Origin of the sequence: Collinsella sp. BIOML-A6, from assembly GCF_009875845.1 — a bacterium.
Lineage (GTDB): Bacteria > Actinomycetota > Coriobacteriia > Coriobacteriales > Coriobacteriaceae > Collinsella > Collinsella aerofaciens_H.
In genome coordinates this window covers 1-50,707 of sequence record NZ_WWSL01000018.1, presented here as the reverse complement: position 1 = coordinate 50,707, position 50,707 = coordinate 1, and the positions used below count along the sequence as shown (strand labels likewise).

Annotated in this window: 46 protein-coding genes and 1 riboswitch; of the genes, 10 read left to right on the top strand and 36 right to left on the bottom strand. The window is 59.7% G+C overall.

What is annotated here, in order from left to right:
• Positions 1-216: 216 nt before the first annotated feature.
• Entirely contained in the window at positions 217-975 is a 759-nt protein-coding gene (locus tag GT495_RS07280; protein WP_161162117.1) for an HAD family hydrolase, read from the top strand.
• A 267-nt stretch (positions 976-1,242) separates the two neighbouring features.
• Here GT495_RS07280 and GT495_RS07275 read toward each other — a convergent pair whose 3' ends face one another.
• On the bottom strand, positions 1,243-2,562 hold the full coding sequence (locus GT495_RS07275; RefSeq protein ID WP_161162116.1) for a serine dehydratase subunit alpha family protein: 1,320 nt from the start codon (positions 2,560-2,562) through the stop codon (positions 1,243-1,245).
• A 272-nt stretch (positions 2,563-2,834) separates the two neighbouring features.
• Between GT495_RS07275 and rpiB the strand changes: the two genes are divergently transcribed.
• Positions 2,835-3,302, top strand: coding sequence for a ribose 5-phosphate isomerase B (rpiB, locus tag GT495_RS07270; RefSeq protein ID WP_156597342.1), 468 nt, complete (start codon positions 2,835-2,837; stop codon positions 3,300-3,302).
• A 176-nt stretch (positions 3,303-3,478) separates the two neighbouring features.
• Here rpiB and ndk read toward each other — a convergent pair whose 3' ends face one another.
• The 4 genes from ndk to GT495_RS07250 all read right to left on the bottom strand — a co-directional run bounded on the left by ndk (position 3,479) and on the right by GT495_RS07250 (position 7,448).
• On the bottom strand, positions 3,479-3,883 hold the full coding sequence (gene ndk, locus GT495_RS07265) for a nucleoside-diphosphate kinase (RefSeq protein ID WP_156062832.1): 405 nt from the start codon (positions 3,881-3,883) through the stop codon (positions 3,479-3,481).
• A 383-nt stretch (positions 3,884-4,266) separates the two neighbouring features.
• Positions 4,267-5,697 carry an argininosuccinate lyase gene (gene argH / locus GT495_RS07260; RefSeq protein ID WP_161162115.1) on the bottom strand — a complete coding sequence of 477 codons (1,431 nt, stop codon included), beginning with the start codon at positions 5,695-5,697 and terminating at the stop codon, positions 4,267-4,269.
• A gap of 118 nt (positions 5,698-5,815) precedes the next feature.
• A complete protein-coding gene (locus GT495_RS07255) occupies positions 5,816-5,986 on the bottom strand; it encodes a hypothetical protein (protein ID WP_161162114.1) in 171 nt (56 codons plus the stop codon).
• 235 nt (positions 5,987-6,221) lie between these two features.
• On the bottom strand, positions 6,222-7,448 hold the full coding sequence (locus GT495_RS07250) for an argininosuccinate synthase (protein WP_161162113.1): 1,227 nt from the start codon (positions 7,446-7,448) through the stop codon (positions 6,222-6,224).
• A 555-nt stretch (positions 7,449-8,003) separates the two neighbouring features.
• On the opposite strand from GT495_RS07250, the gene GT495_RS07245 reads away from it, so the two are divergent.
• Positions 8,004-8,831, top strand: a complete 828-nt coding sequence (locus GT495_RS07245) for a Cof-type HAD-IIB family hydrolase (protein ID WP_161162111.1) — start codon at positions 8,004-8,006, stop codon at positions 8,829-8,831.
• A 269-nt stretch (positions 8,832-9,100) separates the two neighbouring features.
• On the opposite strand, the gene polA is transcribed toward GT495_RS07245, so the two are convergent.
• Positions 9,101-11,851, bottom strand: a complete 2,751-nt coding sequence (polA, locus tag GT495_RS07240; protein ID WP_161162110.1) for a DNA polymerase I — start codon at positions 11,849-11,851, stop codon at positions 9,101-9,103.
• A gap of 166 nt (positions 11,852-12,017) precedes the next feature.
• Between polA and GT495_RS07235 the strand changes: the two genes are divergently transcribed.
• Positions 12,018-13,415: an aminopeptidase gene (locus tag GT495_RS07235; protein WP_161162109.1), complete on the top strand. Its 1,398-nt coding sequence runs from the start codon at positions 12,018-12,020 to the stop codon at positions 13,413-13,415.
• A gap of 102 nt (positions 13,416-13,517) precedes the next feature.
• Entirely contained in the window at positions 13,518-14,327 is an 810-nt protein-coding gene (locus GT495_RS07230) for a YaaA family protein (protein ID WP_161162108.1), read from the top strand.
• 135 nt (positions 14,328-14,462) lie between these two features.
• Here the strand turns inward: GT495_RS07230 and GT495_RS07225 are convergent, their stop codons facing one another.
• Positions 14,463-14,978: a hypothetical protein gene (locus GT495_RS07225; RefSeq protein ID WP_161162107.1), complete on the bottom strand. Its 516-nt coding sequence runs from the start codon at positions 14,976-14,978 to the stop codon at positions 14,463-14,465.
• Between the two features lie 62 nt (positions 14,979-15,040).
• Positions 15,041-15,157, top strand: a riboswitch (TPP riboswitch).
• Between GT495_RS07225 and thiC the strand changes: the two genes are divergently transcribed.
• Together thiC and thiD are read left to right on the top strand one after the other, a co-directional pair.
• Positions 15,149-16,483 carry a phosphomethylpyrimidine synthase ThiC gene (gene thiC / locus GT495_RS07220; protein WP_152073991.1) on the top strand — a complete coding sequence of 445 codons (1,335 nt, stop codon included), beginning with the start codon at positions 15,149-15,151 and terminating at the stop codon, positions 16,481-16,483. It overlaps the preceding riboswitch by 9 nt.
• A 182-nt stretch (positions 16,484-16,665) precedes the next feature.
• Positions 16,666-17,496: a bifunctional hydroxymethylpyrimidine kinase/phosphomethylpyrimidine kinase gene (gene thiD / locus GT495_RS07215; RefSeq protein WP_161162106.1), complete on the top strand. Its 831-nt coding sequence runs from the start codon at positions 16,666-16,668 to the stop codon at positions 17,494-17,496.
• 242 nt (positions 17,497-17,738) lie between these two features.
• On the opposite strand, the gene GT495_RS07210 is transcribed toward thiD, so the two are convergent.
• The 4 genes from GT495_RS07210 to GT495_RS07195 all read right to left on the bottom strand — a co-directional run bounded on the left by GT495_RS07210 (position 17,739) and on the right by GT495_RS07195 (position 20,846).
• A complete protein-coding gene (locus GT495_RS07210; RefSeq protein ID WP_161162105.1) occupies positions 17,739-18,398 on the bottom strand; it encodes an SGNH/GDSL hydrolase family protein in 660 nt (219 codons plus the stop codon).
• A 75-nt stretch (positions 18,399-18,473) separates the two neighbouring features.
• Complete coding sequence (locus GT495_RS07205; protein ID WP_161162104.1) at positions 18,474-19,595, bottom strand: TIGR02452 family protein; 1,122 nt, start codon at positions 19,593-19,595, stop codon at positions 18,474-18,476.
• 138 nt (positions 19,596-19,733) lie between these two features.
• Positions 19,734-20,429 (bottom strand): Bax inhibitor-1 family protein, encoded by a 696-nt coding sequence (locus tag GT495_RS07200; RefSeq protein ID WP_161162103.1) that lies wholly within the window; start codon positions 20,427-20,429, stop codon positions 19,734-19,736.
• 78 nt (positions 20,430-20,507) lie between these two features.
• Positions 20,508-20,846, bottom strand: coding sequence for a hypothetical protein (locus GT495_RS07195; RefSeq protein ID WP_156327678.1), 339 nt, complete (start codon positions 20,844-20,846; stop codon positions 20,508-20,510).
• 250 nt (positions 20,847-21,096) lie between these two features.
• Here GT495_RS07195 and GT495_RS07190 point away from each other — a divergent pair, with 250 nt between their 5' ends.
• From GT495_RS07190 to GT495_RS07180, 3 genes are all read left to right on the top strand, one after another.
• A complete protein-coding gene (locus GT495_RS07190) occupies positions 21,097-22,146 on the top strand; it encodes an inorganic phosphate transporter (protein WP_117640318.1) in 1,050 nt (349 codons plus the stop codon).
• 67 nt (positions 22,147-22,213) lie between these two features.
• Entirely contained in the window at positions 22,214-22,837 is a 624-nt protein-coding gene (locus GT495_RS07185) for a DUF47 domain-containing protein (RefSeq protein WP_022094501.1), read from the top strand.
• Positions 22,838-23,118: 281 nt separating this feature from the next.
• Entirely contained in the window at positions 23,119-23,649 is a 531-nt protein-coding gene (locus tag GT495_RS07180; protein WP_161162102.1) for a nitroreductase family protein, read from the top strand.
• Positions 23,650-23,815: 166 nt separating this feature from the next.
• Here GT495_RS07180 and GT495_RS07175 read toward each other — a convergent pair whose 3' ends face one another.
• The 25 genes from GT495_RS07175 to GT495_RS07055 all read right to left on the bottom strand — a co-directional run bounded on the left by GT495_RS07175 (position 23,816) and on the right by GT495_RS07055 (position 50,510).
• A complete protein-coding gene (locus GT495_RS07175; protein WP_161162101.1) occupies positions 23,816-24,490 on the bottom strand; it encodes a DivIVA domain-containing protein in 675 nt (224 codons plus the stop codon).
• A 61-nt stretch (positions 24,491-24,551) separates the two neighbouring features.
• Entirely contained in the window at positions 24,552-24,797 is a 246-nt protein-coding gene (locus GT495_RS07170) for a YggT family protein (protein WP_227790178.1), read from the bottom strand.
• A gap of 57 nt (positions 24,798-24,854) precedes the next feature.
• Positions 24,855-25,577: a cell division protein SepF gene (locus GT495_RS07165; protein WP_055251691.1), complete on the bottom strand. Its 723-nt coding sequence runs from the start codon at positions 25,575-25,577 to the stop codon at positions 24,855-24,857.
• Between the two features lie 60 nt (positions 25,578-25,637).
• Complete coding sequence (locus GT495_RS07160; RefSeq protein WP_161162100.1) at positions 25,638-26,375, bottom strand: YggS family pyridoxal phosphate-dependent enzyme; 738 nt, start codon at positions 26,373-26,375, stop codon at positions 25,638-25,640.
• Between the two features lie 119 nt (positions 26,376-26,494).
• On the bottom strand, positions 26,495-27,352 hold the full coding sequence (locus GT495_RS07155; RefSeq protein ID WP_161162099.1) for a PhoU domain-containing protein: 858 nt from the start codon (positions 27,350-27,352) through the stop codon (positions 26,495-26,497).
• A gap of 92 nt (positions 27,353-27,444) precedes the next feature.
• The gene (gene pstB, locus GT495_RS07150; protein WP_089571588.1) at positions 27,445-28,248 is read right to left on the bottom strand and encodes a phosphate ABC transporter ATP-binding protein PstB; all 804 of its coding nucleotides are present in this window, start codon (positions 28,246-28,248) and stop codon (positions 27,445-27,447) included.
• 12 nt (positions 28,249-28,260) lie between these two features.
• Positions 28,261-29,166: a phosphate ABC transporter permease PstA gene (gene pstA, locus GT495_RS07145; protein WP_006234250.1), complete on the bottom strand. Its 906-nt coding sequence runs from the start codon at positions 29,164-29,166 to the stop codon at positions 28,261-28,263.
• 3 nt (positions 29,167-29,169) lie between these two features.
• Positions 29,170-30,096, bottom strand: a complete 927-nt coding sequence (pstC, locus tag GT495_RS07140; RefSeq protein WP_117820381.1) for a phosphate ABC transporter permease subunit PstC — start codon at positions 30,094-30,096, stop codon at positions 29,170-29,172.
• Position 30,097: 1 nt separating this feature from the next.
• Positions 30,098-30,934, bottom strand: a complete 837-nt coding sequence (locus GT495_RS07135; protein WP_161144730.1) for a phosphate ABC transporter substrate-binding protein — start codon at positions 30,932-30,934, stop codon at positions 30,098-30,100.
• Complete coding sequence (locus tag GT495_RS07130; protein WP_161162098.1) at positions 30,931-31,731, bottom strand: polyphenol oxidase family protein; 801 nt, start codon at positions 31,729-31,731, stop codon at positions 30,931-30,933. The genes GT495_RS07135 and GT495_RS07130 overlap by 4 nt, the downstream gene beginning before the upstream one ends.
• Positions 31,732-31,941: 210 nt before the next feature.
• Entirely contained in the window at positions 31,942-33,096 is a 1,155-nt protein-coding gene (gene ftsZ / locus GT495_RS07125; protein WP_117647221.1) for a cell division protein FtsZ, read from the bottom strand.
• A 199-nt stretch (positions 33,097-33,295) separates the two neighbouring features.
• Positions 33,296-34,444 carry a cell division protein FtsQ/DivIB gene (locus GT495_RS07120; protein WP_240128137.1) on the bottom strand — a complete coding sequence of 383 codons (1,149 nt, stop codon included), beginning with the start codon at positions 34,442-34,444 and terminating at the stop codon, positions 33,296-33,298.
• A 73-nt stretch (positions 34,445-34,517) separates the two neighbouring features.
• Complete coding sequence (murB, locus tag GT495_RS07115) at positions 34,518-35,429, bottom strand: UDP-N-acetylmuramate dehydrogenase (RefSeq protein ID WP_161162097.1); 912 nt, start codon at positions 35,427-35,429, stop codon at positions 34,518-34,520.
• 5 nt (positions 35,430-35,434) lie between these two features.
• A complete protein-coding gene (murC, locus tag GT495_RS07110) occupies positions 35,435-36,853 on the bottom strand; it encodes a UDP-N-acetylmuramate--L-alanine ligase (RefSeq protein ID WP_161162096.1) in 1,419 nt (472 codons plus the stop codon).
• Positions 36,854-36,950: 97 nt separating this feature from the next.
• Entirely contained in the window at positions 36,951-38,066 is a 1,116-nt protein-coding gene (murG, locus tag GT495_RS07105) for an undecaprenyldiphospho-muramoylpentapeptide beta-N-acetylglucosaminyltransferase (protein ID WP_161162095.1), read from the bottom strand.
• The gene (ftsW, locus tag GT495_RS07100) at positions 38,056-39,549 is read right to left on the bottom strand and encodes a putative lipid II flippase FtsW (protein ID WP_161162094.1); all 1,494 of its coding nucleotides are present in this window, start codon (positions 39,547-39,549) and stop codon (positions 38,056-38,058) included. The genes murG and ftsW overlap by 11 nt, the downstream gene beginning before the upstream one ends.
• Positions 39,550-39,585: 36 nt before the next feature.
• A complete protein-coding gene (gene murD, locus GT495_RS07095; RefSeq protein WP_152076149.1) occupies positions 39,586-40,992 on the bottom strand; it encodes a UDP-N-acetylmuramoyl-L-alanine--D-glutamate ligase in 1,407 nt (468 codons plus the stop codon).
• A 9-nt stretch (positions 40,993-41,001) separates the two neighbouring features.
• Positions 41,002-42,021, bottom strand: a complete 1,020-nt coding sequence (gene mraY / locus GT495_RS07090) for a phospho-N-acetylmuramoyl-pentapeptide-transferase (protein WP_152078940.1) — start codon at positions 42,019-42,021, stop codon at positions 41,002-41,004.
• A 3-nt stretch (positions 42,022-42,024) separates the two neighbouring features.
• On the bottom strand, positions 42,025-43,449 hold the full coding sequence (gene murF / locus GT495_RS07085; protein WP_161162093.1) for a UDP-N-acetylmuramoyl-tripeptide--D-alanyl-D-alanine ligase: 1,425 nt from the start codon (positions 43,447-43,449) through the stop codon (positions 42,025-42,027).
• A 125-nt stretch (positions 43,450-43,574) separates the two neighbouring features.
• On the bottom strand, positions 43,575-45,197 hold the full coding sequence (locus GT495_RS07080; RefSeq protein WP_161162092.1) for a penicillin-binding protein 2: 1,623 nt from the start codon (positions 45,195-45,197) through the stop codon (positions 43,575-43,577).
• 263 nt (positions 45,198-45,460) lie between these two features.
• Positions 45,461-45,931, bottom strand: coding sequence for a hypothetical protein (locus GT495_RS07075; protein WP_152078943.1), 471 nt, complete (start codon positions 45,929-45,931; stop codon positions 45,461-45,463).
• A gap of 90 nt (positions 45,932-46,021) precedes the next feature.
• Positions 46,022-46,987: a 16S rRNA (cytosine(1402)-N(4))-methyltransferase RsmH gene (gene rsmH, locus GT495_RS07070; RefSeq protein WP_117636014.1), complete on the bottom strand. Its 966-nt coding sequence runs from the start codon at positions 46,985-46,987 to the stop codon at positions 46,022-46,024.
• A gap of 20 nt (positions 46,988-47,007) precedes the next feature.
• A complete protein-coding gene (locus GT495_RS07065) occupies positions 47,008-47,442 on the bottom strand; it encodes a division/cell wall cluster transcriptional repressor MraZ (protein WP_035137949.1) in 435 nt (144 codons plus the stop codon).
• A 462-nt stretch (positions 47,443-47,904) separates the two neighbouring features.
• Complete coding sequence (gene xerD, locus GT495_RS07060; protein WP_370457616.1) at positions 47,905-48,846, bottom strand: site-specific tyrosine recombinase XerD; 942 nt, start codon at positions 48,844-48,846, stop codon at positions 47,905-47,907.
• A 2-nt stretch (positions 48,847-48,848) separates the two neighbouring features.
• Positions 48,849-50,510 (bottom strand): CTP synthase, encoded by a 1,662-nt coding sequence (locus GT495_RS07055; RefSeq protein ID WP_152074019.1) that lies wholly within the window; start codon positions 50,508-50,510, stop codon positions 48,849-48,851.
• Positions 50,511-50,707 lie beyond the last annotated feature (197 nt).

Genomic DNA, 50,707 nt, shown 5'->3' with positions numbered 1-50,707 from the left:
GGGGCCGCGGGGGCGTTCGGCTAACTGCGGGAACGGCCTATTTGCTCAATGTGTTCGGCTGAGATCGGAAATCAACCCTTTTTTCGTAATCCTTTTTTCGTAATCTTACGGACAGCTGTCTCCACAACTTGACGATAAACAGTTTGCCCATACGCCTTTGGGGTAAAGTATCCCAGACATACGATTCTGGAACGATTTTTCGAGAAAGGTGCCCGCGTGCTCAAAGCAGTCGTTTTCGATATGGACGAGACGCTTCTTAGCATTAACCTCAACGCGTTCATCCTTCGGTATTTTAAGGATGTCTCGTCGATGCTCGCGGATATCGGTCGCCGCAGCCGCGGTGGCACGATGGCACGCCTGGGCACGATTCTGGTCAACCTCAACGCCAATCGTCGAAGCGGCACGGATAATCGCACCAATCTTGAGTTCTACCAAGAAGAGGTTGAGCGCCGGTGCGGCATTTGCCTCTCGGACCCACTCATCTACGAGGCGTTTACCTACTACGATCGTGAAGTCCTGCCGTACAAGAACGATGACGTAATCAATGCGAAAGCCATGCCGGGTGCGCACGCCGCGCTTCAGGCGGTACAGAACGCGGGCCTGCGCTGCGCGCTCTTTACGAACCCCAGCTTTCCCCAAGGCGCCATCGAGTGCCGCATGGGTTGGGGCGGCCTGGCCGACGTCCCCTTTGAGCTCGTCACGCACATGGGAAACGCCACCCGCTGCAAACCCGATGCCACCTACTATCTAGAGCAGCTTCAGGTGATGGGGCTCAAGCCGCACGAGGTCCTTATGGTGGGCAACGATCCCAAGCGCGACTTCCCCAGCCCCGCCTATGGTATTCAAACCGCCTATGTTGGCCAGGGAAAACCCGGCCGAGCCACCTGGCGCGGAACCATGGAAGACTTCGCCCGCGACTTTAACGCCGTAATCGAAGCCTTCTATGAGCACCAAGTAGCCGACGAACTGTCGTAAGGGTTAGTCGTTGGGGACGTTCTTAAACGACTAGTCAAACAAGAACGTCCCCAACGACTACATACAAACATTGTTTGACGGCAGCCGTTCCAAACAAAATAGCGCCGCAGGTTGAGCATAAGTCAGCGAAAACGCCCCTAAGCGAGCAATGTGCCTTGAACGAGGAGGGCATAGGCCTTCTGGCCATGCCCGACGATTGAAAGGCAGATTGCCGCTTAGGGGCGTTTGCAGCGGCAACTGGTTGCGCGGTTTGGTAAAACCGCGTAACTAACAGACTTGGGTTTTGCCAATCATAATGTTGAGAATCTCGATGTCGGTATCCTTCATACCCACACGGCCCACATAGCCCATGCTGGCGATCGTCTGCTCGACGGTATCCTGAATGAGGCCCTCACCGGCACGAAAGCCGCGACCCTGCATGGCCATATCGTGGCCCAGAATCGCCGCATCGACGGCAGCGGAAATCTTGGCGGCACAGCTTGCCTTGGCGCCATCGCACACGATGCCGCCCACGTTGCCGAGCGTGTTCGAAACCGTCGCGCCAATCTGCTCGCGCGTGCCACCGCACAGCCAGGTAATCGCAGCGCCGGCGCCGCACGCGGCGCAAATAGCACCGCAAAACGCCGAGAGCGCACCGATATAGCTCTTGATATGCACGGCGATAAGATCGGACAGCATCACGGCGCGCACCAGGCGCTCGTGGTCGCAGCGCAGGTACTCGGCATACTCCATAACGGGCAAGGCGCAGGTAATGCCCTGATTGCCCGAGCCGCACACAATGACGACCGGCAAAGCACAGCCGTTCATGCGAGCGTCGGACCCGGCGGCTGCACGGGCACGGGCACGACAGGCGACGTCATCGGCACGAGCACCCAGCAGCGTACGGCCCACCTCGGCGCCCCAAGCGTGCGCGAGGCCCTCGGCACTGATCGCACCGTTCAGCTCAATCTGACGCTCAACGGCGGCGCGGGCGCCATCGATGTCGCCGTCCTCGATGAAGTCGATGATGGACTCGATCGACATGGGCGTGTCGGCGCTATCTGCCGCACGCTCGGCCACGACGCGCTCGGCGCAGGCGGCACACTCCCCCGCCGACTTGCCGCATACCGGAATACCGTCAAGCATATGGCACGTGACATTGGTGTGGTGGTCGGTAATCTCGACGACCGCGATATGACCACCGGCCGTGGCAGTCACCTTGATGTAAAGGTTGGGCACACCCTCGGCAAGCGACACATCGCAGTAACCGGCATCGGCGAGGAGCTCGGCCACGCGAGCACGATCTTCGTCGTTAACGCTCTCGAGCACCTCGAGCGCGCTCTTGGCGTCGCCACCCACGGCACCCAGCACGGCCGCCGCTTCAATACCGTGCATACCGCCCGAGTTGGGCACGGTCACGCTCTTAACGTTCTTGATGATATTGCCCGAGCAGGCAACATCCATATGATCGGGTTCACAACCGAGCGTCTGGCTCGTCAGCGCCGCTGCATAGGCAACGGCAATAGGCTCGGTGCAGCCGAGCGCGCAGACAAGCTCGCGGTTCAAGACATCGCAAAATGCGGCATCGCGGATAGAATCGGTAGGCATAGGTATCTCCTGCTTGCATAACGGACTGGGCTCTCGATAGTAGTTAGCTCTATTTATTTGATAACAATGCATCAAAAACCGCAACCCAAGTTCCGGCGGACGGTGTTCAAGCGCAAAGTGACGGCATTCATGCATGAGAAGCTAGTCTTGTTGCATGCTAAAGCGTTTGACCAAAAAACGCCCGAGCGATTACACAAAAGTCGCGCTATCATGCAGTCGAACGCGGTAAAACCTTTAGCAATTCCGCCGCACGGACCAGAGAGGAACCATCCATGAAGATCGGTATCGGTAACGACCACGCCGCCGTCGAGCTCAAGAACATCATCTCCGAGCACCTGAAGGAGCGCGGCTATGAGGTCGTGAACTTTGGAACCGACACCTCCGAGAGCTTCGATTACCCCATCGCCGGCTATAAGGTGGGCAAGGCAGTAGCCAACGGCAACGTCGATCTGGGCATCCTGATCTGCGGCACCGGCGTCGGGATCAGTCTTGCCGCCAATAAGGTCGAGGGCGTTCGCGCCGTCGTGTGCTCCGAGCCCTTCAGCGCCAAGCTCTCGCGCATGCACAATAACACCAACGTGCTCGCCTTTGGTGCCCGCGTCGTGGGCTCCGAACTTGCCAAGATGATTGTCGACGAGTGGCTCGACGCCGAGTTTGAGGGCGGTCGCCACGAGCGTCGCGTAAATCTCCTCAATGAGATCGACCAGACCCGCGGACTCAAGGTCGTCGACGAGGCCTAAACTACTTAGCGAAAAAGCTCACAGCAAGGTGCCCGCTCGGAACACACATCCGGGCGGGCACCTTTGTAGATTTTTGGGACATGCCTAGAAATCTACTGGTATAAAAAAGAGCGCCGCGGATGGAGTTCCGCGGCGCCCAAGCCACACGCTAACAGCTTTAAGGAGTCAAAGCTGGTTTAGCCAAAGAAACGCTTGATCTCGATCTCGGCGTTCTCCAGGCAGTCGGAGCCGTGGATCACGTTGGCGTTGACATCGACGGCAAAGTCGCCGCGGATGGTGCCAGGGGCAGCGTCGAGCGGATTGGTGGCGCCCATAAGGGTGCGCATCTTAGCAACAGCGGAAGAACCGGAAACGACCATCTTGACGACCGGACCGCTCGTCATAAAGTCGCACAGACCGCCAAAGAAGGGCTTGTCGGCCAGATGGGCGTAATGCTCCTCGGCGGTAGCGCGCTCGAGCGTGGTCATCTCCATGCGCTCGATGACAAGGCCGCTGCGCTCAATGCGAGCGACGATCTCGCCGATCTTACGGTCGCGCACAGCGTCGGGCTTAATCATGATGAAGGTCTTCTCGATAGCCATAGGGTAGCCTTTCAAGTAGGTTCGCGCGTGCCCAAGTCCCATTCCGGCACCCGCCTGGACTGCATCGTAACAGAGTTTTAGATGCAGTTAAACAAAAGCTGTTTTTTGAAACGTTACAATTTATTAAAGCGTTCCATATGTGTCACTTATGTTTTGAAGTCCGATTAGAGTACCATCCGACCGAGCATCATCCGCATCGAACCGAGCAGACGGTCGGTTGCCGCCCGTGGACGTACCCCCTTCACAACCCGCCCAAAGGTCCTACAGAAGTTCTCGACATGTTCCTCCCCCATAGCAACAAAATACGGGCGCCCGCAACAGCAGACGCCCGCAACAGCAAAACGATTTATCAATACATGGTCAAAGCCGCTTCAGCCAAAACCTTACTTTGCCCCGTGTCCCATCTCAACGACCCTGGTTAGCGACCCAAACACACCTTCGTCGGAAACGAGTTGCGCCTCGGCACGCTGCAGCTGCACGGCAACGGCGGCAGGGGCGGTACCGCCCTCGGTCGTGCGCGCAGCGACAATCGACGGAATGTCGAGAGCCTCGGTAATGTCGCGCTCAAAGAGCGGGCTTGCCTCCTGGAACACCTCAAACGGCAGGTCCTCAAGATTGCAGCCGCGCTTCTCGCACATCAAGACCAGATGCCCCACCACGGCATGTGCCTCGCGGAACGGCAGACCGCGCTTAGCCAGGTAATCGGCAACATCGGTGGCGGCAAGGTGCCCCACGCCGCACTCGCGCGCCATGGCATCCTCGTTGACGGTCCAGGTCGAAATCATTCCGGCCATAACGGACAGGCACTGCATGAGCGTATGGGCGGTATCGAGCGCGCCCTCCTTGTCCTCCTGCAAGTCCTTGTTATAAGCGAGCGGCAAGCCCTTCATGGTCACGAGCAGCTGCACCAGGTTGCCATAGACTCGGCCGCTCTTGCCGCGGATAAGCTCGGCAAAATCGGGATTCTTCTTCTGCGGCATGATGGACGAGCCGGTGGAGTAGGAGTCGGAAAGCGTGATAAAGCCAAATTCGGAGCTCGACCACAGCACGATTTCCTCGGAAAGACGCGACAGATGCATCGCCATGACGGAGCCGGCGTAATGCAGATCGAGCAGGAAATCACGGTCGGAAACCGCATCGAGCGAGTTGGGAATCACGCCCGCAAAGCCAAGTTCGGCAGCCGTCATCTGGCGATCGAGCGGATAGCTCGTACCGGCAAGCGCGGCAGCACCCAGCGGGCAGTTGTCAGCGGCATCAAAGGCGGCCTTCAGGCGCGTAAAGTCGCGCGCGAACATCCAGGAAAACGCCAGCAGATGATGCGACAGCAGCACGGGCTGAGCATGCTGCATGTGCGTATAGCCCGGCAGAATCACCTTGTCGTACTTCTTGGCCGCATCCACCAGTACATGGCGCAGCTCGAGATTGGCCTCCATGAGCTCCTTGGCCAGTGCCTTGACGCCCAAGCGCGTGTCGGTCGCCACCTGGTCGTTGCGCGAACGTCCGGTATGCAAGCGCTTGCCAGCCTCGCCGATGCGACGCGTCAGCTCGCTCTCGATAGACATATGGATATCCTCGTCGTTGATATCGAAGCAGAAGTTGCCGGCATCGATATCCTGCTCGATTCCGGTCAGGCCCTCGGCAATCGCCTGCTCGTCCTCGACACTGATGATGCCCTGGGCGGCCAGCATCTTGGCATGCGCCTTAGAGCCGGCGATATCCTGTTTATAGAGATGCTTGTCGACCGGCAACGACGCGCCAAACTCCTGCGTGACCTCGGCCACGCCCGCCTCAAAACGACCGCCCCAAAGAGCCATGGAATCGTCCCCTTTCATCAAATACCAAACCAAGCGCCCAACGAAATGCGCCATGTCGCTAAAGCGATTTACCAACCGCTAGTTTTGCACATTCCCCACTGCGTGCGGGGCCATAGCGCTAATTTGCAAAGAAGTGACGCACCAGGCACTTGGCGCCCATCGACTCCCGCCAGCCGTTGCTCGCCGAGCCGTCAATCCATGCCTTCAGGCTCATCGGGACCTCCTCGACCTTTGCAGCATCGAACTCGGGCGCGAGGGAGAGCAAAGCATTCGCGATAGCATTGAACATAATGGATACTCCTCAGATATATATAGGCGCAGAGCCGCCAAATTGATAGAAAGAGCCCCACCGGACAACCCCGGCGGGGCTCGGACTCAGCCGCAGTCGCGGCATCATATATGCGGGCGGAACGTAGGGGCCACCGATGTTAAGAAGTGTCAGCAAGCATAACGAAAGGTAGGGACCCCATGCGCCCGTTATGTATCACGCGGATGGGCCGCGCGGATACCAAGAAAAGGAAGCTTTAAGCCTGGGCGGCAGCAGAGCTGGGACCCTGGACCTTAGCCCACGTCTTGAGCGACAGCGTATCGATCTCGATAAAGCCGGCGCTGGCCTTCTCGTCAAACGTGGTGTCACGGTCGTAGGTGGCCAGGCCATAGTCGTAAAGGCTGAAGGGGCTCTTGCGGCCGACAACATGGCAGTTGCCCTTAAAGAACTTCAGACGAACGGTGCCGGTCACGAACTTCTGGGTGTCGGCCATAAAGGCATCGAGTGCGTTTTTGAGCGGACTATACCACTGGCCGTTGTACACGACGGTGGCCCAATCCTGCTCGAGCTTAATCTTGGTCTTGAGTAGGTCGCCCTCGACGCAGATATCCTCGAGTGCCTTGTGGGCGGTGATGAGCGTCAGGGCGCCGGGAACCTCATAGCACTCGCGGCTCTTGAGGCCCACCAGACGGTCCTCAACCAGGTCGAGACGGCCAAAGCCGTTGTCACCCGAAATCTTGTTGAGGGCGATGACGATCTCGGAGAGCTTCATCTTCTTGCCGTCGACGGCGACGGGCTTGCCCGCCTCAAACTCAATCTCGGTATACGTCGGGGTGTCGGGCGTGTCCTCGGGATTCTTGGTCATAACCCAGGCGTCGTAGAGCGGCTCGTTCCAGGGATCCTCCAGGTGGCCGCACTCAATGGCACGACCCCACAGGTTGTCGTCGATGGAATAGGGGTTGTCGTTGGCACCCTCGGGAACCGGCACGTTGTGGGCGTGAGCATAGGCGACCTCGTCGGGACGGCACTTCAGATCCCACTCGCGAACCGGGGCGATAACCTTAAGCTCGGGGTCGAGGGCTTTGACGGCAGCCTCAAAACGAACCTGGTCGTTACCCTTGCCGGTGCAGCCGTGGGCGACGTAGGTCGCGCCAAACTCGTGAGCGACCTCGACAAGCTTCTTGGCGAGCAGCGGGCGGGACAGGGCGGAGAGTAGCGGGTACTTGTTCTCGTACATGGAGTTGGCGGCGATGGCCTTAGTCAGGAACTCATCGGAGAACTCGTCGCGCAGGTCGAGCACCTGGCAATCCAGAACGCCCAGGTCGAGGGCCTTTTGCTTCTTGGCGTCCAGGCCGGTCTCCTCCTGGCCCACATTGCCGCAGACACAAACGACATCGAGATTCTTTTCGTCCTGGAGCCACTTGACACATACGGATGTATCAAGACCACCGGAATATGCGAGAACGACTTTTTCCTTGCTCATGGCTGTTTCCTTTCGCCCTTGGTAGCTAGTTAGAACATCGGTCAGGTGCAAGTCATTTCAAGGTCACTTATCGTGCAATATCAGGTTAAATAGCAAAAATCAGCACATACATGCCCTAGAAACATGCGTCTATGTCGTGCTAAAACCCAACGACCTCAAAATGACTCTGTTGGGGCATTTCACCCCATACGGACAGAGACGATTGTTATCGTCGTCGGGAAATTGCGCGCTGGCGTCGGATGGCATTGTCTGCAGTGGTGATGATCTGTACGAACTGCATCTGCCTCTCCTTTCACGTATCGCCGGGCGCAATTCAAATATCGCAAACGGTACCTTTTCTTCGGTAAGCGGTTCTTTCGCCATCTCCGTTTTCGATGGTCGCTATATTACGATAAAGTGCTCGCTGTACAAGCGACAAATTCAAATTTCTGAAAAGTTTTTTCATTAGTTTGTGAATTACTGTGCAAATACGCACCATTCCTGCGAAAATACGCTCGATTAAATAGCAGAGGGTCATTACGCCCGAAACAATCTGGAAACGGAAAGGCGCATTTTATGCAGACTTACGAATCAGACGCTAACATCGGCAAGATTAAACTCATCGCCGTCGACATGGATAAGACGCTGCTCACCGACGAGCGCGTGTTGCCCCAGGGTCTTGACGAGCGCCTGGACAAGCTCGCCGACGCCGGCATCGTGTTCTGCCCCGCCAGTGGACGTCCCGCCCCCAGACTCGAGGAAATGTTCGAGAGCTTTAAGAACCGCCTTGCTTTTTGTCCCGACAACGGAGCCTGCGTCATCTATCGCGGCAACTATATCTATAAGAGCAACATCGATGTGGCGCTGTATCAGCAGGTCTTGAGCCGCGCCTCGGAGGATTCTCGCGCGGTCCCCGTCCTGTGCTGCTTCGACGAGTTCTACGTGCTTGCCCGCGACCATCAATACCACGACGAGATCAGCGTCTACTACAACACGATCAACTACGTCGACAGCTTTGAGGGCATTGATGTCGCGTCCAACAAGATCTCGATCTTCTTCCCCGCCTATGACGCCGAGCCCGCATTCCGCGAGACCTATAGCCCCGAGTTCTCGGACAAGCTCTACGTCACCAACGCCGGGCGCGAGTGGATCGACTTTATGAACCTGGGCGTCGACAAGGGCGCCGGCGTCGCGCACCTGTGCGAGCACCTGGGCATCGATATTGCCGATGCCGCCGCCGTGGGCGATACCTACAACGATATTCCCATGCTGGAGCGAGTCGGGCATAGCTTTATCGTGGACAATGCCGAGGAGCATATGAACGCGCACGCCAAGTGGCGCATTCCGAGCAACAACGACGGGGGCGTACTGACGCTCATCGACGCCATCCTGGCGGCTCGTTAAACTCGCCGCCATGCCCGGGGCCGGCCGTTTGATTTTTGCTCGGTCAGGTCCTGGGCTCGCTCGAAGAGCACATTAAGTGCTCTTCGGCTCGTGCGGAATCTACAAAAATCAAACGGCCGGCCCCGGGCATGGCTACGTTGACTTGCTTGCCGCCTGGATGGCGTCTTGGCGCCTAGATACTTTGGCTGAATTTAATTGAACGAAGGACGCTCCTTGTTGATGAGGGGCGTCCTTCTGTTTTTGGTTACTTTGGAACTGTGGTTGCTTTCCTATTTCGCGTCGGCCCAGGTTATGCCGGTGCTGGCTTCGGCGATCAACGGCACGCGGAGGTCCACGACGTGCTCCATGACGTCGCGCACCATCGCGGTCAAGCGCTCTACCTCGTCCACCGGGCACTCAAAGTCCAGTTCGTCGTGTACCTGCAGGATCATGTGTGCGGCAAAGCCTTCTTCTTCCAGACGGCGGCTTACGCGGGCCATCGCGATCTTGATGATGTCGGCGGCGGTGCCCTGCATGGGGTGGTTCATGGCCGTACGCTCACCAAAGCCGCGGAGCTGTGGGTTTTTGGCCTTGAGCTCCGGAATGTGGCGTCTGCGGCCATACATGGTCTCGGCATAGCCCGTCTGCTTGGCACGCGCCACCACATTGTCGAGGAACGTGCGCACACCCGGGTAGGCCTCGTAGTAACGGTCGATCATATCGCGTGCCTCGGCCATCGAGATATGCAGCGACTGTGACAGGCCATAGGCCTGCTGACCATACACGATGCCAAAGTTCACGGCCTTGGCGCGACTGCGCAGGTCGGGTGTCACCTCGGACACCGGCACGCCAAACACGCGCGCGGCCGTCTCGGCATGGAAGTCCTCGCCCTCGTTAAAGGCGCGCACCAGGTGCTCGTCACCCGAAAGATGCGCCAGCAGACGCAGCTCGATCTGCGAGTAGTCCACCGCCAAAAAGACGCTGCCCTCGCCCGCCGAGAACGCCGTCTTGACGGTACGCCCCAGCTCCGAGCGCGTCGGGATGTTCTGCAGGTTCGGGTCGCTCGAGGACAGACGCCCCGTTGCCGTGATGGTCTGGTTGTACGTGGTGTGCACACGGCCGTCGCCACGGCGCAGCGGACCCAGCGTGTCCAGATAGGTCGATTTGATCTTGGACTTCTCACGCCAGTCCAAAATCAGGCGCACGATCTCGTGGTCGCGGGCAAGATCGCTCAACACCTTGGCGTTGGTCGAATAGTAGCCGCGCTTGGTCTTTTTGAGACCCTTGGTCGGAAGCCCCAGAACATCAAACAGCACATGCGAGAGCTGCATGGGGCTGCCGATGTTAAAGGTCTCGTCACCCACCAGGTCGCGAATGCTGCGCTCGACCTCGGAAATCTGGGTGGCAAGCCCCTCGGACAGACTATGCAGACGGTCGGGGTCTACAAGCATGCCCGCGCGCTCCATCTTGGCAAGCACCGGCACGAGTGGCATCTCAATCCCATCGAACACGTTGGCGGCGTTCTCGCGGGCCATGCGGTCGCGCAGCGGCGCCACAAGCGCCAGCGTCAGGGCCGCGGTACGGGCGGCAGGCGCCGGAGCGTCCTCACCAACACCCTCTGTGCCGCGCGCCGCAGGCAGCGCCATCTGCAGATACGTATCGGCAAGATATGTCTCATCGAACTCGGAGCGATCGGAATCCAGCAGATAGGCAGCGACCACGGTATCGAAGATACGCGTGGAATCGGCAGAGAGCGGATCCATGAGCTCGGGCTCAGAAGAATCGATGGGCGACAGCTCGTGCAACAGCGCCTTCATATCCGGGCTCGCCACGCGACCCTCCATAAACAGACGCGCGAGCACGCCGGCAATCACGCCGTGGACGAAGTTGAAGCCCTCAACCTCAGCCGCCGCGCCGCTGTCGCCCTCCTCGAGCGCAAGCAGCCCCTTGGACGTCGCCAACCACAGTGTGCGCGTCAGTCCAAAGAGCGCGCCCTCTTCCTTGTCGTCGTCCACCACGGCGGCGACCCACTCGCCGGCATCAATCGCGCGGGAGACCTCAGCCGCAACGGCGCCAAGCGCGTCAGCATCGCCGGCGGCCGCGCGAACCATCGCAGGCATCTCAAACACACGGGAGACAGCAGCAGCCCCGCCCTCGCCGCCGATCAGCGCCAGGAAACGGTTCTGCATGGCGGTGATACCAAGCGTACCCAGCGCCGCGGAAACCTCGTCGGCAGAAAACGCCGGGAAGGACGTCGCCTCAAAATCGAGCTCGACGGGCGCATCGGTGCGGATGGTCGCCACCTTGCGGCTCAGCAGCGCGTCATCGATGTGTGCGCGCAGGTTTTCGCCCATCTTGCCCTTGACCTCGTCGGCGTGTGCGATGACCTCGTCCAGGCTACCGTACTGTGCGATGAGCGCGCTTGCCTTCTTGGGACCGATGCCCGGCACGCCGGGGATGTTATCGGACGTGTCGCCCTTCAGACCATAAAAGTCGGGCACGAGCGCCGGCGTGATGCCGTGATACAGGTCATCCACGCTCTCGGGCGTCATAATCGCCACGTCGGACAGGCCCTTGCGAGTCGAGACCACGTTGACATGCTCGGTCACGAGCTGATACATGTCGCGGTCGCCGGTCACCAGCAGCATGTCGCAGCCGGCCTGCTCGCCCAGGCGCGCCATAGTGCCCAGGATGTCATCGCCTTCCCAGCCCTCGGACTGCAAAATCGGCACGTTGAGCGCGGCGAGCAGCTCCTTAATCATGGGAAACTGTGCGTGCAGATCGGGGTCCATGGGCGGGCGCTGGGCCTTGTACTGCGGCAGCATCTCCATGCGCACGCGCGGCTTGCCCTTGTCAAACGCCACAACAACGCCGTCGGGATTAAAGGCGTCAATCATCTTGAGGAACATATTCAAAAAGCCAAAGATCGCGTTGGTGGGACGGCCGTCCGGCGCGTTCATGGTGGGCGGCACGGCGTGGAAGGCGCGGTGCATGAGCGAGTTGCCGTCGAGGACGGCAAAGGTACGGCGCTTGTCAGACATATTGAATACCTCGCTTTGGGCTGGGCACGGTTTGCTCACACCAGTTTACACGCTCCCCGCCCCACGGCCACCGCACATCAGGCTTCCCTGCCGCCGCGGGCGCGCACGTGATACGATGGCTCACGGTACATCAACCAGCACGATCGATCCGAAAGGAGCCTGCGTCATGGAGCGTCCCTGCGCATGGAAAAAGTACACGTCACGGCAGATCGAGGAGCTCGAGGAGCTTTGCCGCGGCTATAAGCAGTTTTTGAGCGAGAACAAGACCGAACGCCTGTGCGTCAAGACCGGTATCAAGATGGCCGAGGAGGCGGGCTACGTCAATCTGGAGACCGTGATCGCCGAGGGCCGCGCGCTCAAGGCCGGCGACAAGGTGTACGCCGCCAATCACGGCAAGGACCTCATGCTCGTCAACCTGGGCACTGCCCCGCTCGAGCAGGGCTTTAACATCCTGGGCGCCCACGTGGACTCGCCGCGCCTGGACCTTAAGCAGAACCCCGCCTTCGAGGCCGGCGACATGGCCTACCTCGACACGCACTACTATGGCGGCGTCAAGAGCTACCACTGGGTCGCTTCCCCGCTCGCACTCGTAGGCGTCATCTGCAAAAAGGACGGCACCACCGTCGACATCAACATCGGTGACAAGGCCGACGACCCGGTCTTTACCATCTCCGACCTGCTGATCCACCTCTCGAGCGAGCAGATGGCCAAGCCCGCCAAGGACGCCGTCGACGCCGAGATCCTCGACGTGATCGTGGGCGGCCGTCCCGTCAAGTTCGACGAGGACGACAAGGACGCTCCCAAGGAGCCCGTCAAGCAGATGTTCCTGGATATCCTCAAGGAGCAGTATGACGTCGAGGAGGAGGACTTCCTCTCCGCCGAGATCGAGGTCGTGCCCGCCGGCCCGGCCCGCGACATGGGCCTCGACCGCTCCATGATTCTGGGCTATGGCCACGACGACCGTGTCTGCGCCTATCCGTCCATGCTCGCCCAGATCAATGTCGCCAACGTGGAGCGCACGAGCATCACACTCATCGTCGACAAGGAGGAGATCGGTTCCGTGGGTGCCACCGGCATGACGAGCCGCTTCTTCGAGAACACGGTCGCCGAGATCATGGCGCTCGCCGGCGAGGATAGCCCGCTGGCCCTGCGCCGCGCGCTCGCCCGCAGCCGCATGCTTTCCTCCGATGTGTCCGCCGGCTTCGACCCGGGCTACGCCAGCAAGTTCGAGACCAAGAACGCCGCCTTCATGGGTCGCGGCCTGTGCTTTAACAAGTACACGGGCAGCCGCGGCAAGGGCGGTTCCAACGACGCCGATGCCGAGTACATGGCGCTTATCCGCGACATCATGGACGAGGCCGGCGTGGACTTCCAGACCTGCGAGCTCGGTCGCGTCAACGCGGGCGGCGGCGGCACCATCGCCTACATCATGGCCAAGTACGGCATGAACGTCATCGACTCCGGCGTTGCCGTCCTGTCCATGCACGCCCTGTGGGAGGTCGCCAACAAGGCCGACATCTACGAGGCCTATCGTGGCTACAAGGCCTTCCTCGAGCGCGCCTAACCAACCCTCGTAACTTGCGGTGAAATAGTTCCCAGACATGCCTTTTAACAGGCAAAACAGGAATTATTCCACCGCAACTTCCTTTTTGGTAGAGGAGAGTCCATGCTACAGGTCGTCATTTCGCCCGCCAAACAGATGCGGACAGCTCAAGATGTCTTTGACGTTTGGGGCATACCGCCTTTTGCACATCAGACGGCCCGACTCCATCAGGCGCTGTTGGGCATCGAACGCGAGGATGGCGCGGCAGGTCTTCAGACCCTTTGGAACGTGAGCGACAGGCTGCTTACAGCGTGCCTGGATACGCTTCACGAATTTATGCCCGTCCTGAGCGATACCGACCTCGCCGATCCCGATATCGCGCGTCGAATCTCCCCCGCCGTCATGTCCTATCACGGCATTCAATACCAGAGCATGGCGCCCGAGGTGATGGATTCCGCGCAGCTCGCATGGCTGCAAGACCATCTGTGGATCCTCTCGGGGCTCTACGGATGCGTACGCCCCTTTCATGCCGTTGAACCGTATCGGCTGGAGATGGGCTCGAAGCTTGCCGTCGACGATACCCGAGACCTCTACGCGTTTTGGGGCGACAAGCTCGCACGGGCCATCGCTCCGGCAGGCTCCAACGCTACGATCGTCAACCTCGCCAGCGTGGAATACGCCAAAGCCGTTCTGCCCTGCCTCACCACCGATGCCACGGTCGTCACATGTCTCTTTGGCGAAGGCGTCCGCAACGGCAAGCCCATCCAGCGCTCGACCGCCAGCAAAAAGGCGCGCGGCTCCATGGTACGCTGGATGGCAGAAAACAAGTTCGAGGATGCAAGCGGGCTCGCCGCGTTCGACGTTGGTTATCGTCACTTTCCCGAGCTTTCACCCGCAGGCACCCTCGTGTTCATCAACGAACAGATGCTCTAGAGCCGACACCCGACACTGACCCGCTCAGCCTTCTCTATATAACTTGCGGTGGAATAGTTCCTATTTGAGCCTTTTATCGCACAAACAGGAACTATTCCACCGCAACTTCTATGATTGGCCGGCTAGGCGCGACACCTATTCTGCTAGACCGTCGGCTTTGGCAATTTCATTTGTCGAGCCGTCCTGATAGGTAATCTTGACATGCTCCACCTCGGACGCCGCAACACCCGACGGGGGCTCCAGGCGCCATTCTGTCAGCGCGATATCCATCGTCGTGGGCACATCCCCTTGATCTTTGAGCGCGACCGACAGCGTCTTAAGCGATGCATCGAAGGTCACGCGCTCGATCTCTTCACCAGGAATGGAACCACCGCTCAGCTGCAACTGCACAAACTCATCGCACGGATACCAATAATCACCGGGAGCTGCCACCGTGTTGCCGCCAGAGACCTTCATCGTCATAATCGGTAGGCTATCATCAGCCTCGAACTCCCAGGCAGCGCCGCCTTGACCGCCAAACGTCCAAATACAAAAGGCAATCACCAGCACGGCAAGCGCCGCAAAGCCAATCGCGACCAACCCATGGTGCGCACGGCCACCCTCGGCCGATACATCCCGTTGCGTCTCTCGATATAGATGCATGTCTTCCATGTACGCCTCCCCACAGGCACGCTCGTTGGCCCAATCGTACCCATTCAGGCTATACTTGAGCCCATGACATAACGGGGAGCTTGCAGGACAAGACGGCAGGCTGAGATTGGGCGCGCCCGCCCTGACCCGCAAACCTGATATGGGTAATGCCAACGAAGGGAGCCGTGCCAATGAGCACACAAACCGAGCCCACGCTCGTCACGCAAATCGACTTCGCCCGCGCCGGGCAGATCACACCGCAGATGAAGGAGGTCGCCGAGCGCGAGCATCGCGACCCCGAGTACATCCGCGAGCGCGTGGCCGACGGCCGCATCGCCATTCCCGCCAACATCGTGCATATCAAAAAGGGCATGCGCGCCTTTGGTGTCGGTGAGGGCCTGTCCACCAAGGTCAACGTCAATCTGGGTATCTCGGGCGACAAGGCCGATGCCGCCGAGGAATGGAAGAAGGTCAAGATTGCCGAGGATTACGGCGCCGACGCCATCATGGACCTCTCCAACTCGGGCAAGACGCGCCAGTTCCGCCAGCAGCTCATCGACGAGACACCGCTCATGGTGGGCACCGTCCCCATGTACGATGCCATCGGTTACATGGAAAAGCCGCTGGTCAAGCTCACTAAGGATGACCTGCTCGAGGTCGTGCGCGCGCATGCCGAGGACGGTGTGGACTTTATGACCATCCACTGCGGCATCAACAAGTCGGTTATCAAGACCTTTAAGGAGACCGGCCGCCTCATGAACATCGTCAGCCGCGGCGGCTCGCTGCTGTTTGGCTGGATGGAGGTCACCGGCAACGAAAACCCCTTCTACGAGTTCTACGACGAGGTGCTCGAGATTTGCCACGAGTACGACGTGACGATTTCGCTCGGCGACTCCTGCCGCCCGGGCTGCCTCTACGACTCCAACGACGCCACCGAGACCGCCGAGATGATCGAACTGGGCAAGCTGTGCAAGCGTGCCTGGGCTGCCGGCGTCCAGGTCATGGTCGAGGGTCCGGGTCACATGGCGCTCGACGAGATCGCCGCCAACATGAAGCTGCAGAAGCGTCTGTGCCACAACGCCCCGTTCTATGTGCTCGGGCCGCTGGTGACCGATATCGGCGTGGGCTACGACCACATCACCGCCGCCATCGGTGGCGCCATCTCCGCGAGCTCCGGCGCCGACTTCCTGTGCTACGTAACGCCCGCCGAGCACCTGTGCCTGCCCAACGCCCAGGACGTGCTCGACGGCCTCATGGCCACCAAGATTGCCGCGCACGCCGCCGATATCGCCAAGAAGGTGCCGCACGCCCGCGACATGGACGACAAGATGGGTCGGGCACGCCGCAAACTCGACTGGGATGCCATGTGGAAGTGCGCTCTCGACCCGGTCACCGGTAAGAAGCGCTACGAGGAATCCCCCGCCGCCACCGAGGGCACCTGCACCATGTGCGGCAAGATGTGCGCCGTCCGCACCGTCAACAAGGTGTTCGAGGGCACGACGATCGATCTTGGCATGGAGGACTAGGCTTATCACCACGGTCGGTCGCAGGCCCTCAGCAACGTTCGTCGATTGTTGACGTGTGAACATTTGCTTTCATTTGCGTAAAGATTGCATCACCCGCCCGGGTCCGACATAGAGTTGGCCCGGGCGTCTCTATAATGCAGGCTTAAAGACCCATTTGAATCCAATCGGACAAGGGAGTGAGCATGGATCGCAGTAATGTACCTGCCGTTCTGTCCATCGCAGGATCCGATTCCAGCGGCGGTGCCGGCATTCAGGCCGACATCAAGACCATCACGGCGCACCGCCTGTATGCCGAGACGGCCATCACTGCCATCACGGCGCAAAACACCCTGGGTGTCACCGCCGTGCAGGATATCTCGCCAGATATCGTAGCCGCGCAAATTGATGCCGTCTTTGACGATATCCGCCCGAGCGCCGTCAAGATCGGCATGGTTTCCTCTGTCGAGATTATCGAGGTCATCGCCGACCGCTTGAGCGCTTGGAACGCAACGAACGTCGTCGTCGACCCCGTCATGGTCGCCACCTCGGGCGCGCGCTTGATTGCCGAAGATGCCTCCGAGGCACTCACCCGCCGTCTGTTCCCGTTGGCAACGGTCATCACCCCCAACATTCCCGAGGCTATGGCGCTGCTCGACTACGAGGTCGATTCCGAGCGCACACAACAAAATGCCGCTATGCTCCTCACCCGCCGCTTTGGCTGCGCCGCCTTGGTTAAGGGCGGTCATTTTGTCAACGAGGCCAACGACGTGCTGGCCGAGCCCGCGCCCCTCGATGACGAGGGCAACCGCCTGGGCGATCCGCTCACTACGTGGTTTCGCCACAAGCGCATCGAGACCGGCAACACGCATGGTACCGGCTGCACGCTTTCGTCCGCCATCGCCTGCGCGCTGGCCCAGGGCATGAATCTTGCCGACGCCGTCAACGCCGGCAAGGCCTACCTGACCGGCGCCCTCGCCGCCGGCCTGAACATGGGCAAAGGCTCCGGCCCTGTCAACCATATGTGGCAGTACTAAGCCCCGTCCCAAACCACCACAAAGAACACCTTTGTGGTGGTTCCCGCAAACATCTCGATCTGTAACAGTAACTCGGCAAAATCGACCCTAGCTGTTACAGATCGAGACAAACGACCGAAATCGACCTAAATAATCTCAATCTGTAACATCTAGCCCGTTTTCGGCCTCAGAACTGTTACAGATCGAGACAAAGCGCGACACAAAGCACCGCAAGGGGTACCTTTGTGGTGCTTGGGGTCGCGCTACTCACCGAGCATCTCCTGGAGCTTGGCTGCCACGGCATGTCCCAGGCTCTCGTGGCTTTCGGGCATCATATGCAGATAATCGATGTCGCCCGGCTCGGCAAACTCGGCGGCATTCAAAAAGTCACAGCCAAACTGCTCGGCCACATGCGCATAGTACTCGCCAAAATGCTCCGAGGCCTCAACGGAATGCTTGTCAAAATCGGTCATATATACATCGGCGATCTGCGGCTTGATCTTGATAGGAGCCATCAGCAGAATGCGCGGGCGGGGCGCAGCGTCGGTCCACGGAAACGCGCGGACGGCGCGAATCAGCGCCATGGCGCCACGGGCGATATCGGAAGCCGTCACGTTAAATACCGTCTTACAGTCGTTGGTGCCCAGCATGATCACAATGGCGTCCAGCGGCTTATGGGCCTCGAGCAGCATTGGAAGCGCGCGAATGCCGTTGAGGTTGGTGTCCAGATGGCACATATCGTCGCGCACCGTCGTGCGGCCGTTGAGCCCCTCCTCAATCACATGCCAGCCCTCACCCAGGTCACGCTGCGCCACGCCGCACCAGCGCACATCCTGCGCATAGCGTACCGCGGTGCCATCGCGCATACCAGCCGGATCATAGCCATAGGTATTGCTGTCGCCAAAGCACAGAACGTTTTTCATCGTATGCTCCCCACTCAATAAAAAGCCGACGGGAGCAGCCCCCGTCGGCTCTGCATGTCGCATCACGCGCACCGTTTACAGGTATTTGCGCCAGTCGTCATCATCCTCATCGTCCTCGGCAGCGGCCTGAGCCTGCTCGGCGGCACGGGCGGCCGCGGCGCGGGCGGCAACCTGAGCATAGGACTCCTCATTACGCTCGGGGAAGCTTGCCAACACATGATCAAACTTGGCGAAGTCCTCATCCCAGCGCGTAGAAGGCACGGCAAAGAACACCTGTTTGACCTTGAAGTCACCCGACGCGAGCTCCTTGCGGAAGAGCTCGGCTACAGCCTCGGCATCAAACCCGTTATTCTCGCAGCCCCAAGCACCCAGCACGAGCTTCTCGCGACCCAGCTCGTCGCAGATGGCAAGGACAAAGCGGATACGGTCGCGCAGGGCATCCAGCAGAGCATCGTCGCTCACGCGATACTCCTGGCGGGCGCGCTTAACGTTGGGCGCGGCGGCCACGATCACGTCGGCGTATGCATGCACGTGGTTGCGGTCGAAGCGCACCGCAGGCACCACCAGCGCACGGTTTCGGTAAAGCTCGCAGTTGATGTTGCGGCGACGGTTCTCGCCGTACCATTTGCGCTGCTTATCGAGAACGTTGTACAGATACGAATCGGCGCACAGCGTGGCCTCCTGGCCCAGATAACCCTGAATATAGCCACCGCCCGGATTGGTGAACGAGGCAAAGGCGAGCACGGCCATGTCGCAGAACTGCGCATAGCCACGACCGTTGTCCAAGATGGCCTGCGTGGTGGAGGCATCGAGCACGGTGACCTCGGGCAGAACCGGAGCGGGCTCCTCAGCAGGCGCGGACTCAGCTTCGGCGATTTCCTCGGCAGGCTCAGGCGCTGCCTCGGTCTCGGGCGCCGTCTCGGTCTCGGCAGCCTCCGCGCCCTCGACGTCCTCGGCAACCTGTTCTTCGGTGGCCACAGCACTCTGAACCTTGGCCTTCATCGCCGAGACAAAGCCGGCAGGCATACCGTCAAACTCGCGCACGCCGGCGAGTGAGCGCTCGATGTCCTTGGCGCACGCTTCGGACACAGTTGCCACGTGACGCTCGGCGGCCTTGGCACGGGCCTCGCGCTTGGGATTGGGCTGACCCGCTCGGTTGGACCTGCGGTTACGGTTCCTGTTGTCGACGTCTGCCATACGTGGTCACCTTTCTCGGTCTCTGCCGCTATCGGCTTTTCCCATCCATGATACCCCGCCGCGTACAAAAAAGACGGCCCCGAAGGACCGCCTTTCGCATCGATTTGCACGCACGGCAAGCACCGCCGCAATTCGCCACTAGTCGCGACGGCCGAGGATGTTCAGAATGCGCAGGAACACGTTGATAATATCCACGAACAGGTTAGAGGCCATAAGCACGGCGTTGGGCAGCGTAGGCGGCACCGTCGTGGCAACATAGGTGTCGTAGCCAATAAAGCCGGCGAACACCACGATCACGATCAGGTCGGTGATGGTCTGTGAGACGCCCATGAACATCAGCACGATCTCAACCAGAATAGTAGCGAGCAGAATGCCAAAACCGATGCCATATACGCGCTGGAAAAACTTGGGGAACGTCACGCCCAAGGCGCCAAAGACAAAGGTGATGGCGGCCGTGGCGATAAAGGCAGTGTTGATGGTGGGCAGGTCGTAGTTGGCAAGGCCAAACGACGCGGTCAGGCCAAAGGTGCTCGCAAAGATTACGTAGCCCACAAGGGACAGGCCCACGGACTGCTTGCTGGCGGCGGCCGACATCATGACCATGCCGACGATGGTCAAAATAAATGAGCCAAAGACCAGCGGCAAAGCGGCGCCGCTCATCATCATGCGCGCAAACGACATGGTGCTCGTAAAGTAAGCACCGACGCCCATGGCGCAAAAGCCCAAAAAGATCAGGGCAGACATGACAAGGTTGTACGCGCGCGGCGACATCTCCTTGGCACGGCTTGCACCGGTCTCGATGGGGCCGTTCTGATAGCCCTGGATATCGTTCATACTTCGTCCTTTCAAAAAGCGCACGACAGCGCCGTAGGTGACAAGATTCCTGCCATTGTACCCGAATGCCGCACGTCCTTACCTACGGCGCTCGCCCTCAAGCGTACGATCAAAGGCCCAGACCCACCAACGCATCACGTGTGCCTGCGAGCCGTCTGCCCGCTCGCGCGTCTGGTCCTCCAGATACAACTCGGTCGCGTGCCCGCCAAAACGCACCTTATATGTTGCCGTACGGATGCCGTAGACCATCAGGCCAAACCCGGTGGTCGAGATAATTTCGTCGATCGTAAAACAACGGCCGTCGACCCAGCAGACGGTGACCGGCACGACCTGTCCGCCCGCGAGGATGCGGGCCACGACGTCCACATACTGCTTGTGCACGCGCCGAGTTTTGCCGTCTGTCTGTCGATATTCCATGCCTCCTATTATCGAACGCATGTTTGCATGTTGTAAAGCGAACAGACTGTGGTTTTGGAGTGTCGTAGTAATCGCACGTGTCCGCATGGCGTGTTAGCAAAAAGAACACCCGCGGTCAACAGGGCTAATATTCAATTTTAGTGCCAAAAAGTTCACTTCTCCCATCAGAACTCGGTAAAGAGACCCGCAGGAGGTGATACGATTTATCATGTTTTTGTAACGTGTCTGCAAACTTCGAGAAAGCCCATATATGGACGTAACGTTCTCAACCTTCCTCGGCCAAATTGTGTCGAACCCAGTCCTTGCCGTCACCGTGATCCTCGCGTTGGGCGCCATCTTCGTCAATGGATGGACCGACGCGCCCAACGCCATCGCGACCTGCGTCACTACGCGTTGCATGCCCGCCCGCGCCGCCATTCTCATGAGCGCCGCATTCAACTTCCTCGGCGTGCTCATCATGACGCACTTTAACGCGAGCGTCGCCAACACCATCTCACATATCGTCGACTTTGGCGGAAACAGCACCATGGCGCTCGCCTGCCTATGCGCGGCGCTGTTCTCCATCGTCGTCTACGGCGCCACAGCGTCGCGTTTTGGCATCCCCACCTCGCAAAGCCACAGCCTTATCGCCGGCCTGACCGGTGCCGCCATCGCCCTCGGCGGTGCGAGTAGCGTCAACGTCCACGAGTGGATGAAGGTCATCTACGGCCTGGCGCTCTCCATCGGCCTGGGCTTTGTCATGGGCTGGGTCCTGTGCAAGCTCGTCTCGATTCTTTTCGCCGCCGCCAACAGGCGACGTGCCAATGTCTTCTTTAAATATGCTCAGATCGCAAGTGCCGCGGCCATGAGCTTTATGCACGGCGCGCAAGATGGACAAAAGTTTATCGGCGTGCTCTTTTTAGGTGTCGCCTTTGCCAGCGGACAGACGAGCGTCGGCGACGCCGGCATCCCCATCTGGATCATGCTGCTGTGCTCGGCCACCATGGGCATCGGCACCAGCGTGGGCGGTGAGCGCATCATCAAGTCTGTCGGCCAGAGCATGGTCAAGCTCGAAAAGTACCAGGGCTTCTCCGCCGACCTGGCGGGCGCCGCAAACCTGCTGCTTGCCACGCTCACCGGCATCCCCGTGTCCTCCACGCACATCAAGACCTGCGCCATTATGGGTGTCGGTGCCGTCAAGCGCCTCTCGGCGATCAACTTCGGTGTCGTCAAGGACATGATGTTCACCTGGTTCTTCACCTTCCCCGCCTGCGGACTTATCAGCTTTGTCATGGCCAAGCTGTTCATGATGTTCATCTAGTCAAACCGAACGTCCATCCGGACCGCAATACCTCGCCCACCCGTCTTCGCCTCGAAAGGACCCACTCATGGCAAAGAAACCCGATTCGTTCTACTTTGACAACTACGTCGCCTGCGCCGACCTTGCTGTCCAGGCCGCAGAGTTGCTCATCAAGATTTTTGAGAACTTTGATCCCGCGCATATCCACGACATGCTCGAGGAGATGCATGCGATTGAGCATGCGGCCGACAAGAAGCACCATGAGCTCGAGGATGCCCTGCTCACTGCCTTTATCACCCCGCTTGAGCGCGAGGATCTGGACCTGATGAGTTGCTCGCTCGACACTGTGCTTGACCGTATCGAGGGCGTCGTGCAGCGCGTCTACTTCACCAACATCCAGAGCATCCATCCCGACGCCATCGTCATCGCCCACAAGGTGACTGACGCCTGCCGCGCCATGAAAGACCTGATGGTCGAGCTGCCCAACTACCGCAAGTCCAAGACCCTGCGCGAACTCGTCATCCAGATCAACACCATCGAGTCCGAAGCCGACGAGCTCTATATCAACGCCATGCGCAACCTGCACGTTAACGGCAAGGACCCGCTCGAGGTCATCGCCTGGCGTGACGTGTACGCCTTCCTGGAGTACTGCGCTGACTGCTGTGAGAATGTGGCCGATGTTGTGGATTCGATTGTCATGAAGAACAGTTAATTGGGGGGTACGCGTCCCACCGGCGAAGGCCCGGCACCTATTTGCTTTCTCACTCCGGCTGCACGGCAGAGTCGTTCGAAAGTAAATAGGTGCCGGGCTTTCGCCTTGCGTACCACCGTTGGGAACTTTAGCTGATACTTTGAAAGCGATGGGGCTTTTGTTGGCGGGGCCTTTGGGCCCGACTGGGAACTTTGGGGCCGCCTTAAACGTTTGGGTGAATGGTGCTTTGGGTACCCTTTGTTTTACTTTGGATTGATTCGTTGAATTTGGAGGGCTTGGTTGTGAATTATTTGGATCTGGCTCGGTCTCGGTATTCTTGTCGTTCGTTTGAGGACCGTCCTGTTGAGCAGTCGGTGGTGGATGCCATTGTTGAGGCGGGGCGTATTGCTCCTTCTGCTTGCAATAATCATCCAAGCCGTGTGATGGTGCTTGATGCTCCGGAGTTGTTGGAAAAGGCTGCTGCTTGTCAGCCGCGCTTTGCTCGTGATGGGTCTATCTTTGGCGCTCCGCTTATCTTCCTTATTTGCAGCGTTACCGATGATGCCTGGGTGCGCCCGTATGATCAGATGAACTCGAGTGCCATCGATACTTCGATCGTCTGCGATCAGATGATGATGGAGGCCACCGAGCAGGGCCTGGGAACGTGCTGGGTATGCCATTTTAAGCCTGGGGTGGCACAGGAGCAGTTCAATCTGCCCAAGGGCGTCTATCCCTATCACATGCTCGTCTGTGGATATCCTGCCGACCACATCGCCGATCCCGAGCATCGCGAGGCCCGTACCATTCCCCTCTCCGACTTCCTCCTCAAGTAGGTTTTGGGACATGCCTTAAAACCTACCCTTGACCGCTCACCCGTTCGCCGAGTTCTGCGCCATTATGTGCAGGGCTCGGTTTTTTATGTTACGCACTCCGGCACAGTCATAAAAAAGGACCCGCAAGCTGCGGGTCCTTTCTAGGCACTAAATTGTAGGCCGAATGTTAGTCCAGGTCGTCGGCAGCAAAGTTGTCGATCGGGGCGAAGGGATCGGCCACGGGGACAACCGGGTCAGCGACGGGCAGCGGCTCGGCGGGAACAGTCACTGCAGGAGAAGCGGCAGAACCGACCGGCGTGGAAGCCATCAGATCGGCCGGGAAGGAATTCTGGGCATCGTCCATGAAGTGCTGGATGAGCTTGAGATACTCTGCCTTGAACTCCTCACGGGAAGCCTTGAGACGATCGATCTCCTCGAGCTCGGCCTGCTTCTCGGTCAGAGCCTGGCGGATAACCTCGCGGGCCTTGGCGTCAGCCTCGTTGCGGATACGCTCAGCGTTCTCGTTGGCATCGTTGACGATGGTCTCAGCGGTCTGCTGGGCAGCGATCAGGGCAGCGGAAATCTGGCGCTCCTGAGCGGAGAAGTCAGGGGCGGGAGCAGCCACGGGGGCGGCAGGAACGGCCTGGGCGGCAGCATCCTGAGCCTGGGCAAGCTGGGCCTGCGTATCGGCAAGCTGCTGCTCGGTAGCAGTCAGACGACCCTTAAGGTCGACGATCTTAGCGAGCATAGCGTCAACCTCGGAGGACAGCGTCTCCAAGAAGACGTCGACCTCGGCAGGATCGTAGCCACGCTTGGCCTCAGAGAAAGTCTGAGCCTGGATGTCTGCAGGGGTAATAGCCATAACAAGTCTCCTTTTTCATCGCCTCGGCGCTACACGCCCGACGTAAGTTACTAAGACAGTTCTACACGAGTATACCTATAAGAAGCTGCAGAACCAGCCTCTGCACCAACTGCAACGCAATAATCGCAACGACCGGCGAAAAATCGATACCGCCCATCGGCGGGATGAAACGACGGAACAGGTTGAGCCACGGACCGCACACGCTATCAAGCACCGCAGCAATATCCTGAAGCAAACCACCCTGCTTCATGGGAATCCACGTCATAAAGCAGTAGACGACAATGAGCGTGGAATAGAAGTTGAACAGCGTGTTGACCAGCTGGACGATAGTGTAGATGTTGATGGGAATCTCCTCGTCTTGTCTTTACTTAAGGTAGCCGTCGGCACGAAGCTTCTTGAGATCGGAATCTTTGACCTCGCAACCGGCGGGCAGCACCATGAACACGCGGTCGCCCACCTCCTTGACCGTGGCACCCAGACCGCAGGCAAAGCCGTAAGAGAAGTCCAAGACGCGCTTGGCAACTTCGGTGCGTACGCCCACAAAAATCAGTGCGACAGGCTGCTTGGTGCGAACGCGGCGCACCACAGTCTCCACGTCGTCATAGCTCTCGGGGCGCAGGACATAGGCCGGCAGCTGCGGCGTGGCGTTGATGATATTGCTCGCATAGGCCGAGGCATCGCTCGGTGCAGGCGCGGGTGCAGCGGCGGCACGGGCGCGGGTATTCTCGGCGTAGCTCGACGGCGTGTCATAGGCACCGGGACGATAACCGCTCGCAACACTGTCCTGCGAGCGCGAAGGCGGGTTATACGTCGTGGCATGGCGGGAGTCATCGCCGACCAGCTGACCGGAGCGCGTATACACGGCAACCGACTCAGCTTCACCGCGGCGCGTCTGACCAAGCAGGCCGTTGCTCGGCTCGTCTTGGGTGTAGAAGCCCTCGCCCGAAGCACCGCTGTAGCCGTTGCCCTGATAACTATCGTCATAGCCGTCATCGTAGCCGTAGTCGTCGTCCTGGCCATAACCCTGGTCGTAACCCTGCTGGCCGCCCAGGTGCATCTTATTTTTAATCTCGTCAAGGAAGCCCATGGTTGTGTCCTCTCGCGGTTTAGTGCAGGCGCCCCGATAATCAGTGCGCACTTCAGAGCCTTATTTTACTGCAAACTCCGGGCTAAATACTACCCTGCCCAGGCGAACGAGCGTAGAGCCCTCCTCAAGGGCAGGCTCAAAGTCCTCGCTCATGCCGCAGGAAAGCTCAGGCAGGTTCAAATCGGGATGCGCCGCCTCCAGCTCATCCCTCAGCTCACGAAGCCCCGCAAAGGTGCGGCGTGCCACATCCTTATTCCCCCGGGGCGCCATAGTCATAAGCCCCTGTACGCAAATTCCCTCAAGTTCCGCAAGCTCGCCCGCGTCGGCACGAATCTCATCGGGCGAAAAGCCTCCCTTCGACTCCTCACCACTCACATTGACCTCAATGAGCACACGCTGGGGGCCGGCGAGCTCGCCTGCCTCAATCTTGCGGACAGCACGGCTCGAGATCGCCTGCGCCAGATGCAGCGAACCCACCGAGTGAATCAGCTCGGCTGAGCCCAGCACCGCATTGATCTTATTGGTCTGCAGGTTGCCGATCATATCGAAGCGCACCTCGGGCAGCTCCGGATGCTCCGCCAGACCCGTGAGCTTGCGAACCAGCTCCTGCGGGCGATTCTCGGCAAAATGGCGATACCCCGCCTGGATGGCGGCAACGGTCTCATCGACACCAACGGTCTTGGACACGGCAATGAGGCGCGCGGCGTCGTGGGGACGGCCTGCGCGATCGAGCGCCGCATAAAAACGTTCCAGAATCTGCTCGCGGCGAGCGCGCATCAAGTCCAAATAGTTATCCATTGCCAATCGCCTCCGCTGACAGCCAAACAAGTAGTCCCATGCTATCGCAAGAGCGCGGCCCCGCATGTGCAAGGCCGCGCTCACTTAGGTATTTACAATCTTTCGACGAACGGAATTACTTACTCCTCGTCGTCCTCGCCATCGTCCTCGTCCTCAAGATGATCGAGCAGGTAGCGAAGACCCTCGCTGACCTCGTTAGTGGGCACCTTGGCAACGTAGCGAGCGTCGACGGCGGGCCTCATGATAACACCCTCGCCCGAAGGCACGCGCATGCTCTCGAGCTCATCCTCATCAGTGCAGGCGATATCACCGGCAGTCATACGCTGTCCGGTCAACAGGAAGGTCAGACGGCAGGCGGCATCGATGGAAATCGAGGCGATGCGATCGAGATAGCGCGATACCATGATGGCGCGGCGCAGGTCGTCATAGTTGCTGTCGTCGTCCATAAAATCGCCCGTGTCCATGCGGTTAAAGGTGCGGAAGAACTTCTCGTAGGCGGCGTGCACTGGCTCGTCCTCGACGGCCAAGTTGCAGATGATGGACATGTCGTTGGTGACGAGCGCAGAAAGCGAAGAGCCCAGCACCTGGTAGACGGCCTCAGCCTCGGCCTCGACCGTGCCGACAAGCTCCTTGGGCAGCGAGATGTCGGCCTTGATCATATGACGCGTGGCGCGGCAAATCTGGCGAACCTTATCGGTCATGCGCTGCAGGTTAAAGTCGACGTAGATGATCGTCTGCAGCAAGCGGAAGTCGGAGGCGACCGGTGACTGCGTGGCAATCAGGTTGTAGCAGACGGCCTCCAGGTTGGCGCAGCGTGCGTCAATCGAAAGCGTGCGCTTCTTGGTCTTGGTGGCGAGCTTGCGGTCGTCGGTCACATAGGCCTTCACGGCATCGTGGAGGGCCAGATCGACGGCCTCGTAGATGCTCAGCATCTCGTGACGGGCCTCGATGAGCTGACGGGAAAACAGTTTGCGCATGGTTCACTCCAATCAGTTGGGTGCGGTCATGCCGCCCGCACAGTGAATACGCACCGGACCAGATCCGATCGGCTTGGGACTAGTCGCACCGATCAGCCAAAGCGGCCGGTGATATAGTCTTCCGTCCGCGAGTCCACCGGGCTGGTGAAGATCGCGTCGGTTTGACCATACTCGATGAGCGTAGCGGGCTCGCCGGCAACTTCCTGCAAGAAGAATGCGGTGTAGTCGCTAATGCGAGCTGCCTGCTGCATTGAATGCGTGACGATGATGATCGTCATCTCGGGCGCCAGCTCGGCCATCAGATCCTCGACCTTAGAGACGGACGTGGGGTCGATGGCGGAGCAGGGCTCGTCCATCAGAAGGACATCGGGTTGCACCGCAAGCACGCGCGCGATGCACAGACGCTGCTGCTGACCGCCCGAGAGCGCCAAACCATCCTTGTTGAGCTGATTGGATACCTCTTTCCAGAGGTTGGCGCGCTTGAGCGATTCTTCCACGATGTCATCGAGGTCACTTTTGCTAGTCACGCCCTGCAGACGAGGGCCAAAGGCGACATTCTCGTAGATGGATTTAGGAAATGGGTTGGGCTGCTGAAAGATCATGCCCACGCGACGACGGAGATCGACCGGGTCGACACCCTCGGCATAGATATCGTTGCCGTCGAGCGTCATGGTGCCCTCGACGCGCGTGCCCTCGATCAGGTCATTCATGCGGTTGATGCAGCGCAAAAACGTCGACTTGCCGCAGCCCGAAGGGCCAATGAAGGAGGTGATGGCGTTTTTGGCGATGTTGAGGTCAAGCCCCGTCAGCGCATGAAAGTCACCGTACCAAAAGTTGAAATCCTTGGCCGTAATGGCCGCTTGCTCCAACGTGGGAGCGGACTGATAAACGGACATGGGACTCCTTAACTAGCGACGCTTGCGCGACAGGAAGCGCGCAAACAGGTTGAAGGCCAAAATGATCACCATCAGCAAGAGCGCGGTGCCGTAGGCTGCGTTCATGTTGATGCCGTCGTTGGCAAGCAGGTACAGGTGAACCGTCATGGGGCGGCCGGAATCGAGCGGCGAAATAGGCAGGTTGATGGCCTGGCCCATGGTGTAGAGCACCACCGCGGTCTCGCCAATGGCACGGCCGATGGCGAGGACGATGCCGGTGGCGATGCGGCCAAAGGCAGAAGGAAGCACGATCTTGGAGACAACCTGCCACTTGGTGGCGCCCAGGCCGTACGCGCCCCAACGGATATAGCGCGGAACGGCGCGAATGGCCTCTTCGGTGGTGCGCATGACGATGGGGAGCATCAAGAGCGCAAGTGCCAGAGCGGCAGAGACCATCGAAAGGCCCAGGCCCATAGCCTCGACAAACAAGGCGTAGCCAAACAGGCCCATAACGATGGAGGGCACCGAGGCCAAAGCGTCAGCAGCGTAGCGAATGAGCTCGACGACCTTGCCCTGCTTGGCGTACTCGGCCAGATAGACGGCTGCCAGCACAGCGATCGGCGTGCAGATAAGCATGGCGAGCGCCGTCACGTAGACGGTCGAGACGATCGTGGGCCAAATTCCGCCCTCGGCGTTGACGCCCTGGGGCCAACCGAAGATAAAGTCGAGCGAGATGTGTGGCAGGCCGTTGATGACCACGTAGGCGATGATAGCGACCAGCACCAGCGTGGTGATGTAGGCAGCGGCACGAAACACGCCAAGCATGATCTTGTTGGACAGGTCCTTGTTGATGCGGCCCTTCTTGCCGTGGGAAAGGGCACGCTTGATGCGCTCGCGCGACGAGGTCGTATCGACCGTCGTGTCAACGGAATCGGACATAGCCTACCCCCTCTTCTTCTTGGAAATCAGACGGACGATACCCACCAGCGTGGCGGAGATGATAAACAGGACCACACCCATGCCGAACAGCGCCGAGCGGTGCAGACCCGAGGAATAGCTCATGTCGAGCGCAATCTGGCTCGTGAGCGTCGAGATGGGGCTCGCAATGCTGTCGGGAATAACCGGGGCGTTACCTACGACCATGAGCACGGCCATGGTCTCGCCGATGGCACGGCCCATACCCAGCACGATGGCATCAACGATACCCAGCTTCGCGGCAGGTAGCACGACCTTATAGATGGTCTGCCACTTTGTGGCGCCCATGGCATACGATGCCTCGCGAATGCCCATGGGAATGGAATTGAGAGCATCGATGGTGAGCGTGGTGATGGTAGGGACGATCATGATGGCGAGCACAAACCACGCCGTCAGCGCACCAAAACCAAGGCCGCCGGTCAGTTGTGCGATAAACGGGCGGATGATGATCATGCCAAAGAAGCCGTAGATGATGGAGGGTATGCCCGCCAGCAGGTCAACGGCGGGGCTGATGAGCTTGCGCACGCGCTTGCCGGCGATCTCGACCAGGTACACGGCCGTGCCCACACCTAGCGGCACGCCCATGGCGAGCGCACCGACGGTCACCAGACCTGAGCCGGCAAGCAGCGACATGATGCCGTAGTGGCCCTCAGAGGGCGCCCACGTAAAGCTAAAGAAGTCCGCCAGACCGATGTCGGTAAAGACGGGCAGCGCCGAGTACGTGGTAAAGACAAAAATCAGGATGACGGTAACGACCGCCAAAAACGCGCAGGCAAAGAAGATCCACTGCAGCGCCTTCTCCTTGATATAGGTACTGCGCGATACGAGCGCCAGCTCGCGCTTCTTGGGTGCCTGAGCATTCTGCTCAGTCTGGGAGTTTTCCTGTGCTTCCATGCTACTCACTCCCCTTCTCGTCGTTGGTGACGGGAATAAAGCCCGCCTCGCGAATCTGCTTGTCCATCTTTTCGGACGTCACGTAGTCGATGTAATCCTGCGCCTGCTGCGAAGGCGCACCCTTCACAAAGAAGTAAAGGTCGCGCGAGATGGGATAGCCGCCGCTCGCGACCGTCTTCTCGGACGCCTCAACATGATTGACCGAGACGGCCTTGACCGAGGTCTTGGCGTTGAGACTCTCGACAAAACCCAGCGAGATGTAGCCAATAGCGCCACGCGAGCGGGACACGACATCGCGTACCTGGCCCGTACCCGAAAGAACAGCCGAACGGCGATCGAACGGCGTGCCGTCCATCACGATGGTACGGAAGGCCTCGCGCGTACCGGACGCCTCGTCTCGGTTGATGACCTGAATCCTCAGGTCCTCGCCACCGACTTCTTTCCAGTTGGTGATCTTGCCGGCGTAGATATCGCGGAGCTGCTCGGTCGAGAGGTTATCGACGGGGTTGTCGTCGTTCACGATGACCGCAATACCGTCGTGGGCAATGACGATGGGAGTCAGGCCCAGATCCTGTTCGTCGGCATTGAGTCCACGGGAGGAGCTGGCGATATCGGCCGTGCCGGCGCTGACGGCCTCGATGCCAGCGGAAGAACCCAAACCGGAAACGAGCACGTCGATGCCGGTCTCCTCCTTAAAACCCTCGGCCGCAATCTCGGCGATAGGAAGGCAGGTCGTGGAGCCAGCGACGGTAATGGAAGAGGTGGAAGATCCCGAAGAACAGGCGCACAGCGTAAGCGTAAGCACAGCGACGCTCAGGACCGATACGATCTTTCTCATAGCATCACGCCGATCGCAGCATGGCGCCCACAGGTGCCACCCTCGTTGCGGTAGGAATAAAAGCGGTCGTTCTGACGCACAGTCGAAAGCTGGGTATCCACGATATTATCCGCGTCGACACCGACATCTACCAGCGCCTCGCAAATGGCAGCGGAAAGATTGAGCATGCGAGAGGTGCTCGCATCGATGCACGAGAACTCGGCGGCAAAGCGATCCATGAGTTCCTGGGATACCTCATATTCGTCACCCAAGATATGGGGGCCGATATAGGCGGAAACGTCGCTCGCATCGCAGCCGGCAGCATCGCAAAGCGCCTGGCACGCCTTGGCGGAAATACGTGCAATCGTGCCCTTCCAACCGGAGTGCACCACGGCAAATCCGCCGGGGGCCACCAGCACCACGGGAACGCAGTCGGCAAAGCAGAGCAGCACGGGCACGTTATGCGCCGTGCAGACGATGGCATCACAGCCCTCGGCAATCTGCTCGCGAACGTCCTCAAGGTCATCGGCGCCGTTCGAGGTCACCGCAACGATATGATCACCATGGACCTGATTGGGAACGAGCAGGTTGTGCTCGCACTCGGCGGCACCCATAGCCTCGAGCGCACGACGACGATTTTCTTGAACAGCAAAGGGGTCATCGCCAACATGCGAGCCCAAGTTGAGTGAGGAGTACGCATCTTCGGAAACGCCACCGGCGCGCTCGGTGAAGGCAAAGCGAACAACGGATGTCGCGCCCTCCACCAACGTAACTCCATCATGGTCGACACGCGAAACTTTGTCCGCACGTGCTGCCATACTAAAGCCTCCTAATAACACAAGTACCGCGGCATCGCCGCTACAGCCCGCGTTTATACGGCTGTCATACTTCTCTAAAAGGATACCTGCTGCGCTGGAGGCAATCGTAAAGGGAACGTAAAGAGATTGGATACTCGGGTTTACAGAGTCAAAACAAAAGGGGCGCACCCATACGGATGCGCCCCGGTGCAAAATAATGAGATGAACAACTTAGAAGCTGCCACGCTTGAGGAAGTCGGGAAGCTCAAACTGGTCGTTGCCAAAGTTGGGCAGCTCGGTACCACCGACGTTGCGGGTCGGAGCGGCCTGAGCCGGGCTGGCAGCCGGAGCAGTGCGCTGCGGCTCAGCGGAGGCAGCGGCCTTGCTCTGAGACTGCTGAGCAGCAAAGAGCTCGTCCTGACGGTTGACGTTGGAGTCGGAGAAGCCCGTAGCGATGACGGTGATACGCACCTGATCGCCCAGGGACTCGTCGACAACGGTACCGAAGATGATGTTGGCCTCGGGGTCGACGGCGTTGGCGACAACGTCGGCGGCGTCGCTGATCTCCTGGATGCCCAGGTCCTTGGAACCGGCGATGGAGAGCAGCACGCGCGTGGCGCCATCGATGGAGCTCTCGAGCAGCGGGCTGGAGATGGCCTGCTGGGCAGCGTCGACGGCACGGGTGTCCCCAGAGGCGGTACCGATACCCATCATGGCGGTACCGGCCTGCTTCATGATGGTCTTAACATCGGCGAAGTCCAGGTTGATGATACCGGGGACGGTGATGAGGTCGGTGATGCCCTGGGTGCCCTGGGAAAGGACGCCATCGGCAATCGCGAAGGCCTCGAGCATGGTGGTCTTCTTCTCGGCGATGTCGAGCAGCTTATCGTTAGGGATGACGATCATGGTGTCGACGCAATCGGAGAGGGTCTTAATGCCCTCCTCGGCGCTCTTCTTGCGCTTGCGGCCCTCGAAGGTGAAGGGCTTGGTCACGACGGCGACGGTCAGCGCACCGACCTCGTTCATCGCGATATCGGCAACGATGGGAGCAGCGCCGGTACCGGTGCCACCGCCCTCGCCGCAGGTGATGAACACCATGTCGGCGCCAGCGAGCGCCTCGGCAATGTCGTCGCGGGACTCATCGGCAGCCTTGCGGCCAACCTCGGGGTTGGCGCCGGCGCCCAGGCCGCGGGTAAGGTCGGTGCCGATGTGCACCTTGATATCGGCATCAGAGATCGCGAGTGCCTGAGCATCGGTGTTGATGGCAACAAACTCGACGCCGCGGATGCCCTCTTCGATCATTCGATTGACCGCGTTGGTACCGCCGCCGCCGACGCCGACCACCTTAATGACGGCAAGGTAGTTGTTGATCTCTGTCTCGTGCATGTCGGTCCTCCGAACAAAGGTTATAGCCATAGCATGGGTCGACCCCTGCGCACATTAACCTTCAGGTTGAAAGTAAATGCAAAGGTAAACCGTATTATGTTTGCACATTATGAACGTATCAGTCAAATAATTGACCGTGAAAACCAAACAAACCAGATAAACGGCGTGGTATGGCCCCTCAACAAAGCCATTTAGGATGCTAGGCGGTCGGTGCGTTCCTAAACGTGTAGTTGCCCGGAGAGCGCACATTGATATAGGTTACGCCCTCTACCTGCGAAAGTAGCTTGGTCACGATGCGTTCTTTCTTGGCGATATCATCCGAATCGCCCAGCGACACCTCGACGCCATTGTCGAGATTTGCCGAGATGGCCTCAACGGAAGGCGTGGAAATATCCTTCACCTGGCCCAAGAACTCGCTCGAAAAACCGCGTGCGTAATCCAGGCCGGCCTTGACGGCCTTGGAGCTCACCGCCCGACCCGAAACCGGTGCGACATCGGCCGAGACATCAGTCAACAGCACGGCACCGTAGTGCTTGGCAAGCGCCAGGGCCGCATCGATGCCGGTCAGGGTGTTGGCACCCTCCCCCGATGTAATGACGCTCCCTTGGTCGTCCACCTCGACAGACGTCGACAGCGGAGCGATCCAGGTGTCATCGTCTCCGATCGCCCAGGCAAGGTCGTCGGAACTGATATACGCAATGGCGATAACTTTACGCTCCGTCGGCGTGATGATAAGCGTATGGGGAAACTGGCGCTGGATATCCACGCCCGAGACCCACGGGTTTTGCTTGAGGCCCTCGGTGATCTGATCGGGATCCACGTTAAAGAGCGACGTGTTCTCGGGAAGATTGATGAGTTGCATGGCGTCGTGCTTGGTCACATGCTCGCTACCATAAATCTGAATATCGGTTGCGGCAAACAGGCCAGAGTTGATGACGACGATGGCAATAATGGCAAGTACGGCCACGGCTGCCAGGATGCCGCCCGCGATCTTGCCCTTACCCTTAATGGCAGAAGCGGCGTCGGCCGTCTTGCTTGCCATGGCACCCAGCGATGGCAGAGGATTGATGCCCTTTGTTGCCGAAGACGCCTTGGCGGCGGGTACCGATGTCAGTGAACGCGGCTTAGCGCCAGCAAACGTACGACTGGCATGCGGCGCACGAGCTCTCAGCGAAGGCCTGGTCGTCGTCATGGGTCGGGAGGTCTTGGTGCCCATCGCCGGCTTGGGCGTCACCGAAGGACACGGAGCCGGACGACTCGTCTTTTTAGAAGCGGGGCGTCCTCCCAGCTGCGAGCCGACGACCGGGCGCTTGGCAGGACGAACGGGCCCAACAGACTTGGAGGGCATGGCAGGCTTATGTTGAGGCTGGGCAGGCGCGCCGGAACGCCCTCCGGCGCGGCGGAAGGTTGGTTTCGTCGCTCTAGAAGCCGAGGAATTTAACTTCCGGTCTGAGCTCGATGCCATACGCCTCCCTCACCTTTCCGTGAACATGCCTGATAACCGCGGCCACGTCATCGGCCGAGGCGGTTCCGTTATTAACGATAAAATTAGCGTGTACGGGCGAGACTTCCGCACCGCCAACCGAAAAACCCTTTAATCCACAATCCTCAATCAACTTGCCCACACTTGCGTCGGGCGGGTTGCGAAAGACCGATCCGCAGGATGCACGGCCCATGGGCTGCGTGCGCTTGCGGCGCGTCAGGTACCGCTCCATGCGCTCGCGAATGTCGGCCTTAGGCGCGGCCTTGAGCTTAAGCACGCACTCGAGAATGATCTCGTTACGCGGCAGGCTGCACTCGCGATATCCCCAAGCGATCTCGGACCCTGCATAGTGCTTAATACCGGACACCGGATCAAACGTGACCACGTCCTCGACAAGGGAGCCAATCCACTCGCTCCGCGTGCCTGCGTTCATGGACACGGCGCCGCCGACCGAACCGGGAATACCGACCGCGAACTCAAGGCCCGAAAGCCCACGCGACAAGGCGTCGTTGACCAAACGCGCGAACATCACGCCCGCACCAACGGTCAGCGTGCAACCGTCCTCGGCAACAACCGTGCGCTGGAACTCACGTCCCAGCGAGATAACGGCGCCGCGATAACCGGCATCGGCAACTAGGAGGTTGGACCCCTTACCGATAATCACCCACGGCACCCGCTCACGGTCAAGCACCGCCACGGCGCGACGCAGGGCATGATAGCTATGGCACGTCACAAAAAGGTCGGCCTTGCCGCCGATACGATAGCTTGTATGGCGTGCAAGACGTTCGTCCTCGACCACATCCGTGTCGATCATGCCCGAAAGCGCCATGACGGCGTTAAACAGACCCATAGAGGTTAAGCGTCTTTCTTGGCAGTCAGATACTCGATGAACTCGGGGCCGACGGTCGTAACGTCGCCGGCACCCATGGTGAGCAGCAGGTCGCCCTCGCCCACGAGCTTCTCAAGCTCATGGTTGAGCTCAAGACGGCTGGAGCAGTACACGACCTCCTTGCCGGGGTGCTTGGCGCGAACGGTATCTGCGAGCATCTTGGAGGTAACGCCCGGAATCGGCATCTCGCCGGCGGAGAATACATCGATCAGCAGCAGCTTATCGGCGTTGGCAAAGGCATCGGCAAAGTCATCGCACAGAGCCTGCAGGCGCGAATAGCGATGCGGTTGGAACACGACATCGACATGTTTGTAGCCCAGCGAAGAGGCGGCAGCGAGCGTCGCCTTGATCTCGGTGGGATGATGGCCGTAATCGTCAACCACCGTGATACCGTCGATATCGCCCACGTGGGTAAAGCGACGGCGGACGCCCTCAAAACTCGAAAGTGCCCGAGCGGCGGCATCGATATCGAGGCCTAGGACATGCGCGACGGTCAAGACGGCCGTGGCGTTGAGCATGTTGTGACGACCGGGGTTGCTCTTAATCTCGACAGCGTGCTCGGTGCCGTCCTCAAAGCGAACGATAAAGTCGCTCTGGATGCCCTTGACATCCGGATGTACGCAGACGATGTCGTTGTTCTCGGCAAAGCCATAGGAAAGCACATGACGGCCCGTCGACTTGGCGAGCTCGACCAGATGCGGGTCCTCGCCGCAAACGATGACGGTGCCTTCCTCGCCCACCAGCCCCATAAACTTGGCAAAGGTGGCCTCGATCTCCTCGATGCCCGAGTAGTGATCGAGATGGTCGGCCTCGACGTTGGTCACGATGACCACGTTGGGGTTCAGGAACAGGAACGAGCTGTCGGACTCGTCGGCCTCGGCGACAAAGTAGTCACCCGAGCCGTTCTTGCCGTTGGTGTCGTAGCCCTCGACGATGCCGCCGATTAAAAAGCTGGGGTCCAGACCCATGCGATCGAGCATCGTGGCGCACATCGAAGACGTCGTGGTCTTGCCGTGCGTGCCGGCAACGGCGATGGTGGTGTAGCCGTGGCCCAGGGCCGAGAGCATCTTGGCACGGGGCCACACGGGAATACCGAGCTCGCGGGCACGCACGAGCTCGGGGTTGGACTCGGGAATAGCGGTGGAGACCACAACCACGTCGGGCTTGACCTCGTCGATCGTCGCAGCCTCGTGGCCCACGTGGACCTTCACGCCGGCGCGGGTAAGCTGGCGAATATAGCGCGACGTCTTAAGATCGGAGCCGGTAACGGTATAACCGCGCTCGTGCAGGACGAGGGCGATGCCGCTCATGCCGGCGCCACCGATACCGATAAAGTGGGCGCTCTTGAACTCGGGCGCGGAGGTTGCAGTCTGGGAATCAGCCATGTGCTCGTGTACTCCTTGCGTAAACACTGCCTGTAACCCGTTAACTGTACCGCACCTACCGCATCCGCGCGAGGGCGACCGGCGATATCCCGTCTAACTAACGCAATCCCTCTACCGCGTCGGCCAAAAGTGCGGCGGCACGGTCCTGGGCCAAGCCACGCGCCGCCTGACGCATGGCATCACGCGCCGCAGCGTCATCGATCAGGTGCAGCAGCTCGTCGGCAAAGGCAGGGGCGTCGATATCGGCATCGGCGCATAGCACGCCGGCACCGGCATCGACCAGGTAACGCGCATTCGTAGTCTGGTGGTCGGCCGTAGCGTGCGGATACGGCACGAGTACCGAGGGCACGGCAAGCGCAGCGATCTCGGCCACGCTCGAGGCGCCGGAACGCGAGAGCACCAGATCGGCCGCAGCCAGCATATCGCCCATGTTGTCGATGTAGGGCTGGACACGATAGCGCTTCGCCTCCTCGGGCGTCAGCGCCAAGGCGCGCTCGGTCTCCTCAAAGCCGTCGGCACCCGTCGAATGCAAAATGTAGAGATTCCCGCGGGTCAGCAGCTCACTCTTGAGCGAGGCAACGCGCTCGTTGAGATGCCGAGCACCGAGTGAACCACCAAAGACGAGCAGAAGCGTCGCGTCCTCGGGCACACCGAGCGTCTTGCGGCCGCGAGCGCGATCGCCCTCGATCACCGAACGACGCACGGGATTGCCCGTCATGAGCACATGGTCGGGGTCGCCCTCGCGCTCAAAGACCGCGCGGGCCGCAGGTACCGAAATGCACACGCGGGCGGCATGTGAGTTCATCATCTTATTGGCCAGACCCGGAACAGAGTTCTGCTCGTGCAGCAGATACGGAACGCCGGCGCTCTTGCACCAATCCAGCAGCGGGACCTCAACGTAAGCACCAAAGCCGATAGCGGCATCGGGCTTACCGACCTTCGAGAAGTGACTGGCAAGCGCACGCTTCGCCTTGTTGACGCGCCACAGCGAGGTCAGCGCCGTCCAGGGACGCGAGCGATCGAAGCCCGTGACCGTGATGGGCACAAAATCGAATCCGGCCTCGGGAACCAGACGGCCCTCGAGCTTGCGCGATTGGCCCACGAACACAACGTGATGACCGCGGTCACGCAGCTCCTCGGCCAGGGCGAGCGCGGGGTTGATATGTCCTGCCGTGCCGCCAGCTGCAATAGCAACGGTCATCTTATCGGTCATGGTAATCCCTTCGTACACGCGGCCCCTGGTCATCGGTGCGCAAACGCGCCGATGGGTCCGAATTCAAATCGATTCGATTATATCCACCGTACGCATTGCGAGGAGTGGGACGCTGAGGACGACCTTGCGGCGCCGTTCGCTGACGCGGACGGGCTTCCGGCTCGGTCGCAGAGCCATCCAGGACGGTAAAGTCGTTACGCGAAGATCGATAGCCGCGCACGTGGGGCATGCCGGCGGTACTCTCATCCATAACGGCAAAGCTCTCGCGGCGACGGTCGTACTCATCGCGACGGGCACTCTCATACGAAACGCGCAGGATCAGACCGGCGAGCATAAGCGACACAATAATCGACGAGCCACCGTAGCTAATAAACGGCAGCGGCTTGCCCGTCATGGGAAACACATTGAGAATACCCAGCGCGTTGATCAAAAACTGCACCGCAAGGATGACCGCGGAACCCGATGCCATAAGTGCTCCGCGACGGTCGCTCGCCTGCTCGGCAATGCGAAACGCCGAGTAGATCAGCATCGCAAATACCAAGAAGAACAGCACGGTTCCGATAAAGCCAACTTCCTCGCCGATAATAGCCAAGATGTAGTCGTTATGCGCCTCGGGCAAATACGAGTACTTCATGGTGGAGTTGCCGATACCGCGACCGAATAGGCCGCCCGAGGCAAACGCCATGATGGCAAGCGTTGCCTGATAGCCGTCACCATATTCGTCTGCCCAAGGATTCCAAGCAACCTCGACACGCGTCATACGATACGGCTCGGCGATAAGGGCGATCGCAATGACGGCGATGCCGGCAACGACCGTCCAAACGATATATTTGGGGTCCAATCCCGCAAACAACGCCATGCACATGAGGGTCAACAAGATGATCAAAACGGTGCCGAAATCGGGCTGAATAAAGATCAGAAAGAGAGAAATGCCGAGGTAGACGCCCATCTTGCGTAGAAACTCGTTGATGTTGCCGCCGGGCGAAAAGATGCGGTCGAGCATGATTGCCGAATACGCGATGGCGAACGGCTTTAAAAACTCAGACGGCTGGAACTGAATACCGGCGATGTTGAGCCAGCGCGTGGCGCCACGACTGCCGCTGCCCACCAAGAACACCAGAAACAGGAGCCCTATCATGCCTATGAGGAAAATCCTGAGCACGTCTTCCCCAAACCAACTGTCCGGCAAGATGCGCACGATGGCAACCATAGCCAGCACGCCAACTCCGGCAAACGCGGCCTGTCGAGACAGGAAAAACGTCGCCGAACCATTCTCGTGCAGCGCCTCGACCGAAGATGCCGAGTACACCATCAGCAAGCCAAAGCAAACCAAGCTAAACAGGCAGGCCATAAATATCAAACGGGGGCGCATGATGCGGGCGGGGACGCCGGCAATATAGCGTTCACCGAACGTCTGCCCGCCGTGTCCGGAACGCGGCGTGCTACGCAGCGAGGAAGCACGGTCCGAGTCGGGCCTCCTCATATCACTTCGGGGGCTCCCCTCTCTCACTGGCAACCCCTATTCCGTTTGCGATTTCGCTGCTGCAGCAAGCTGGGCAACATAGTCCTTAAACACGCGACCGCGCTCCTCGTAGCCCGAGAACTCGTCGAACGAGGAGCAAGCGGGCGAAAGCAGGATCACGTCGCCGCGGCTCGAGAGCGAGCGGGCAACGTCAACGGCATCGCGCAGATCATCGGCCTGGGCGATATCCACGTCACCATCGACATCGGCCTCGTCCATAGCGGCGGTAAAGCGCTCGCGCGCATCTCCAAAGCAAACGACCGAGCGCACGTTGTCCATAACGACGCGGGCAAAGTCCGCAAGCGGCGTGCCCTTATCGTGGCCACCGAGCAGCAAAATCACATCGTCGTCGGGAAACGCCGTCAGAGCCTTTTCGACCGCATCGGTGTTCGTTGCCTTGGAATCGTTGACGTAGCGCACGCCATCGATCTCGCCGCAGGGTTCCACGCGGTGTTCGAGCGGCTGGAACGATGCCAAACCGCGGCAAATGCCCTCGGGATCGGCACCGACGGCCAGAGCAGCCGTGGCAGCACAAAGGGCGTTGATGACATTGTGATGGCCCGAGATCCTGAGCTCGGACGTGGCGACAAGCTGAGTCTCGACGCCCTTCAGGCGAACGACCATCTTGCCGTCGCGCACAAAGGCGGCGTCTGCACCCTCGGGCTCGTCAAAAGCGACCTTGCAGATGCGGCGAGACGGTGTGTAGATGCACTCATCGAACTCATGGATGCCGGCATCCTCAACGTCGATAACCACGAGGTCGTCGTCGACCATATTCTCGAACAACTTGATCTTGGCAAGCGCATAGTTCTTGTGGCTCTTGTGCCAGCCCAGGTGGTCGGGCGTGATGTTGAGCAGCACCGCCACGCGAGGATGAAGCTCGGCGGTCGTAGCAATCTGATAACTCGACAGCTCGGCCACAAACCACTCATTGTGTGCGCGGCCGTCAACCTCGTTCACCGGCGGCTCACCGATATTGCCGACGGCCACGCTGGCTTCACCGGCGGCCTTGAGCAGATAATCGGTTAGCGATGTGGTAGTTGTCTTGCCGTTGGTGCCCGTGATGGCAATCCAATTTTGGGGAGACAGGCGATAGGCAAACTCGGGCTCGCCCATAATCTGAGCAGCATGTTCACGCCCAGCCTTAAAGAAGGCCGAGAACTCCGAGATACCCGGGCATGTCACGCACACGTCATAGGCACCCTCGACCTGCTCGGTGCCGTAGACAAACGACGCGCCCTGCGCCTCGAGCGCACGTGTGGCGTCATTGGGCTCGGAGGTACCGCCGCCATACACGGTCGTGGCGCTCACACGCTCGGGGTGAGCCAACGCCCAGCGGGCGACATCGAGACCGGATTTACCCTGCCCCAAAACAAGCAGGCTAAAGACATCAGCAAGAGGCATGAAAGACCACTATCCCAACTGGAAGAACAGGGCGAGGCCAACGGCGCCAAAGGCCGCGGCGATAATCCAAAAACGGATAACGACCTTGGTCTCGGCCCAGCCCTTCTTTTCGAAATGATGATGAATGGGCGCCATAAGGAAGACGCGCTTGTGCGTAAAGTGGAAGTAGACAACCTGGATCATGACCGACAGGGTCTCGACGATAAACAGACCGCCGATGATGAGGGAAACGACTTCGGTGTTGGTAATGATGGAGGTGCAGGCAAAAGCGGCACCCAGGGCAAGCGAGCCGGTATCGCCCATAAAGATGCTCGCCGGGTAGCAATTGAACCACAAAAAGCCCAGGCAGGCACCGGCGCACGCCGTGCAGAAGATGGACAGGTTCACGTCACCGTGCAAAAACGCCATGGCGGCCATGGCGAGCATGGCGATCATGGAAGTGCCGCCGGCAAGGCCGTCCAGGCCATCGGTCAGGTTCACCGCATTGGAAAGACCGGCGATCATCAGCCAGCAAAATACGATGTAGAGCCACGGAAACGAAAGGCCACAGATGGTGGTCGAAAGAACACCGAGGTCAATCGTCAGGCCGCCGGGAAAACGAATCTCAGGGGCGACGCCGCACCAATTGACGGCGAGCACGGTAAAGGTGACGCAGATGATGGTCAGACCGATCATCTTGGCGTGAGGCGTCAGGCCGAGCGAACGACCATGCGTGACGGAGGTCAGGTCGTCGATGAGACCCAAAACGCCGGTGGCCAGCGTGGCAAGCAGCACGAGCACGAGCTCGGTGGTGAGCTTGCCCATCAGCAGGCAAGTCAGCGAGATCGCGACAAGGATGATGACGCCGCCCATGGTGGGCGTACCCTGTTTAATCAAATGACGCTTGGGGCCGTCAGCTCGGACCTGTTGGCCGATACCCTCGACCTTTAGCAGCCTGATCCACCACGGCATAAGCAGCAACGCAATGGCGGCAGCGATGCCAAGTCCCAAAAAGGCCTGATACGTAGGATACGAGGGATTGCCGAACATGGGCTAGCACACACCTTCCACAAAGCGGTCGAGCTCAACAAAACGGGAACCCTTGACCAGTACAACATCATGATTTTCAAGCGCGCCGCCCATGTGGTCGAGCACCTGCTGATAATCGGAGAACACCTGGATGCGGTCCTCATCCATACCCATCATGCGTGCGGCATCGGCCATGAGCTGAGCCAGCTCACCGCCGACGCACGCGAGCATGTCGAGCTTCTTGGCGGCGGCATAGGCGCCCACGAGCTCATGCATGCGGGGAGCCTCGTCGCCCATCTCGCCCATCTCGCCCAAGATCGCCATGCGCGAACCGTCACAGATGAGTGAGCACAGCAAATCGAGGCCGGCAGCCATAGACTCGGCACTGGCGTTATATGAGTCGTCGATGATGCGTGCCCCGCTCTTGGCGCGCTTGATCTCCTGACGGTGACCGGTGATTGTAAGGCCCCTAAAGGCAGTATCGATCTGCACGGGCGTCACGCCCAGACGATAGGCGACCGCGGCGGCCTTGACGGCATTGGGCACGGACTGCACGCCGGGAATGGCCAGCATGGTATCGACCGTGTCGCCCTGACCAAAGTCGAGCGTAAAGACCGGATGGCCCTCGTCGTCGACGCGAATGTCGCGTGCGCGGACCTCGTCGTCGTCCGAGACACCGGCCAGCATCACGTCAATACCCGCAGGCCGGGCGAACGTATCGCGAATGAACGGTGTAAAGTCGTCCTCGCCGCCCAAAACCAGCAACGGCGAGAAGTCGCCGGCGGCGCACATGCCCTGGACAATCTCGGACTTGGCGCGGGCGATGTTCTCGCGGCTGCCCAGGATACCGATATGGGAGGTTCCGATCTTGCTCACGATGGCGAGATTGGGGTTGGCAGACTGGGACAGGCGCTCAATCTCATGAAAATGGTTCATGCCCATCTCGAGCACCAGAACCTCGGTATCGGCCGGAGCGGAAAGCACTGTGAGCGGCATGCCGATCAAGTTGTTGAAATTGCCCTTCGTGGCCCAGACGCGATAACGCTTGGCGAGCACGGCGGCGAGCACGTCCTTGGTCGTCGTCTTGCCAATCGAACCGGTAATGCCGACGACCAGGCAGCCAAGCTCCAAGCGATATACATGCGCCAGGCGCAGCAAGAACTCCTCGGGGTCGTCGGTCAGCAAGATGGCGCATCCCTTGTCCCGCGCCAGCGAAACCAGCTCGGCATCGGGCTCGCGCGTCATCACGACGGCACCGGCACCCGACTCGATGGCACAGGAGGCAAAATCATTGCCGTCGACCTTTTCGCCGGGGAAGGCGACAAAGATCGTCCCCTCCTCGACCTGGCGCGAGTCGATAACGCACCCGCGGCATACCCGATCGACTTCTTCCGTCACGGTTCGGGCCCCCGTTGAGGCCGCGAGGTTGTTGACGGCGATCTCTATCATTGCAGCTCCCCTGTAAACCTAATAATGCTATCGGCGTATTGTATCCCACTGCCATGCGCGCGTGGTGCAGGGCATGTGAACACCCTTCAGATCAAACGGCAGACCACGCTCAAGACTGTAACCCCCTACTTTGTGCGCGGAATACCCAGCACGTCGAGCGCGTTGGCCATAATGGACTGGAATGGCACCGCGGCGGCATCCGAGCCACTCGGCGTTCCATCGAGTGTGATATAGCACAGCACCTTGGGCGATTGTGCCGGCGCAAAGCCCATAAAGGACGACATGTAGTTCTCCTTGAGGTAACCGCCGTTCTCGTCAGCACGCTCGGCCGTACCGGTCTTGCCCGCCACGTCATAGCCATCGACCGCACCGCCGACGCCCATGCCTTCGGACACGACCGTCTGCATGCACGATGTCACCTGGGCGGCAGCGTCCTCCGAAATCACACGCTCGCCTTCGCCCCAGTCCTTCTCATCGCCCTTGCTGGACTTATAGAAGTGCGGAGTCATCATCACGCCGCCGTTCGCGATGCCGCCCACGGCACGCGCAACCTCAATCGGAGAGACGGACAGCGCTTGGCCAAAGCTCATCGAGCCCAGCGTGGCGCCGTCGTACTGGTCGCGCTCCTTGACGATGCCCAGACTCTCACCCGGAAAATCGACACCGGAGCTATGACCGATACCCCACTTGTCCACATAGGCGGCAAAATCATCGGCACCGATCTTGCGTCCCACCAGGACAAAGCCCACATTGGACGAACGGCGCATCATCTCGCGAACGTCCATGGTCATGGTGTAGTCACGCTTATCGGCGTCGGTAACGGTGTCGTCGCCAACCTTAATGCTCGCCGGCACCGCAAACGACGTGTTCGAACGCACGGCGCCCAAGTCGAAGCCGGCACCGGCCACGAGCGTCTTAAAGACCGAGCCGGGCTCGTAGGCATCGGTAACCAGGCGCAAGTTCATGTCCTCGGTCTTGGCGTTTTCCAGATCGGTCTGGTCATATGTCGGATACGAACATGCCGCCAGAATCTCGCCCGTCGTGGGATCGGTGACCAGGGCCGAGCCATTCTTGGCCTTAGTCTTCTCGACTGCCTCGGCCAGGGCGTCCTCGGCGGCACGCTGGATATTGACATCGAGCGTCGTCACGATGTCCACGCCGTCCACCGCGGCAACCTTCTTATAGGCGCCGCCCGCGATATAGCTACCGTCCCTCGCCCGCTCACGCACCAGCGAACCGTTGGTTCCGGTCAAAAGCTTGTTGTATTGTTTTTCGATGCCCGTCAGACCGTCGTTGTCCACGTTTACCACGCCAAGCACCTGCGATGCCAGGTTGCCGTAGGGGTACACGCGCTTCATGGCCTGCTCAAAGAGCACGCCCGGCAGGTTCTTCTTCTCCAGCGCCGCGGCATCGTCCTCGTCCACCTGACGTTTGATATACACCCAGGTGCCATCGGACAAAACGAGATCCCGACAGGTTTTTTTATCGATGCCCGTAGCTTTGACCAGTGCCGATACCGTCTTGTCAACGTCCTCGATAAGCTGAGGATTCACGGCGATGTTGCGGCATTCGACCGATGACGTCAGCACGTTGCCGTTACGGTCGTAGATAGTACCGCGCTTGGCATACAGCGTCTGCGCAAGCAAGCGACGTGCATCGGCGCGGTCGCGCAACTTATCGGCTTCCACGATTTGATAGTCGGCAAGGCGAAGGACGCCCAAACCCAAGCCAAGCCCGATGAAGCCCATGACGGCTTTACGACGGGGCAGCGGCGTGCCCGTGAGCCATTCGGTCGACGACGAGCTCTTGCGCGGTCTGGTGTTATGTATTTGAGGACCACTCGAGCCACGGAGACGCGACGCAGGGTCGTTGCCATAGGACGGTCTCGCGTTGTAAGATGGCCGACCCGTTCCTTGATAACCAGAACGTCCCCGCGATGAGGGACGTCCAGAACCGCGACCCCCGTCGGAACCGCGGCGATAGTCATTTGTCATACTCAGCTACCGTCTTGTTACTGAGCGGCCGTGGTCGAGCTAGCGCCCGCGGCTGCATCCTGCGAAAAATCAAGTGTAACGCTCTCGCTGGGCTCCACCATGCCATAAGCGCCCGCAAGGTCGCGAATGCGCGTGTCGGCACCATATACCGAATGCATGACCTCCAAGTCTGAGCTCTCATCGGTCGCCTTCTCGAGCGTGTTGGTAAGCGCGGCGTTGCTGTTGAGCACCTGGGCCGTAGCGCCGGCGAGCGCCACACGGGCGACACCGATCGTCATGAAGATAGCCGCTATGATGCAAAACGTTTTAAGAACGCTCATGAAAACCGGGCTTACCGCCTGGTTTGCCTGACGGCCCGCGCCTGTGTAGACATCAAAGCGCGGCGTGCGCTGCTCGCGGGGAGCAACAGGAGCCTGCGGTGTCTCACGATAGGCGGGCATGGCGTTCATATCATAGGCAAGTGCTGCGTTTGAGGTGTTGTAGCCCATGATATGCCGCCTCCCATCCCGAGTACGTTGGTAGTGTGTTTAAGCTTCGTTTGTGGTACGAGCGGGAGGTCCAATATCGCGCGGTCACGTCTACAGACGCTGCGCCACGCGGATCTTGGCTGATCTCGCCCGAGGGTTGCGCGCAACCTCATCGGGTTGGGCAACCAGGGGTTTGCGGGTGATGACCTTGAGTATCGGCACGTTGCCGCACACGCACACCGGAATCTCCGGCGGACACGTGCACCCCTGGCTCATCTCCTTAAAGTGGTTCTTTACGATACGGTCCTCGAGCGAGTGATACGAGATGACGCAAATACGTCCGCCCGGGTTGAGCCACCTTGTGGCGGCGTCAAGCCCTCGCTCGAGCACATCGAGTTCGTGATTGACCTCGATGCGAATAGCCTGGAAACTTTTCTTGGCTGGGTGTCCGCCATGCCGACGAGCGGCAGCGGGGATGCCAGCCTTGATGATCTCGACAAACTGGCCGGTGGTTTCGATCGGCTCATGCTCGCGACGGCGCACAATCTCACGTGCGATCTGCGAGGCGAACTTCTCTTCGCCGTAGACGCGTAGAATCCGGGCGAGGTCGTGTTCGTTATAGGTGTTGATGACCTCAGCTGCGTTTAAGGTGTTGTTACCCGGATCCATCCGCATGTCCAATGGGGCATCCTCGTTGTACGAAAAGCCCCTGCCGGGGATATCGAGTTGCGGCGACGAAACGCCCAAGTCGAACAGGAAGCCATCGACCCCGGGCACCTCGGCCGAGCAAAGCAGCTCGTCCAAGTCGCCGAAGTTGCCCTTCAGCAGCTGGTGCGGTACGCCGGGAACCTCGCGGTCCAGACGGGCGCCAGCAGCCTCGAGGGCCATGTCGTCCTGATCGACGCCGAGCAAAAGGCCGGTCTCCCCCACCTGCGCGGCCATCTTTACCGAATGGCCGGCACCGCCAAGGGTGCAGTCGCAGACGACGGAGCCGCTCTTTAGCTGCAGCGACTCAAGCACTTCGCCGAGCATGACGGGTTCATGCCGATATTCTTGTGTCAAGATCCCACGCTCCATCCGTCACTCGTGCCTTGCCCTTACGAGAAGAAGAGGTCCAGCAGGGCCTCGTCGTCATCGTCCTCATCGGCCGTAGCGCGGTCCCAAACCTCAAGGTGGTCGTAGTTGCCCACAACCGTGACCTCGCGGTCGAGGTTCGCCTGCTTGCGGAGAGACTCAGAAAGACCGATACGACCCGCGCTGTCCACGTCCATCGACGTGGTGCGCTTGTTGATCGCCCTCATGAGCTTCTGGTCGTTGATGTCACGCGGGTTAAAACCCTCGTGGCCCTCACGACCCGCGAAGAGTCCTTCGACCCACTTATCGAAGGCCTCGGCAGAGAACACGTACAGAGCATCGACATCCAGGGCTTTGAACACGCGAACGTGCTCTCCAAGCTCCTCGCGAAGGGGTGCAGGCAGGGATAGACGACCTTTTGCATCGAGATTGCGCTCGTATGCACCCGTCATTCCCATGTGCGCCCTCCCCTCGGTTACTCAGATGGCACGTACGCGGGGAACCACCCCGCCTGTCGACGTCATCAATAATATGGGGAACCGCCCCATATTTCAACACTTTTCCCCACCCCTTCCCCCACCTCTCCCCACCACTCCACCCCCAATATGTTGCAAAACACCCCCGAGCATATGTTCGAAAACACAATATGTTGTGTTTATAGCAAAGGCGGGATGCCACCTGTAGAACCACGCCCGCGAACCTCAACCTTCAAGTTGACCTTGAGGCGATTTTTACGTCCCTTTACACACCGTTCACATCGCCCCCAAACTCCCCCACCCACGGTACACACGGCCCACCACCGCGTCGGTGTCTGGCGAAAAATGGGACGGGCCCCAGATTGCCCATGCGCGCAAAAGTGCGTCTCGGCAATCTGGGGCCCGTCCCCCTTAATATGTATAAATATGCAGGTCAGCGAGGTGTTAGCGATGTGCCAGCGGATGCGCCGCCAGATAGACTTCGGTCAGTTGCGCGCGGTCGACATGCGTGTAGACCTGCGTGGTCGAAATATCGGCATGGCCCAAAATCTCCTGCAGCACACGCAGGTCGGCACCGCCCGCGAGCATGTGGGTGGCAAAGGAGTGGCGCAAGGTATGGGGATGGAGCCCCACCAGCCCCACCTGGCGCCCATACCGCTCGCATATCGCATGAACAGCTTGGCGCGACAAGCGACGTCCGTTCTTATTTAAAAAGACCGCCAAGGTCTCCGTCCCGTGAGCATGGGCGGCCAGGAGAGTGCGCCCGTCACCTATATAGTGTGTCAGGGCACGCGCCGCGCTTCCCACCAACGGGGCCAGACGCTCCTTGGAGCCCTTACCGCGCACCAAGACAAACCCGTCATCAATATGGATATCGCCCACATCGAGCCCAACCAGCTCACTCACGCGCAAGCCGCAACCGTAAAGCACTTCCAAGATGGCATGATCGCGCAGTCCCATCTCGCCCTCGGGAAAGTCTTGATCGAGCAATGCCGAGACATCCTCCACCGAAAGGTATTCCGGCAGGCGATCTGCCTTTTTGGGCAGGCGCAACGCCGCCGTCGGGTTTTGGGCCACGGCCCCATCGCGCACCAAAAAGGCATGCAGGCCCTTCACGGCAGCGAGCGCACGCTCCACCGAGGCGTCGGAATAGCCTCCGTCACGGCGATCGGCAACAAAGCCTTCCACGACCTGACGGCTCACATCTTCAAAAGACGCAATGTCAGCCCGCTCCAAATAGGCGCAGTACGTCGTCAGGTCACGACGGTAGGCCGCAATCGTATTGCGCGCCAAGCCCCGCTCGACCGCAAGGTAATCGAGATACTCCCCCGCCGCCACAGCGAGCGACGAGGGAGTAGCTTCGGCATATTCTTGGTTCGCCGGCACCCTTAGTCCGTAGCGAGGTTCATGGGCGTCACCTGCACGCGATCGACGCCCTCATGCTGGCCAATCGAGGCGCGCACGAACTCGCGGAACAGCGGCTGCGGGTTGGTCGGACGGCTCTTGAACTCGGGATGAGCCTGGGTGGCCACATACCACGGATGTACGTCGCGCGGCAGCTCGACCATCTCGACCAGACGCTCGTCGGGCGAAAGGCCCGAGATAACCAGACCGGCGTCCTCGAGCTGGTCACGGAAGGCGTTGTTGAACTCAAAACGGTGACGGTGACGCTCGTAGACGAGCTCCTCCCCATAGGCCTCACGCGCGAGGGAATCGGCAGCAAGCTTGCATGGATAGGCACCCAGACGCATGGTGCCGCCCTTCTCGGTCACGTCCTCCTGCGAGCTCATCAGGTCGATTACGCTATACGGGCCATCCGGATCGAACTCGGAAGAGCTGGCACCGGCAAGGCCGACCACGTTGCGGGCAAATTCGCACACGGCCACCTGCATACCCAGGCAAATGCCCAGATACGGAATCTTGTGCTCGCGGGCGAACTCGGCCGCCAGGATCTTGCCCTCCAGGGCACGCTTGCCAAAGCCGCCAGGGACCAAGATGCCCGAGGCGTCACCCAGGATCTCGGAGACGTTCTGCTCGTCGAGGCTCTCGCCATCGACCAGCTGCACGTCAACGTGGCGATCGAAGAACACGCCCGCGTGGTGCAGGGCCTCGATAACCGACAGGTAGGCATCGGGCAGCTGCGTATACTTGCCCACGACGGCGATCTTCACCTTGTCGGCGTGCTGGTTGGCATGGTTCTGCTTGCGCAGGAACTCGTTCCACTCACTCATGTTACGCTCACGCGGGTCCAGACCCAGACGCTCGCAAATGCGCAGGTCAAAGTCCTGCTCGGCGAGCAGCTGCGGGACATCGTAGATGCTCGCGCAGTCCTCGTTGGTAAAGACACAGTCGGTGTCGACGTCGCAGAAGCTTGCGATCTTGCCGCGGATGGCATCGTCGATATGGTGGTCGGAGCGCAAAACGATAATATCGGGCTGGATACCAAAGCTGCGGAGCTCCTTGACGGAGTGCTGCGTCGGCTTGGTCTTGACCTCGTGGGCGGCAGCGATATAGGGAACGAGCGACACGTGGATGTAGCAGACGTTCTCGGGGCCGGCCTCCTTGCGATACTGGCGAATGGCCTCGACAAACGGCTGCGACTCGATGTCGCCGATGGTGCCGCCCAACTCAGTGATGACCACGTCGGAACCGGTCTGCTCCTCAATACGACGGAACTTATCCTTAATGGCGTTCGTGACGTGCGGAATCACCTGCACGGTGCCGCCCAAAAAATCACCGCGACGTTCACGGGCGATCAGGCTCTTATAGATGGCACCGGTCGTAAAGTTGGAATCGCGGGTCAGGTTCTCGTCAATAAAGCGCTCGTAGTGGCCCAGGTCCAGATCGGACTCGTAGCCGTCCTCGGTCACAAAGACCTCGCCATGCTGGAACGGGCTCATGGTGCCGGGGTCGACGTTCAGATACGGGTCGGCCTTTTGCATCGTTACCTTGTAGCCGCGCGACTTGAGCAGACGGCCCAGCGAGGCCGCGGTAATACCCTTGCCCAGAGACGAAACCACGCCGCCGGTCACGAACACATGCTTGGTCATATTGAGTTACCTGCACTTCCCGTAGAAGTTGTCCATACACATCTTACGGGTCTTCATTGTAATACTCGCGACGCGCGACGCACACAATTTTCTTACGCGCAATCGCATTTCTCCATCTCGCCTTGATTATCAACTTTATCCGAACACCTCCCACATTCATCCGCACATGTGCGGATGAATGTGGGAACCCGATACCT

Coding starts and splice junctions, on each gene's coding strand:
- pstC (WP_117820381.1), bottom strand. CDS start 30,096: ATGGAAGCACAGGAAAACTCCCAGACTGAGCAGAATGCTCAGGCACCC.
- GT495_RS07205 (WP_161162104.1), bottom strand. CDS start 19,595: ATGGCAGACGTCGACAACAGGAACCGTAACCGCAGGTCCAACCGAGCG.
- murD (WP_152076149.1), bottom strand. CDS start 40,992: ATGCCTCTTGCTGATGTCTTTAGCCTGCTTGTTTTGGGGCAGGGTAAA.
- GT495_RS07190 (WP_117640318.1), top strand. CDS start 21,097: ATGGACGTAACGTTCTCAACCTTCCTCGGCCAAATTGTGTCGAACCCA.
- GT495_RS07235 (WP_161162109.1), top strand. CDS start 12,018: ATGGAGCGTCCCTGCGCATGGAAAAAGTACACGTCACGGCAGATCGAG.
- pstA (WP_006234250.1), bottom strand. CDS start 29,166: ATGTCCGATTCCGTTGACACGACGGTCGATACGACCTCGTCGCGCGAG.
- ftsW (WP_161162094.1), bottom strand. CDS start 39,549: ATGAGGAGGCCCGACTCGGACCGTGCTTCCTCGCTGCGTAGCACGCCG.
- GT495_RS07275 (WP_161162116.1), bottom strand. CDS start 2,562: ATGCCTACCGATTCTATCCGCGATGCCGCATTTTGCGATGTCTTGAAC.
- GT495_RS07160 (WP_161162100.1), bottom strand. CDS start 26,375: ATGGATAACTATTTGGACTTGATGCGCGCTCGCCGCGAGCAGATTCTG.
- argH (WP_161162115.1), bottom strand. CDS start 5,697: ATGGCTCTTTGGGGCGGTCGTTTTGAGGCGGGCGTGGCCGAGGTCACG.
- murG (WP_161162095.1), bottom strand. CDS start 38,066: ATGACCGATAAGATGACCGTTGCTATTGCAGCTGGCGGCACGGCAGGA.
- GT495_RS07055 (WP_152074019.1), bottom strand. CDS start 50,510: ATGACCAAGCATGTGTTCGTGACCGGCGGCGTGGTTTCGTCTCTGGGC.
- GT495_RS07210 (WP_161162105.1), bottom strand. CDS start 18,398: ATGAAAAACGTTCTGTGCTTTGGCGACAGCAATACCTATGGCTATGAT.
- thiC (WP_152073991.1), top strand. CDS start 15,149: ATGAGCACACAAACCGAGCCCACGCTCGTCACGCAAATCGACTTCGCC.
- GT495_RS07135 (WP_161144730.1), bottom strand. CDS start 30,934: ATGAGAAAGATCGTATCGGTCCTGAGCGTCGCTGTGCTTACGCTTACG.
- GT495_RS07080 (WP_161162092.1), bottom strand. CDS start 45,197: ATGGGCTTCATCGGGCTTGGCTTGGGTTTGGGCGTCCTTCGCCTTGCC.
- GT495_RS07075 (WP_152078943.1), bottom strand. CDS start 45,931: ATGGGCTACAACACCTCAAACGCAGCACTTGCCTATGATATGAACGCC.
- GT495_RS07065 (WP_035137949.1), bottom strand. CDS start 47,442: ATGGGAATGACGGGTGCATACGAGCGCAATCTCGATGCAAAAGGTCGT.
- murF (WP_161162093.1), bottom strand. CDS start 43,449: ATGATAGAGATCGCCGTCAACAACCTCGCGGCCTCAACGGGGGCCCGA.
- GT495_RS07185 (WP_022094501.1), top strand. CDS start 22,214: ATGGCAAAGAAACCCGATTCGTTCTACTTTGACAACTACGTCGCCTGC.
- GT495_RS07195 (WP_156327678.1), bottom strand. CDS start 20,846: ATGGAATATCGACAGACAGACGGCAAAACTCGGCGCGTGCACAAGCAG.
- ftsZ (WP_117647221.1), bottom strand. CDS start 33,096: ATGCACGAGACAGAGATCAACAACTACCTTGCCGTCATTAAGGTGGTC.
- GT495_RS07230 (WP_161162108.1), top strand. CDS start 13,518: ATGCTACAGGTCGTCATTTCGCCCGCCAAACAGATGCGGACAGCTCAA.
- GT495_RS07120 (WP_240128137.1), bottom strand. CDS start 34,444: ATGCCCTCCAAGTCTGTTGGGCCCGTTCGTCCTGCCAAGCGCCCGGTC.
- mraY (WP_152078940.1), bottom strand. CDS start 42,021: ATGTTCGGCAATCCCTCGTATCCTACGTATCAGGCCTTTTTGGGACTT.
- ndk (WP_156062832.1), bottom strand. CDS start 3,883: ATGGCTATCGAGAAGACCTTCATCATGATTAAGCCCGACGCTGTGCGC.
- rpiB (WP_156597342.1), top strand. CDS start 2,835: ATGAAGATCGGTATCGGTAACGACCACGCCGCCGTCGAGCTCAAGAAC.
- GT495_RS07255 (WP_161162114.1), bottom strand. CDS start 5,986: ATGTTCAATGCTATCGCGAATGCTTTGCTCTCCCTCGCGCCCGAGTTC.
- polA (WP_161162110.1), bottom strand. CDS start 11,851: ATGTCTGACAAGCGCCGTACCTTTGCCGTCCTCGACGGCAACTCGCTC.
- GT495_RS07250 (WP_161162113.1), bottom strand. CDS start 7,448: ATGAGCAAGGAAAAAGTCGTTCTCGCATATTCCGGTGGTCTTGATACA.
- GT495_RS07165 (WP_055251691.1), bottom strand. CDS start 25,577: ATGGGCTTCCTTGACGAGATTAAAAATAAGATGCACCTGGGCGGCCAG.
- murB (WP_161162097.1), bottom strand. CDS start 35,429: ATGGGTCTGTTTAACGCCGTCATGGCGCTTTCGGGCATGATCGACACG.
- GT495_RS07245 (WP_161162111.1), top strand. CDS start 8,004: ATGCAGACTTACGAATCAGACGCTAACATCGGCAAGATTAAACTCATC.
- GT495_RS07225 (WP_161162107.1), bottom strand. CDS start 14,978: ATGGAAGACATGCATCTATATCGAGAGACGCAACGGGATGTATCGGCC.
- GT495_RS07130 (WP_161162098.1), bottom strand. CDS start 31,731: ATGGCAGCACGTGCGGACAAAGTTTCGCGTGTCGACCATGATGGAGTT.
- murC (WP_161162096.1), bottom strand. CDS start 36,853: ATGGCTGATTCCCAGACTGCAACCTCCGCGCCCGAGTTCAAGAGCGCC.
- thiD (WP_161162106.1), top strand. CDS start 16,666: ATGGATCGCAGTAATGTACCTGCCGTTCTGTCCATCGCAGGATCCGAT.
- GT495_RS07200 (WP_161162103.1), bottom strand. CDS start 20,429: ATGAACGATATCCAGGGCTATCAGAACGGCCCCATCGAGACCGGTGCA.
- GT495_RS07175 (WP_161162101.1), bottom strand. CDS start 24,490: ATGGCTATTACCCCTGCAGACATCCAGGCTCAGACTTTCTCTGAGGCC.
- GT495_RS07155 (WP_161162099.1), bottom strand. CDS start 27,352: ATGCGCAAACTGTTTTCCCGTCAGCTCATCGAGGCCCGTCACGAGATG.
- rsmH (WP_117636014.1), bottom strand. CDS start 46,987: ATGGAGCGTGGGATCTTGACACAAGAATATCGGCATGAACCCGTCATG.
- pstB (WP_089571588.1), bottom strand. CDS start 28,248: ATGTCCGTTTATCAGTCCGCTCCCACGTTGGAGCAAGCGGCCATTACG.